Origin of the sequence: Acinetobacter sedimenti (genome assembly GCF_022601685.1) — a bacterium.
In the GTDB taxonomy this organism is placed as follows: Bacteria; Pseudomonadota; Gammaproteobacteria; order Pseudomonadales; family Moraxellaceae; genus Acinetobacter; species Acinetobacter sedimenti.
This window is the reverse complement of record NZ_JAKUML010000006.1, coordinates 115,343-156,540: the sequence shown is the minus strand read 5'-3', so window position 1 is coordinate 156,540 and position 41,198 is coordinate 115,343. Positions and strand designations below refer to the sequence as shown.

The window sequence follows — 41,198 nt, the reverse complement described above, 5'->3', positions numbered from 1 at the left end:
TTTGAAGTAAAAATGCTATTTAGAAGATAGAGATGTAAGCGTAAAAAAACCGAGCATAGAGCTCGGTTTTTGAGTTTATCTTATTTAGTTTTGGTGACCTATGTGATCATTTACTTCAGCATTTACACCCACGTTTGTAGAGCCAGCTGTTGCATTTGATACTTTCGATTTAGCATCAATTGCTTTGTCTTTTGCTTTATTCGCTACGGACTTAGTGCCATTCGCAGTTTTCTTTGTTACTGATTTTGCGTCAACATTATGTGAAGCTGATCCCATCTATTGGCTTTGTTCACTATCAACGAATGTATTTGAATATATTTATCCTTGGGGATATTGGGCTTTATTATTAGCATTTGTGATGTTATCACCTTTAGTTACAAAACGATTTTATTTGTAGCGTAAACGATAATACGCCAAAGCTAAAAATACCATCGCCATGATTGCTAAGAACCACGCATGCTCAGCCACCTGTGACAACGTTGCGCCCATTTGATTGAGTTTTACGAAGAGCATAACACCATGTGTAGAGGGCAGTGCGGTAGCGATGGATGAAATCCATATTGGCATGGAGGAGTGTGGCCAAGCGATCCCTGACAAAATAAACAAAGGCACCGAGCTCACTACAATGATATGTCCCGCACGTTCGGCACTATCGAGAAAAGTGGATAAAAACATGCCCATTGCAGCCACACACGCCACAAAGATCGGCACGGCGATCAGCATAGCAAAAAAATTCCCGCCACGGGGATAGTCATACAGCCAAAAGGTAAAGCCAAATAAGTAGTAACATCCCAAGCTACCAATAGTAAGCGCTGCAGCAAATATCGCCCAAAACTCACTTGGCTCAGGTCGCCAATTCGACTCTCGATAGCCCGCAATCAACATACATAAACCCAAAAAAATGGTCTGATGGATGATCACAGGTGCCACCGCAGGAAAAATATAACTGCCATAACCCGATAAGGTGTTGAATAAGGGAATTTGATGAATCGGAATACTCGGCTCAAAGGCACTGATATTGGCATATTTTTCGGCATAGTCAGCCAGTGTTGATTCCACGGATTCTGCAATCGCCACACCAATTTGCTTGGTTTTGAGGAAATATGCAGCGCTCAGATAAATACCAATGCCACCATTTTCACCATGTCGAATACTTTTGGTGAGCTGATTCGGCAATAGCAGAATGCCATCTGCTTTTTGTTCCTGAACCAGTTGCTGTGCTTCTATAAAGTTAGCAGTTATGACAAGGATTTCAACATTCGGGCTTTTCTGAATTTGCGTGATGATTTGATTGCTAAGCTGACTTTGTTCCTCATCGACGATCACAATCGGTAAGGATTCGGCATGTTGTCCTTCATAGGCTGTTGGATAGAAAAAGCTGTAAAAAATCACCGATAAAATCATCGTGGTAAGCACCGATTGATTTTTGGCAATATTTTTAAAGGTCTGCAGATAATAATAAAAAAATGATTTCATGCGCTGACCTCTTTCTTTGTTTTTTTGATCAGCAGCAAAGCGACAATGAAAAACACTGAAAAATGGAGCACTAACAATCCAAAAGGCTGCAGTGAAGTGGCAATCGGGCTACCGACCACCCATTGTTCCGTTTGTAATCTGGCATAGGGTGTATAGGGAATGATATTCGACCAAAATTTGGTAAAGGTCGGTGCATTATTCAGCGGTAAAGTCACGCCTGCAAAGCTCAGGGATGATCCGCCATATACCGCAATCAAGCCAAAGGTTTTCAGTAAATCTTTGCTTCCTAAAACCAAACAGACAGCAAGCAGGGCATATGCAGCATAAAACAGAAATTGTCCAAGCAACAAAAACCACAATGATCCTGCAATCGACCAACCACGAATTTCAGTCAGCCAAAACATCCATGCCCATGTCCATAGTGAAAAAATCAGGATATAGGGCATGGTCTTGGCAAATAAAATGGAAAAAATACTTTGCCCAGTCAGCCAACTCTTTACAGTTTGATATTTGAGTTCTTGCCCAACACTAAATGCCACACAACAGCACAGCAACAGGTGCATAATCGCAGGAATCAAAAACGGTTCAAGGTACAATTCATAACTTAGCGTCGGATTAAATAAAGGTGAAATTTTGACATTTGGCGTGGGTGCTTCGACATAAGGCAAACTATTTTCTAAGTACGAATTGCCCAAGTAGTCGGCGATGCCTTGCACGGTCGCAAGCGATACTGCGGAGGACAACGTATTACCAATACTGAAAAAGGACAGATTATACGCAATGCTAATCTGTGGGTCTTGTGCTTGTACCAGACTGCGCTCAGCACCTTCGGGAATATGCACATAGCCCCAAATTTCAGTACGATTAATCAAATCTTCAGCTTGATCGATCTGTTCAATGCCATGTTCGATGTGAATGGTGTGGTTGAGCGCCAAATGCTTCTCGATGGTTCGGCTCAGTTCAGAATGGTCTTGATCAATGACAGCGATAGGTAGGTGTTCAGGCTTGCCGTCTAAAAACATGGCACTAAATACAATGATCAAAAAAGCAGGCACCAACGTCACCAAACACAGATCCCACGGATGAGTGATCAAATAATTCAATTCACGCTTGAGTGCAGTCCACATTGATGTTTTACCTATCGCCATGCGCTATCGAATTTTTGAAAATTCAAGGCTTTATTGTCCTTCAACTTCAAAGATCACGCTCATGCCGACTTTGAGGTCAGGGATTTTTTGTTCAGGCTCAAGATGCAATTTAAAGCTACGAATATCGTAACCGCCAGTCTGACGAGTGGTTTTGATGGTGGCAAAATCACCTTCGGCATCGATGGTTTTGATTAAAAAAGTCGCTTTTTGATCGAGTGCAGGAATGTAGCCCTCAAGGCTTTTCTTTTTGTAGACATTGGCATATTGATCTTCACGCACATTCAGGCTGACCCAATAATCATCCGTCAGTAGGCTGATAATCGGCACGCCCATGACCACCAACTCACTGGTTTCACCATAGATTTCTGAGACGGTGGAATCTTGCGGGGCGTGCAGTAAAGTTTCCGCCTCCATGGCATTGGCTTCACTCACTGCTGCACGAGCAATTTCCACTTGTGCATCGGCAGAGGATTTTTGCTGTGAGGTGCTACCACGTTCGGCACGGGCATATTGTTGGTACGATGCTTCCGCCAGTTCGTTGGCAGAAATCTTCGCAGCGTGCATTTGGTCACGACGCTGACGAGAGATCACACCTTGTTGATATAAGGTCTGTCCACGTTGATAGGTGGTTTCTGCCAAAGCTGCTTGCGCTTTGACACTTTGCCAATTGGCGTAGAGCGTGTCGATATTTTCTTGTTGCGAGCCACGTTCTGCGGTGGACTGTAATGCGAGTGCAGATTGAAGTGAGGCGAGCGCTTGTTGCTTTTTCGCTTCGACTTCAGGACTACTGAGTTTGATCAGCGCCTGACCTTGTTTTACCTGTTCACCTTCATGCACAAAGAGCTGTTCAATGCGACTCGGCACTTTGCTACTGACATGAATGGTATCGGCTTCAACACGTCCTTGAATGCTAATTGTTTTCGGCTGATAGCTTTTCCATAGTCCAAAAACAATCAGACCCAGTAAGATCAATACCACCAATATAGTGATAATTTTTTTCAGCTTTGATTTTTTCTGCGCATTCGAATTGCTGTTATTTAAATTACGGTCAGACTGTTTTTGCGATGTGTTATTTGTTACGTCACTATTTCTCTGATTATCCGAAGCATTGCTTTTTTGCGTATTGTTTTCTGGTACATCATCATTTGGTTGATCGTTCATGGTGTACCTCCTGCAACTGTGGTAACAATTTTATCGCTATCAGGTGCATGGATAAAATTTTGAAATTGATCGAGTGAGCCGTGACTTTGTAACAGTGTCGCCAAAGACATGACATATTTATAAGCATTGGTCGCTATCTCGGCATGCAATGCATTGATATTATTTTCAGCGTCGATCACATCGGTCGCTGTACCCATATCCTCACGAAAGGACAGGGTTTGAATGCGTAGATTTTCTTCGGCAGCCCGCATATTGTCTTTTAATAATTGATGGCTACGCTGTGCGCCGAGCATGGATTGATAACTACTATGAATCACATTGGCAAGTTCGACTTTGCTTTGTTCGGTAAGTAGCTGTGCTGCTTGGCTTTGCAGCTGTGCTGCTTGTACTTGTTTGCGTTTATCAACGCCAGAGAACAGGTTATAGCTTGCCATCACGCCAACGATCCAATTTTCCTCATCATCTAAAGCATATTCACCAAAGCCAAACACTTTGGGCTTTTGTGCGGCTTGTTGTATTTTGACTTTCTGCTGTGCAAGGGCTGTATCATTTTGCAATTTTTGAATCAGAGGAGAGTTGCCTGCATAGCTTTCCATCAACTCATTTAATTTTAAAGCGGACTGCTCATTGACGAATAAGGGTGTGCTCGGTTCAACCGTATCCATGCTGTGTAGGAGGTTTTGTAGTTGATATTGGCTAGATTGCAATTGACGCTGAGCGCTTTGATACAAACGATTGCCATTGTTACGAGCGACTTCGAATTGCATGCGTTGCCCACGACTAATAAAACCTTGTTGCTCAAGCTTCAGGGCATTGTCTAAATGACGTTGCATTGCATCGAGATTATTGCGACTTGATGCAAGTAACTGTTGCTGAAGTTGTACATCAAAATAAAACGTGATCAATTGGAAGCGCTGGGAATCTTCAGTTTGTTGTTGGTTAAATGTACTGCTATTGGCACGAATTTTAGCGATTTCTTTTGCACTGGAGGTTAAGCCACCAGTATAAATCGGCATGCTCACAGAAACCGTTGGGCGAAATACTTCATCTTCGAGTTCGAGATGTGCGTAATTGGGAAACTGACTGACACCATCATGGATAATATTGTTAATTCCAGACTGTACGCCATCCAATGCGCCACTTGGTACGCCTGCATTTTCAAGTTCAGAAATCCGATCACTGACACGCTGCGAAAGCTGATCTTCAATGCCTTGTTTAAATTGATCGAGTGGCACATCAGTTTCAGCGTGAAAGGCATAAGCTCGTGCATTTAAATCGACACGTGGTAAACCTAAATACTTGACCGCTTGTGCTTCAAGTTCGCTAGCCTGTTGTAGTGCACGTTGCGACTGCAAGCTATATGAGGCGTCAAAAACACGTTGTTCGGCTTGCTCAAAACTATAAGGCGTTGCGTAGACGATGCTATTGCAGAATATGGCAATGCTCAAGACCAAGCGTTTTGGTCGTGTAGAAAATAACGGTTTTGAAAATAATAAATTTGGATAAGGTGATTTCATCAGTTTTTGTTGCATTGCAACTACGCAATGGAAGTCAATATGCTCACAGTATATGACAAGCTGGAATCAGAAAAAAAGGTTTAATAAAACTTATAAGTCGGTGATCATTTGTACACAAAATAAATCGGCAACGCCTAAGTGCAAAAAAAGCCGATGACTTGCATTGGCTTGATGACATCTAAATTGTGAATAAAAAGAGTTAGTCTGCTTGAATCCAACTGTCAGCACGCTCACGCGCAAGACGCATGTCATTTTGACTCAGGTTGGCAGCCAATTTAACGATTTTCTTTTCAGACATATCTTTGACACGGTAGTCGAGCATGCCATCACGAGTCGATAGCTCGTACCATTGATAGGCACCCACATAGTTTTTAGCACGTTCTTCAAGTACTGCTAAGTTGTAACTTGCACGATTATCACCGAGCTTAGCGGCTTTCATCAAATATTGTTTGGCAGCATCAATGTTTTTCTTCACACCATTACCGCTGGCATACATCTGACCGACATTCAGCTGTGCTGCTGGGATGCCTTGATCGGCAGATTTTTTGAACCAAGCGAACGCTTGATCCATATCTTTGGCAACACCTTGACCACGTTTATAACGCTCCGCCAAGAAGAATTGCGCAGGTGCTTGACCTGCTTGTGCAGTCTGAGCCAACTGGTTGATTGGCATGGTCGCATACTGTGCAACGGTAGACTGACTAGATGGTTGTTGGCTGATGAGTTCGGCATGAGTAGACATCGCAACAACACTAAGGACGCCGAATAAGCTACTTAAAGCGAGTTTTTTCATAGGGCACTGACTCTATAAATTGCTGTTTCACCAAATAAATTTGGCATGTGTTTCATCATTAAACTGCCTTGCTGATTATCATTGACAGCAAGACGGTTGATAATTCGAATATTGTTTTCTGCGCACAAGGCTTCGAAGTCCTTAAAGGTGCACAAGTGAATATTTGGCGTATTGTACCACATGTATGGCAATGCCTCAGAAACAGGCATTTTCCCTTTTAAAGCAAGGAAAGAACGTGTTTTCCAATGGGCAAAGTTTGGAAAGGTGATAATCGCCTCTCGCCCAACTCGCACCATATCACGAAGTAATACATCTGGTGTATCTACAGCTTGCAAAGCTTGTGCCATAACCACATAGTCAAAACTTTGGTCTGCAAACTGTTTTAAGCCTAGATTAAGGTCTTGTTGGATAATATTCAAGCCCCGACCGATGGCAATTGCGATTTTTTCTTGATCAATTTCGAGCCCATAAGCTTGGACATTGTGCTTTTGTTGCATATGTGCGAGCAACTCTCCATTGCCACAGCCGAGATCAAGCACACGAGAATTCGGTTTGATCCACTTTTCTGCAAGTTGTTGATCTAAACGCATACTTATTCTCCTTGAGGCGTGTTTTGAGTGAGCGTTTGTGGTGCAGAGATGCTATTCAAACTGCTGGTCAAAAAGTTGTGCATGGTTTTCACATACAGCGGCACAGGAAATAAGAAAGAATCGTGTCCTTGTTCGGCTTCGATATCGACATAGCTCACTGGTTTATGATTTGAGGTCAACGCACGTACAATTTCTTGCGAGCGAGACGGGGCAAAGCGCCAGTCGGTGGTAAATGATACGACTAAGAATCGACATTTGGACTGCGCTAAGGCTTTTGGTAAATCACCCTCAAACTCACGTGCAGGATCAAAGTAATCTAAAGCTTTGGTCATGATCAGGTATGTATTGGCATCGAAGTTTCGGCTAAATTGCTCACCTTGATAGCGCAAATAGCTTTCCACTTGAAACTCGACGTCAAAGCCGTACATGAATTTTCCAAGTTTTAAATCACGACCAAACTTTTGCTTCATCGCTTCTTCAGACAGGTAGGTGATATGACCAACCATGCGTGCCAAGATCAAGCCACGTTTTGGATAGCTGTCATGTTCGAGGTAACGCCCATGATGAAAATCAGGATCAGACAATATTGACTGACGTGCCACCTCGTTAAAGGCAATATTTTGTGCGGTGAGCTTCGGTGCACTTGCGATGATGACACAATTACGCAAATCATCAGGATAATCGACCGACCATTGTAAGGCTTGCATACCACCTAATGAACCGCCGACCACAGCATGCCATACCGCAATACCAAGACGCTCAGAGAGCATTTTTTGGGTTTTGACCCAATCTCGTACTGTAACGAGTGGAAAATCTGGACCGTAAGGACGATTGTCATTTTCAGGATTCGGAGAGGTTGGTCCTGTAGAGCCGTTGCAACCACCAATATTGTTCAAAGCGACGACATAAAAGAGATTGGTATCTATCGCTTTACCTGGGCCAATACATTCGTCCCACCAACCTGCTTTTTTATCATCTTCGTGGTGATAACCAGCTGCGTGGTGATGTCCAGAGAGCGCATGACAAATCAAAATCGCATTGGAGCGATCGGCATTGAGTTGCCCATAAGTTTCGACCATGATTTCGAAACGTGGCAAAACTCGACCACACTCAAGCTCAAGTGGCTCTTCAAAATTAAACTTTTGTGGACTAACTATACCGACTGAATCACTTGCAAAGCTCACGTTGATCCCTTGATAGATTTTTTCATAGCAAAAGGATACCAATAAATTGGTATACTTCCATAGCAAAATTGCTTTAAATGATTTTAATTCAAGCCGTTTCTGTGACTTGACCTGCTTCGATCGCACCTTTTTCGATCATGCGATTGATACATGCCAAGATCGCTTCGATGGATGCAGTGACGATATTGTCATGAATTCCGACACCAAATCCGCTGATTGGTTGACCTTGGACTTGCAACTCAATCATCGCAAGGGCTTTGGCATTGGCACCGTGACCGATACTTTTTTCTTCATAGTTCAATACATCGATCGGTAGGGCAATCGCATCCAAAATCGCAGAAATTGGGCCATTACCTTCGCCTGTAAGATGACGTACTTCGCCACCTGCCAATACTTCAAATTGAACCGCTTGACGACCATTATGATCTGACAAGTGATAATTTTTAATTTGATAATATTTTTGAGCAGTATAAATGTAAGTCTGTTTGAACAATTCCCAAATCTGATCCGCACTGATCTCTGTACCATGTGCATCGGTATGTTGTTGCACGATTTGACTAAATTCAATCTGTAAGCGACGTGGCAAGACCACACCATAGCTTGACTCAAGTAAGTAAGCGATACCGCCTTTACCAGACTGACTATTGACACGGATCACCGCATCATAGCTGCGTCCCAAATCTTTTGGGTCGATTGGCAAATACGGCATATCCCAAATATCTTCGTCTTTTTGAAATTCGAAGCCTTTTTTGATCGCATCTTGGTGCGAGCCTGAGAATGCAGTAAAGACCAAATCACCTGCATATGGATGACGTGGATGCACTGGCAAACCTGTGCATTCTTCAACAGTGGCAATGATTTCATTGACATTGGAGAAATCTAAGTTTGGCGCAACACCTTGGGTGTACATATTCAAGGCAACCGCAGCCACATCGACATTGCCCGTACGCTCGCCATTTCCAAATACACAGCCTTCGACACGATCTGCACCCGCCATCAATGCAAGCTCGGCAGCAGCGATACCACAGCCACGGTCATTGTGCGGATGGACAGAAATAATCACACCTTCACGACGCTGTAAGTTGCGGTGCATCCATTCGATCTGATCGGCATAGACATTTGGTGTAGACACTTCAACCGTCGCAGGTAAGTTCAAAATCACTTTATTGTCCTCAGATGCTTCCCAAATCTCAGTGACAGCATCACACACATCTTTCGCTACTTCTAACTCTGTCGCAGTAAAGCATTCAGGGCTATATTGGAAGACCCATTCGGTATCAGGATATTTTTCCGCAGTTTGTTTGACCTTCGTCGCTGCATTCATCGCTAAAGTTTTTGCGCCTGCTTCATCGACATTTAAGACTTTTTTACGGAAGGTCGGTGAGTTTGAATTATAAATATGTACGATGGCACGCTTCACACCGATTAACGATTCAAAAGTGCGCTCGATCAAATGATCACGGGCTTGCACCAAGACTTCGATATAGACATCATCGGGAATGTGATTTTCTTCGATCAATTTACGGGTAAAGTCAAAGTCGACTTGTGATGCAGAAGGAAAGCCGATCTCGATATGTTTAAAGCCAATGCCGACTAACATTTGGAACATCTTGAATTTTTGTTCGATGCTCATCGGTTCGAAAATCGCTTGGTTACCATCACGTAGATCGGTGCTCATCCAAATCGGGGCTTGTGTAATTTCGTTGTTTGGCCACTGACGATCGGGTAAATCGACACGTTGATACATGCGACGATATTTTTGGCTAGGATCTTTTAACATGATGAGCGCTCCGCTTTTGACGAATTTAAAATACTGTAAACAGCATTGAGTCGTTTTGTGTGGATAATACAAAGGACAATAGATTGATTAACTATTATTGTACGCTGAAAAAATGGAAATGTATTTCTAATCTATGCAAAAGTATAGCTATGCATGATAAATATTTTTGAAAATAAATATTTTATTAGGAAAAATTTTTAAATTTCACTCCACATTCGCAAAAGGTTGTGGTAGTGGTTCACTAATGCCAAAGTGTCTTCATTTTCACCTTTGGTGCGCATACGAGTAATCACCTGATCCAGCTCAAATAACGATGTGCGCTTCATATCATCTCGAATCATACTTTGAATCCAAAAAAATGAACAAACACGTTTGCCTTGAGTTACAGGCGTGACTTTATGAATACTACTTGAAGGGTAGAGCACCATATCACCAGCAGGAAGTTTGACTTCATGTTCGCCATAAAGGTCTTGGATGATCAGTTCACCACCTTCATAGTCCTCAGGTTCATTGAGGAAAATGGTACAAGACAGATCGGTACGAAGTAGGTTTGGTGATTGGTGAAAGCCACGCACAGCACCATCAACGTGAAAACCATATTCGCCACCACCTTCATAGCGATTAAATAATGGTGGGACGATGCGAAGCGGTAAGGCAGCAGCAAAGAAAAAGGGATTATTGTTGAGTTGTTCGAGAATGATTTTGCCCAGTTGCTGAGCAACTTCACCGTTCTCAGGTAGTTGTAAGTTGCGTTTGACTTTTGCACCCTGATCACCAACTGTGCTACGTCCATCAACCCAGTCGGATTGTTCTAGGATTTGATAAAACTGCTGAACTTGCACTTTAGTCAGCACTTCGGGAATGTGTAAAATCATGTCTAATAAGACCTACTATAACAAAGAATAGATTTGATCATGAACAGCGTTAAGTAACTACAGAGATCAATATGTGATAATAAAAAAAGCCTATCTTACGGATAAAACCACAATGTGATGATATCAGTAGATAGGCTGTTGTACCTTAACTTAATATCGAACTTAGAAGTTAAAGTTTAACGTTGCACGATATGAACGTTCAGCACCTGGGATATAGCGCCAGCCACCACGGTTAATACTTGCCACATAGTCTTCGTCAAATAGATTGTTGACATTAAGTTGTAGACCGATGTTTTTGGTGATTTGGTAGCTTGCCATCGCATCGACAATCCAATAATCAGGCACAACAGCAGGGCCGACTTGGTTGCCATCACGCGATTTTTTCATTTCACCAATATATCGTGTACCACCACCAACGCTCCATTTATCAGCTTTATACGTTGACCACAAGGTAAATGCATCTGTTGGTGTAAATGGAATTTCGTCAGAGCCATCTGCTGATACAGCGCCAGTCCCGACAGCTTGTGTAACATTTTCGATTTCAGAGTCTTGGTAGGTATACCCAGCACTCAATTGCCATTGGTCTGTAATTTGACCGACTGCACCAAGTTCAACACCTTTCACCGTTTTTTTGCCATTTTGATAATATGTACCATCATCATCTTCAGTCATTTCATTGGTCAGTTCAGTGTGGAAAAGCGCACCACTCAGCAATAAACGTTGATCCATGACTTCCCATTTTGTACCGATTTCGGCATTATTGGTTTCTTGTGGGTCAAGGTCTAAGTTATTGTTGCTGTTGGCATTGGTTGAAGGCGCAAATGCATTTAAACTACCCAAGCCATCACCGCCAGTGATTGTACCAGGAGGCTGTTGTTGTACTGAGTAGCTTGCATAGAAGCTACCTGATTCAGTCGGTTTAAACAACACGCCTGCTTTCCAATTAAACAAGTTGTCAGAATTTTCACTTTCAGAAAACTCATAATTGGCAGGTTGACCACGTCCTGCAGTATTGCTTACGCCATTTGCATTCAAATTATAGTGATCAAGTCGAACACCACCATTGATTGCCCAACGTGGTGATAATTGCACTGTGTCAAATGCATAAACTGAGTAGGTGTCTAACTCGCCTTTTGAGTAGCTTGGATTGTGTTCAAGCGAAGAGGCAAGACGGGCGTCTGGATTGTAAAGCGAGGTTGGAAGAACGGTGGCATCATAGCCATAGTTGTCCATTTCTTCTTGAGTGATTTCGATACCCGTGCTGAGGTCGTGTTCTAGTGCACCAGTTTTGAATGATGTTGTAAAGTTTGTTTGACTGGTTAAGATTTTATTAACTGTGTCACCATTGTTACCACTACGATTGACTTGGGTATCTTCTGCATCACCATTTACGACGAAACTAGTTGGAATCGTAGCTAAATACTTGTGGGTCATACGTCCCCAACGTACAGCACTGGTGAGTTTGCTGACTTCAGAGATGTCGTGCTCAATACGAAGCGTCGCCATGTTTGCTTTAACATCATCAAAATCGTCAGCAGAGCCATAAAATGTAGAAGCATCAACACGATTACTATTAAGATAGTCTGCAATGTCAGCATAGTTTTCATTGCGAGAAGCATCAAAACCTTCAAGTCCGACGGTCGAAACACCACCGTCGATCACATTATCTTGTTCAGTGTATAAGTAGTTTAAGAATAAACGTGTATCTGAATCTAAACCAAACCCAATTGATGGTGCGATTGCCCATTTTTTATTTTCAACATGGTCACGATTTACAGCGTCTGCATTTTCGATCATGGCATTTAAGCGAAGTGCAGCACTATCAGTAATCGATTGATTCAGGTCTGCTGTACTGCGAACAAAGCTGTCGCTACCAAAGCCAATTGTGGCACGATTGAAGTCTTGCGCTTGCGCTTCTTTTGACTTGAGGTTGATTGAACCAGAAGCAGCTGTACGACCATTGTCAGTACCTGCTGGGCCTTTAAATACTTCAATTTGCTCAATATTGAACACATCACGGCTGATGTTGCCCAAGTCACGAATACCATCGACAAAGATACTGTTAGCAGCATCGAAACCACGCATTGTGATTGCATCACCAGTATTCATTCGACCATTTTCACCCAAGGCAAATGTGCCCACACCAGGGACATTACGCAATGCTTCAGTGAGGGTGCTTGCGGATTGTTCTTGTAGAAGTTGTTGACTGATAATAGATATCGTTTGTGTCGTATCGACTAGAGGCTGGGTAAATTTGTTAGAAGACACTTGGTCGACTTTATAATTTTCTTGTTCTGCTGTGACTTCAATTGTAGGAAGCTCAATGACCTGATCTACAGCGTGGGCTGAAAAAGGAAGGGCTGTGGCAGCAACAGCAAGGAGTTGAGGTGCGCATTGATGCTTGCGACTTTTGATTGTTTTCATATTTAAAATCCGTAGAGATTAAGGAGAAACAGCTACATGATGTAACAATTTGTGCACATTCTAATAATAATCATTCTTAATTACAATATCAGTTTCGCTCACAGCCCTTAAATAATGATTTAATTTACTGATTAATATATTCATAAATATTGAATTAATGGTCTGAGTTGGTAGTGATCTAAAGATTTTTCGCACAAGTTTTGTATATCGTCCAATGTTGTCATATAATGTGGCACTTTTTTAAAAACTGTAATGATTAATCCAAAGATAGAGGAAGCCATGCAAGTAACTTCTGAAGCGGTTTCGGGTGTTTCCCGTCGTTTGAAAGTGTCGGTACCGACCAGCCGTGTGAATGAGAAATTTGAAGCGCGTATTCAACGTACTGCGAAAACTGTGAAGATGAACGGCTTTCGTCCGGGTAAAGTACCTGTGAATGTTGTTCGTCGTGAATATGGCGCAGGTATCTACCAAGAAGTCGTGAATGACATCATACGTGATACTGTGTTTGAAGCGATTCAACAAGAAAAAATCAACGCTGTTGGTACGCCGAATATCGAAAAAGTAGAAAACAAAGATGATGCTTTGATCTATGAAGCGACTGTAGAAGTGTATCCAGAAGTCGATGTTGCAGGCTTTGATAGTTTAGAGATTGATCGTAAAAAAGCAGAAGTGAAAGACGCTGATGTTGATACGATGATCGAAAACTTGCAAAAGCAACGTCAAACTTGGGCTGAAACCAAGGGTATGGCGAAAAACGAAATGCAAGTGACTTTCGACTTTGAAGGCTCAATCGACGGTGAGAAGTTCGACGGTGGTTCTGCTGAAGACTACACGCTGGTACTTGGTTCAGGTCAAATGATTCCAGGTTTTGAAGATGGCATCGTTGGCATGAAGAAAGGCGAAGAGAAAGTAATTGATGTGACTTTCCCTGAAGACTATCAAGCTGAAAACCTTGCGGGTAAAGCGGCACAGTTCAAAATCACTGTGAAGAAAGTTGAAAAGTCTAAACTTCCAGAAATCGACAAAGAATTCTTAGAAGTATTCGGTCTGTCTGAAGAAGATGGCATTGATAAATTAAAAGCTGACGTTCGCAAAAATATGGAACGTGAAGTAAAAAATGGTCTACGTAGCCAAGTGAAACAAGCTGCATTTGATGCACTTGTTGCTGCCAATGAAATCGAAGTACCGGCTTCTATGGTTGCACAAGAAATTGACCGTCAACGTCAACAGATGGTTCAACAGTTCACACAGCAGTTTGGTGCGCAAGGTGCGAAAGCATTTGATTCTAGCGTATTGCCAGATGACTTGTTTAAAGACCAAGCAGAGCGTTCTGTGAAGTTAGGCGTATTGATTTCTAAAGTATTGCAAGATGCAAAACTTGAAGTAGATCAAGCTCGTGTAACAGCGTTCATCGAAGATATGGCGTCTTCTTATGAAGATCCAGCAGAAGTGATTGAATACTTCACCACTGACAAGCAACAACGTGCGCAAATCGAAGCGGTTGTTCTTGAAGATCAAGTGGTTGATCACATTTTGCAAGGTGCAAAAGTGTCAGAAACTGAAGTGTCTTATCAAGAGTTGTTGAAAGAACAGCAAGCGCGTCAACAACAAGGTTAATGACCTTGCTTCACTTAGCATCAGTTGAGTGAAGTATGTTGATGTAAAAAAACCAAGTGATTTATCACTTGGTTTTTTATGTCTATCGTTTTTAGTTAAAAAGCTGAATTGCAGGCTATACGATTTAAAAGCATTAGATATATGCTTTTAACCAGTCAAAGCTGTCCTCTGAGTTTTGGCTTGGCTTATATTCTGCGGCACAGTAGCCAAGATAATGACTATTTTGAATCCAATCAAAAAACTCGGCGAAATTGATATCACCAGTGAATGGCTCATGACGATGTGGATAGTCTGCAAATTGAATATGACCAATGACATCAATATTTTCTTGTAAGGCACTGAGTAAGTCCTCACCCATCATTGCCATATGGTAGCAGTCATATTGCAATCGAAGAGCAGGGTGTTGCACAGCCTCAAGCATTTCCTGAGCTTGCGCAATATTTTGAATTAAAAAGCGTGGCATATCCGTGCCGTTGATCATCTCGATCACAGGGCTAATATCCGCACTTTGAAAGAGATCACAGGCAAATTTCAAATTATTGGCAAAGGTTTGTAGGCAAGGGAGTAGATCAGCATCAATCGGCTGTTTCCCTGCCAAAATATTCACTGTTGGGACGTGTAGTGCTGCCGCATATTCAATGGCGAGCTGTACCGCTTTTTCAAACTCATACTCACGACCAGGGACGCAGGCTAAGCCACCACCGCCTTGCATCAAGTCACCCGCAGGCACATTGATCAGCACCAAATTGAGTTCATGCCGATCCAGTTCATTTTGAATCTGCGTAATACTGAGTTCATAGGGAAATTGAATTTCGACAGCACGAAAGCCTTGCGCTTTGGCAAGGGCAAAGCGTTCGATCAAGGGCACTTCGTGAAAGATTAAGGAAAGATTGACCGCAAGATTAAGCATCGAAAGTCTCCTAAATCTCCATGTTGATATTTAATATTATGCTCGAAAGGTCGTGTTCTGCAAAGCCATTTTGTTGATGTTGTTGTAATTGTGCTAAAGCGTGGCTTGCCACAGGGATATTTAAGCCCAAATCTTTTGCTAAAGTTGTGGCGTTATTTAAGTCTTTGGCAAGGGTTTGCACTTTCCATTGGATAGGCTCAAAACGTTGACTTGCCATACGTGGTGCGAGGATTTGAAATGGTTTGGAGTCGGCAAACCCACCTGCAAGTGCAGGTGCAAGCAGATTAGTATCGACACCTGCTTGCTGTGCGAGTGCGACAGCTTCGGCGATCAATGTGCTATTGGCAGCAACGATGAGTTGATTGCAAATCTTAGTCGCCTGACCTGTGCCGACACCGCCCATACACGTCACACGTGCAGATAGTGGCGCATAGACTGGTGCAAGAGCGTTTATTAAAGTCGCATCACCACCTGCAAAAATCACTAAACTGCCTTGCTCAGCGCCTACGGTACCACCAGATACAGGAGAATCAATCAAAGTTACATTTTTGTTTACGACTTGCGTTGATAGGGCGTGTGTTTTTGCCACAGACAGGCTAGAAAAATCAATAATGATTTGTCCAGTTTGCAGATTTGGCATGAGCTGATCAATTACTGCTTGTACAGCATGGTCATCAGCAAGACACAGCATGATAATTGGATAATCGCCAATTTTTTGCAGGTCTAAAGCAGACGCACCATGAGTGATGACTTCATCACATGCACTTGTGGTGCGGTTCCAAACAGCCACAGTAAAGTTCGCACCAAGCAAACGCTTGCTCATGCGAGAGCCCATCAATCCCATGCCAAGAAAGGCGATTGCGGTCTCTGTAGAAAATTGTGGCATAGCTTAAACCTGACTAATTATGGCGATCAACCAAGATTAACCATTAAATTGGCGTGGTGCAAAGTGGATGTCTGGATGTTTGTCTTTTTTACGTGCGATTTTACTGTTCTTACCTGCAATGAGGCGGAATTGCCAAATCTTTTCCAAACGTAATGCTTTGTTTGGTTGGTGTACCATCGCATCAAGAACACGTTTTGCAGCGAGCAAGGCATCAGGTGAGCGTTGAATCAGCTCTTCAGCTAAGGCTTGTGCTTTGATCATTGGGTTGTCATCGAGATGGGTGACTAAGCCGATGTCTTTGGCGTATGCACCGTCGAAAATACGTGCGGTGAGGGTCAGCTCTTTAGCAAGGTCTAAACCAATTAAGCCTTTGAGTGAACGTGTTAAGCCCATATCAGGCACGAGTCCCCAACGACTTTCCATGATTGACATTTGTGTATTCGGGTGGGCAATACGAATATCCGATGCGAGTGCTAGTTGCATGCCTGCACCAAAGCAATAGCCTTGAATTGCACTAATCACTGGAACAGGCATGCTTTGCCAAATGAGAAATGCTTTTTGGAATAGACTTTGACCCGGTTTAATGAGTTCCCATGCGGCAAATAGGCGATTTTTTGGATTATTCAAATCACTCAGATCAATCCCAGCACTAAAGACATTTGCTTCACCAGTGAGAATAATACAGCGAATTTTTTTATTCTTTTTTAATGATTTTGCGGTATCGACAAGAGCTTGTAATAGTGCAAAGGTCATTGCATTACGCTTTTCAGGGCGATTGAGTTTGACAGTTGCAATGCCTTGCGGATTAATGTCTACGCTCAGTAAAGACATGGGGGAGTTCCTTTGATTGTTTTTGAGATTGCTACGAATCATAGCATGTCGGTATTTCTGTCAGGATAAAGAAATTGACGCTAAGTTCACAGTCAACTCAACGTTACTTATGAAAGGGAGTTTCTAAAAACCTAGCGAGTAAAATACTCTTGTGCAGCAAGTCGAACGTGCGCCATCGCTTCGAGTAATACTTTATAGCGGTGTAACACCTGTTCGATAAAGTCGTCGTCGGCAGGGCGTTGCTCTTTGCGTAGTGTGGATACAAACTGTTCAAATTCACCAGTAAGCTTTTGCAACTGTGGAGTACCGACATAACGTGTTGCGCCATAGATGCGGTGAAGATTTTGCTCAAGCTGCGGAAAGTCTTCGAGCTCGATGAGTTGTTGCATCTCATGCTGTTCTTCATCAAAGCTATCAATAAGCATACGTAGTAAATCTTTGGCAAGATCAACTTTATTGGCAGCAAGTTGTAAACTTAAATTCCAGTCCAAGATGATGTCATCTGCATGATGTTTAATCTGCGATTGAGATGAGGTGCTCGATGTATGTACATTGCTTTCAGCATTTGATAATGCGTTGTTAGCTGAGATGCTATTTAGGTTGTTATTCAAACTATTATTTAAGGTGTTATTCAAATTGCTATTTGCAGAACCGTCGATGCTTTGAAGATTTTCAGCTTTTGTCCATGTGCCTAAGATTTGAATGAGTTGTTCAAGCTGGATCGGCTTAGTCACATAGTCATTAAAGCCTGCGTGCATTAGATTTTCTTTTTCATCTGACATGGCATGTGCCGTCAGTGCAATGATTGGCAAGTGATTCGTCTGTGTTGCATGATGTTCCATGCCACGGATTGTCTGAGTGGTTTCAGGACCTGACATGACTGGCATCTGAATATCCATAAAGACCAAATCAAAAAGTGGCTGATTTTTATCAAGGCGTTCTTTGATACGATTTAATGCAGTTTGACCATTAAGTGCGGTGGTGACTTCAACATTCAACTCATTCAGTAGCGCTTCTAAAACTACAAGATTTGGCAAATGATCATCAACGGCAAGAACATGCAAGCCTTGTCCATTAAACACAGGATTGCTCACGGTCTGTGTCTGATTAAAGAATAATTTGATCAGATTCTGACGACTCAGCGGTTGATTGAGTGCGATCGCATGATGGGTCTGCAAGACTTGCGGATCAAGTAGCGTTTGATAGCCATAAATCGCCAAATTGCCTTGATAGCGTGCACGAATCTCTTGTAACAAGGCATCCAGATCACCCGAATGATCGACGATCACCCATGCTTTTTCACCTAATTCATTAAACTGTTTTAAACGGCTAAACAAGTCCAAAATTGAGCTCGATTCATGATGCTGTGCGTCATAGTCTTCGAGATATTGTTTTAGAATATTCGCAGTCGCAGGGTGGGCGATGTGGCTGAGCACATTGAACTGTGCCATAGAAGTGCTAAGTTCAGGTTGATCATTTGGCAGATCAAACTGTACATTAAACCAAAAAGTTGCGCCTTTTTCGGTGGGATTGCGTTCTTGATTGTCTTCAAAACCAATCTGACCGTGCATCAGTTGTACCAATTGTTTTGAGATGGCAAGTCCAAGTCCTGTACCACCAAATTGACGTGTGACCGAGGTATCACCCTGACTAAATGAGGCAAATAATTTTTTACGATCAGTCCCACTCAAGCCAATACCGCTATCTTGTACAGTACAGTGCATGGTAATGCGGTTGGCTTCTTGGTGCTCAAGTCGTGTGCGGACAATAATGTCACCTTCAGGCGTGAATTTAATCGCATTCGACACGAGATTGGTCAAGACTTGTTTAAAGCGAAGCGCATCGCCACAGACTTGAAATGGCAAGTCATGATCATAATAAATCGCCATGTCGATTTGTTTTTCAGAAGCGAGTGGGGAGAGCATATCCATCACATCAAAAATTGCTTCTTCCAAATTAAAATTGGCCACTTCAAGCTCAAGTTTTCCTGCATCAATTTTAGAAAAATCAAGCACATCATTGATCAATGCCAAAAGATGTGCAGAAGATTTACGAATGGTTTGCACATACATTTGGTTTTCATCATTAAGCTGACCACGGCGCAGCATCAGGTGAATAAAACCGTCAATGCTGTTGAGGGGCGTGCGCAGTTCATGACTGATATTGGCAAGGAAAACCGATTTAGATTGATTGGCAGAGATCGCTTGGTCACGTGCTTTTTTATAAGTAATGTTTTGCACTTCTAGAGTGTCTAAGGTTTTACGCAAATCATCTTCAGTTTGTTCAGTATGTTCTTTGAGCTCTAAAAAACTAAAGTTCAAACGGCGCAATAAGGTCGCAATGTCCTTTTGAAGTAATGCCAATTCACCTGTGGAGTTGGTTTGAAAGCTTTTACCCAAACTGTCCGCATTCATTCGTTGCAACTGCAAACGAATCTCGTACATTGGCGCAATCCAACGTCGTGCGTAAAAATTTAGACACAATAATAGTAATAATAAAGTCAACAAACCAGTCACCACCAGTACCAACCACACACGATATTTGGCAAGGGTTAGCGGTTTGTTGTCCATCTCGATCATCAGCCACACAGGGCCTTGATCGACATAGCCAACTCGCATGCCGTAGAAGTGATTTTGCCCACTTTCCACAGGACCAAAAAAATTATAATTCACAGGGAATATTGGCCAATCACTTTGATTGCGATGCCCAACACTGAGGTGTGTTTGACCATGAATATCGACCAAAGCTGTGCGAATAATCTCAGGTTCATTGAGAATATATTGCAAAATATGCTGTGCTTCGGCCTGACGGCGAACCGTGCTTTTGTCGAGTTTGAGCAGGATCGAAGCTGTTTTTTGATAACGGGTCAACACCGCAGACGCCGCAGTGATTTGCTGGGTTTGCATAGAGCGAGAAGTTTCTTGCAAGACTAAAAAAGTACCTGCCAGCGACAAGATCATGATTGGCACAAAAATCAGTGCAATCAACTGTCCATAGGCATTACTAATTTTAAATCGGTGCCAAAAGCTTTCTGATCTTCGCTGCATCACAAATCGTCGTAAAAAAATTATGATTGTTTACGGATATTAGCACGCTTTAAATAATAGTCATTGCATTTTGCAGTTCATGTCGCAAGACTTTTGCGACGCATTGCAAATAGATACAGATGCAAACTACCGACTTTTTGACTACAATAAGCCTCTAAATTTTATATTTCTAAATAAGTTTTTATTATGAGCAATCAGCCTTCGAATTCTGCTTTGAATCCAGTTTCAGCACTGTTTAATACCGATGAATTTACCCTCGATCATTTTGTCGGTGGTACGCCATTGGTGCGTTTAAAGCGACTGAATAAAAGTCATGTGACTGTATTGGCGAAGCTTGAAGGCAACAATCCTGCGGGTTCAGTCAAAGATCGCCCTGCGTACAATATGATCATGCAAGCGGAAAAGCGTGGCGAAATCAAACCAGGTGATACCTTGATCGAAGCGACCAGTGGCAATACAGGCATTGCTTTGGCGATGGTAGCAGCGATGCGTGGCTACAAGATGAAGCTGATCATGCCTGACAATATGAGCCAAGAGCGTAAAGATGCCATGATTGCGTATGGTGCGGAGCTGATCGAAGTCACTAAAGCGCAAGGCATGGAAGGTGCGCGTGATTTGGCGCTACAGATGCAAGCTGAAGGCAAAGGCATGGTGCTCAATCAATTTGGTAATCCTGATAATGTTGATGCCCACTATCGCACCACAGGTCCAGAGATTTGGAATGCCACGCAAGGCAAAATCACCCATTTTGTCAGCTCAATGGGCACTACTGGCACGATCATGGGCGTGTCGAAATATCTCAAAGAACAAAATCCTGAAATTCAAATTATCGGTTTACAACCGTCAGAAGGCTCTTCAATTGCAGGGATTCGTCGTTGGCCGCAGGAATATTTGCCGACGATTTTTGATGCGAATCGTGTTGATCAAGTGATGGATGTTGATCAAAAAGATGCCGAAGTGACTATGCGCCGTCTTGCTCGTGAAGAGGGCATTAGTGCAGGGACATCATCAGGTGGTGCGGTGTGGGCGTCATTGCAAATCGCTGAGCAAATTGCCACTGAAAATCCTGAAGCAGTGATCGTATGTATCGTTTGTGACCGTGGAGATCGGTATCTGTCTACGGGCTTATTTTCACAGTCTGATGATTAATTGCTTATTCAAAATACTCAAAAAGGAAAATCCCAAATGATGTTTGGCAATCCTGTCTTGGTGTTTGATATAGAAACCGTGACTGCGCTCAAAGCAGGTCGCCAGCTCTATCAATTGGACTTGTCTGACGAAGATGCCAGCCAAGCCTTAGCCAAGATTCGTCGTCAGGAGTCAGGCACGGATTTTCCACGATTGCCACTGCATGAAGTAGTGTGTATTTCGGGTTTGTGGATTGATGAGGATAAATTTCAATTGTTTTCTTGGACGCAAGAGCAGTACAGCGAAAGGGAAATTTTGCAGAAATTTATCTCGATTTTTAGCAAGAAATCACCTGTTTTGGTCAGTTGGAATGGTGCGCAATTCGATCTGCCTGTGATCATGTATCGCAGTTTGTATTACGGTTTATCTGCGCCTGAGCTGTTTGAACAGGGCGATTGGAATAGTCAAAAACGCCATAATAATTACCAAAACCGCTACCATCCACGCCATACCGATCTGATGGATGTGCTCGCAGGATTTAACTTGCGTAATGTGCAAAAGCTCGATGATGTGGCGCAAATTCTCGGTTATCCTGGTAAGCGTGGTATCTCTGGCTATCATGTGGCGGATTATGTGAAAAATGCGCAATGGCTGAATTTGAGTAGTTATTGTGAGGGTGATGTGCTCAATACGTGGCTGGTTTACTTACGCTGGATGTTGCTTCGTGGCTTTATTCAGCAAGATCAACATCGGCAATGGATTGGACATATCATTCAATATTTAAACACGCAGTCACAACATGCTGAATTTTTGGAAGATTGGCGGAAAAGTAGTTTAAGTAGTGAGTTTACGGCGCAGGATTTTTTGTAATTAGATCAAAATTAAGTCGCCCAAAATTTATTACCTTGATGAAGCACAAACTGATGTAAAAACTCTTCAAAACTCCTTGATACGAGATACCAGTCTTTACGATCATCAAGTGGCAATACAACGTAAATATATCCAAAGTCTGTACTTTTAGGGTCGGCTCTTAATAGCAATAAATCTGAATCACCATAAAATTCACCAACTATGATGTCTCCAAGAATAAAATCTTGAGTTCGTTGGTTTTTGTGATAGTTACTTTCATGATCTAGTTCATCAATATTGTATAATTTTAAGCCCCACTGACCATATAACTCATCCTTAAATAACTCCGCACCATTTGTGAAAGAGCGGAACTCTTTGAAAGTAGGTGGTAGTGATAAAGACTTCAATTTTGCAAGATATTCATTTGATACAGGGTTTAAAAGACAGCGTAAAGGGATTGGGTTTTCATATCCATTATGCTTTACAAGTACTGGATTCGTACTCCAACTTTTTTCAATTATTCCAATTGTCTTTTCTATGCTGTTCATTTAGGTAACGATTACTTCCATAAATTTAATTCTAACGATAGAACTATAATTACATAGTGCTTTCCCCACAACTTTTATATACTGTCAGCGTCAAATTCCCAAATTTTCACCGCACAGAATCGTTGTATTGAGTATCTATTTTGAAAAAATATTCACGGTCACAGCCACATCACAAGCCAGTTGATCGCCGTTCCCGCCAAAAATCTACAACATCTCAAACGCTTTCAGCTGAGCCGATCGCATTTCATGTGACGAGCTTATCGCATGAAGGGCGTGGCGTTGCCATGTATGGCGCAAATGAAAATGACTTTGCTGAGAATGATTTAAGTCAAAATGAGAGCACACAAGCAGGTAAAAAAGTCTTTATTCGCTATGCACTCGCAGGGGAAACCGTCCAAGCTAAACTTACCAAATCACATAAACGCTTTGACGAAGCGGAAATGGTGGAGTTACTCAGTGCACCCTCCAAAGATCGGATTCAACCGAATTGTAAACATTTTGGGCAATGTGGTGGTTGTGCGCTACAGCATTTAGATGTTGAAGCGCAGTTAGTACATAAACAACAAGTATTGGCATCGCATCTGAAACACTTCGCCAATGTTGAGCCTGTAGAGTGGCTTACACCAATTCAGAATCAAAAAGCGGATTATCGTCGTCGTGCTCGCTTGGGTGTGCGTTGGCTTGCCAAATCACAGCAATTGATCATCGGCTTTCGGGAAGTACAGAGTAATCATTTAACGCCGATTTCAGAATGTACGGTTTTAGATGATCGTGTATCTGCTCATTTAGACACATTACGAAATTGTCTAAGTCAGCTTGATATTCGAGAGAAGATCACTCATTTAGAGTTTGCACTTGGGGATGCAGATATTGTACTGGTGTTGCGTCATACGGTGAGTGTTCCTCAGCAAGATATTGATAAATTGTTAGATTTTATAAAAACAAGGGCGTGGCAGCTGTATTTATTGCCAGATAGTTACCAAAGCTTAAGGCGCATTGATCAGCCTAATGCTATAATGCGGTTGCAATATGCTTTGCCTGCGTTTGATTTAAAATTGGCATTTTCGCCAATGGATTTTACGCAGGTCAATGCCAATGTAAATCAGCAGATGGTGTCATTGGCATGTCAGTTGCTTAATCTCAAAGTAGGTGAGCGTGTGCTTGATCTGTTTTGTGGTTTGGGTAACTTTAGCTTTGCTTTGGCGCGCTGTGTTGGTGCGACTGGGCAGGTGGTTGCAGTTGAAGGTGTGGATGAGATGGTGCATCGTGGTTTTGAGAATGCAAAACTCAATCAGATCGACAATGTGCAATTTTATCAGCAAGATTTGGCAACAGATTTTTCTGATCAAGCATGGGCGAATCAGGGATTTGATGCGCTACTGATTGATCCGCCAAGAGCAGGCGCATCGCAAGTCATGCAATATGTGGCGAATTTTCGTGCCAAACGTATTGTCTATGTGTCTTGTGATCCTGCGACATTGGCACGAGATACGGCGATGTTGATCGCACAGGGTTACAGCCTTTACAAAGCGGGTGTGATGGATATGTTTACTCACACCGAGCATGTAGAGTCAATCACGTTATTTGAGAGAACTGATGTTAAAACTGAAATTTAAGCTTTAAATTTGAAATTCGAGCGATTAAATAGACGTTTTAAATCAGAATGAATTGAATAATCTCATCTGAGATTGTGATTAAAAATTTGCAAGTTTTTAGAAATTCTGTGTTGTAGTTCAAATTGCCGTATTGATGTTTATATAAATTGTTTAGATACAATAGATGTTGTGATAAACCGAGTTTGAAAAAACTAGTGTAAAGCAAGATCAACAAGTGATAATGATACGGAGGATGGTATGGTCACAGTACGGGAGGAACTACCAGGAAGACTCAACGAGCTTTCTGTAGTGACGACTGGGGAGCATGCCGCAGAAACACAAATCGACTTGGTGGCTTGGCTTGAGCGTATCGAACAGCTCAATGGTCAACCACTTGATTTGTTGAAGCAAGCGAGTCATTCAGCACTTGAGTTAGAACTAAATAGCGCAGTAAAGCACCGCACCAATGCCTTTGCGATGGGTGTTGGGATGGCGGATATTTTGGCGCATCTCAATGTCGATGAGCACACATTGGTTGCAGCGATGCTGTATCGTAGTGTGCGTGAAGGTTTTGTCGAACTAAGTACCGTCGAGGAACAATTTAGTGATGACGTTTTACAGCTCGTGCAAGGCGCACTGGCAATGGGGAAACTGTCTGATCTGATTGAGCAAAATGAACATCTCGAAGATCATTTTAATAATAATAAACGTGAACATTTGACAGGCATTTATAAGATGCTGATTTCGGTCACTGAAGATGTACGTGTGGTTTTGATTAAGCTTGCAGAACGTACATATAGCTTACGGCAGTTGAATAATGCTTCAAAAGAACGCCAAGAACGTGTTGCACGTGAAGTCTTAACAATCTACTCACCGCTTGCACACCGTCTTGGTATTGCACAGCTGAAATGGGAATTGGAAGATCTAGCTTTTCGCTATCTTTCACCAGATCGTTATAAAGAAATTGCCTCACTGCTCAATGAAAAAAGAACCGAGCGTGAGCAATATATTCAGTCTGTGATTGCGCATTTAAAGCAAGAACTCGAACTTAATGATATTCATGCGGAAATTACTGGACGTGCGAAGCATATCTATTCGATTTACCGCAAGATGCGCAGTAAAAACCTCAGCTTTGATCAGTTGTATGACATTCGTGCGCTCCGTGTTTTGGTAAATAATGTACCTGAGTGCTATCACGCTTTGGGTATTGTGCATCAGATGTGGCGTCATATTCCGCATCAGTTTGATGATTACATTACCAATCCAAAAGCCAACGGCTACCGTTCATTGCATACTGCGGTGATTGCTGAGAATAAGTCGCTAGAGATTCAAATACGTACCCATGCAATGCACCAAGAAGCAGAGCTTGGCGTATGTTCGCACTTTAATTATAAAGAAGGTGAGAAGCGTACCGATCAACGCTTTAATCATCGTCTGCATTCATTGCGTTCTGTACTTGAAAATTATCAAGAACGTAAAGAATCACAACCTGAACATCTCAATGATGAAGATGAGCAAGATCAGGAAAATCTTCAAGATTTTGAAGGTTTTGAGAAAATTTATGTATTTAGCCGTGATGGTGATATCAAAGAATTGCCTCGTGATTCGACGGTGCTTGATTTTGCCTATCATGTACATACCGAAGTCGGGAATCGTTGCTATGCGGCAAGGGTCAATCAGCGCTATGTGCCTTTGACCTATGTGCTTAAAACTGGTGAGCAAGTTGAAATTCTCACCAAGAAGGATCGTGAGCCAAATCGAGATTGGCTAGTCAATTCACTCGGTTACATCAAAACAGCACGAGCACGTGACAAGCTTCGTCATTGGTTTAGACAGCAAGATCGTACCAAAAATATCGACGTTGGACGTGAAACCTTACATAAGGAGCTAACACGTCTAGCGATCCACCCAAAAAGTATTGATTTGAATGACTATGTAAATCACTTCAATGTCAAAACGGGTGACGATATTTTAGTGGCGTTGGTGACAGGTGATATTGGTTTGCATTCGTTGATGAATCAAATCAATAAACAAATGCACCTTGATGCGGATGAGCCAGAGCTTGTACTCAAGCCGACGCTGAATCCTCGTGCCAGTCATACGCTCTCAGCACACGGCATTTTGATTGATGGCTTGGATAATGTAGAGTTACATATCGCTCGTTGTTGCCAACCTGTACATGGTGAATCTATTGGTGGTTATATCACGTTGAATCGTGGTGTAAGTATCCATAAAATTGCCTGCGCAGACTATCTACGTATGATCGAGAACGAACCTGAGCGTGGTGTAGAAGCGGATTGGGAAATGCAACCGACACGTGGTCAGAGTGTGCAGATCGTGGTGGAAGCTTACGATCGTCGTGGCTTATTGAAAGATTTGACGCAAGTCATTTTTGCAGATCATGTCAATATTCGTCAGGTGAATACACTTTCAGATAATGACGGCATTGCCAATTTAAAACTGCTTATTGAAGTGAAAGGCTTGGCACAACTCTCAAAATTGCTTGCTCGACTGGAGCAACAGCCAGGTATTATTAGTGCACGACGTTTGGTGCAAGGTAGTTAAGCATTTTAACTGTTTTGGATAATTTTTAGATTAAGAAAGGCTTGTATTAACAAGCCTTTCCTTTTGCTTCCCAACTTGTCACGATTTGATTTTCTAAGTGGAAGGTAATATCGCATGTCATATCAACTTCATAAGAGTTTGCCGATGTATGTAAAGTTGGTCGCATCCCACTAGCGCCTCCACCAGAAGCACCATAATTAGGTTCAAACATTGGGATTGGTAATGCGATAGGGCGATGAATACGATATTGCATCATAGATTGGTTTTGTTTCCCAATTTTTGTTTTTGAAGCATCGAAGCCAAACTGTTTGAAGTTAAGTTCTTGTTTCAATTGATTCTGCGTTTTACCTTTAAATTGGTCGAGATAAGCAACAAAGTCTTGTCTTTTAGTCAACTGGTTGCTATTTACGCAAGCTTGCAAACCTATGGTTCCAATTGCAATGATCAAAATACTTGTTATTTTAAAATGATTCATTAACTTCCCCAATAATGATTTGTGTTTCGATTATATCTGCGCTTAATACAATGATTAAGCACTAAAAAAGCCACAGAATTCAATTTTGTGGCTTTTACAATTTAAGGGCTAATAGTGTAGATTAATTCATTCAATTACTTCAAAAAATAACTTTATGCAAAAATCAAACGGTGCTTAGCGTGCACGATAAGTAATACGACCTTTAGATAAGTCATATGGTGTCATTTCGACTTTGACATTATCGCCAGTCAAGATGCGGATATAATGTTTACGCATTTTACCTGAAATATGAGCGATAACTTCGTGACCGTTTTCTAAACGAACACGGAACATTGTATTTGGAAGCGTTTCGGTGACAACGCCTTCAAACTCAATGAGTTCTTCTTTATTGGCCATGGCCTACCTGATTGATTGGAAAATAGTGGTGCGTAATATAGCAAAAATCATCCAAAATCTCAAGTGAATCTCAACGTAATTTATTCTAGAGTATGTCAGATAGAAGGCGCTTAATGATGTAGAATGCGATTACAATGCCTTGAATTGAAAAATTTATAAATATTTTGCAAAAATAAGACAACATACATTGTCAGTTTGGTCAATTGGCGCTAATCTTAATGTGTTAAAACGATAAACACAAAGGATGTATGGCGTGAGTCAATTAACTGATGCGTCGGTGATTTTGCGATTAGGCTACCAAGCAATGCGTCGGGCAGGTTTGCCAACTGAGGAGATTCTTGCCAAAGCAGGTGTTGCACAAGGGCAGATGCAGGCAAATGCCCGAACACCACTGAGTGCACAGCATGCTTTTTGGTCAGCATTAGTACAAGTAACAAGTGATGAAGATGCAGGATTGCATCTCGGTGAGCATTTGCCTTTATATCGTGGGCAAGTGATTGAGCATCTGTTTATGAGTAGTGCCAACTTTGGTGAGGGTCTACAGCGTGCTTTGGCTTATCAGCGTTTGATTAGTGATGCGCTGAGTGCCGAGCTTGTGATCAATGAAGCGCATTGCTATATCACCAATGGAATGCAAGAGTTTGTCGATCCGATGGTCAATCGTCATTATAGCGAATGTATTTTTTCTGGCGTATTACGTTTTTTCAAGTTTGTTACAGAAGGTCGCTTCACCCCTGCATTTATTGATTTTAACTTTGAAGAAGGTGCCAATGAAGAAGAGTATCTTCGCGTGTATGGTTGCCCAGTCAGTCTAGGACAACGGGAAACACGGCTTTATTTTGATCATGCTATTTTAGAATTTCCAATGTGGCAAGCAGAGCCTGAACTTCTTCAACTACATGAGCAGTTGGCGGTTGAAAAACTCCAAGAATTAGCACGTTATGATCTCGTTGGTGAGGTGCGCCGTGCGATTGGCTCAACATTAGAAAGTGGTGAAACTACATTAGAAACTGTGGCGGATCAGCTCAATATTACACCTCGCCGTTTGCGTACACAGCTGAGTGAAGCGAATACCAGTTTTCAGCAAATTCTTTCAGATTATCGTTGTCGCTTGGCGAAAAAACTGTTGGCAAGTACCAATGAGAGTGTTGAGCGCATTGTCTATTTAACAGGGTTCTCTGAACCAAGTACATTCTATCGTGCGTTTAAGCGCTGGACAGATGAAACACCTGTAGAGTATCGCAAGCGTAAGCAGTTGATACATAATAATTAATTTTATGTAAAAGAGTTTATTCTGGTAAGTTAAGCCACAATGGTCCAACTGCTGTTTTGGGTAGCTGAAACTGCTCTGGATAATACGCATTAATAAAATACAAACCGTGTGCAGGTGCAGTGATACCTGCAGCTTTTCGATCTTCTGCAGCGAACATATCATCAATATGATCCACATCATAAAACCCTTGCCCGACTTCGAGCAAGCATCCAACGATATTGCGCACCATATGGTGTAAGAATCCATCCGCCTGAATATCAAGCACTAAATAAGCACCATGTTGAAATAGATGACAATGTTTTACATGGCGTACAGGTTGATTGGATTGACAGGCTGTTGCACGAAAAGTTTCAAAATTATGCGTACCTTCGAACTTGAGTGCAGCACGTTGCATTTTCTCCACATCCAATGCGTAGTGTGCATGCGTGACTTGTCCCCAAAGTAGCGCAGGGCGACGAGGTGCATTATAGATTACATAACGATAGCGCCGTGCGCAGGCTTTAAATCGTGCATGGAAATCTTCACCCATCGGTTGAATCCATTGCAAAGCGATGTCTTTTGGAAGCTGTGAATTTGCGCCCATGATCCAACCAAGCTCAGGACGGATTGCATTGGTATCAAAGTGTGCAATCATATTGGTGGCATGCACACCTGCATCGGTGCGTCCTGCGCCGTGAACGATGATGGGCTCATCGGCGATTTTACTTAAGACGGTTTCGATGGTTTCTTGAATGCTACGTACACCTGCTTGCTGAGTTTGCCAACCCTTAAAGCGTGTACCACAAAATTCAATACCAAGTGCAAAGCGTTGCATAACTGACAGATTACCAAAACGATTAAATAGACGAGTTTAAACAATTAAAAACTTAAAAATTAGCTTATAGCTTTATTGCGCCAATAAGTTTGCCAATTCGGCTGATCAGCATATTGCAAATATAGAAGCACACAACGAGCATATAAGTCAGCTTGACTATAATGTGGATCAACCACGACACCAAGCTCAGTTAACCATGAAGCGACAGCATAGTCATTTGTAAGTTCGCCGAATAATACCTGACTGCTGATAATCACCCAACATTTTTTTGCAATCAAATTTTGCAGTGCAGATTTTAATGATGCTGAATAAGCCAAATTACCTGCACCAAATGCTTGTAAAATCAATATGTGCGGTGAATTTTGTTGAAATGTGTCGAGTTCAGAGGCAAGATGATCGGGTGATGATGGTACGCAATACAAGTTAGCGATACGAATATCTTTAACTTGGGATAACCATTGTTCAATTTGATGTAAACCAAACTCTTGAACTACGCTTTGCCATCTTCTTGGCAAAGGATTGCTTTGAAAAGCATCGAATTCACTGGTGTGTGCTTTGATACTTTGATTGGCATGATGAAGCTTGCATGCAAAAGCGATATAACAACCTTGAGCAATGTCTTTAATTTGCTCAATGCTAAATTGATAATTCGCCCACGCATCACTGCTAGGGTGTAAATTTGCACCTGATTGTTCTAGTAAGGGTAATTGACTGCCAGTCAAAATAATATGCAGTCGATCAGCGAATAGATGTGATAAAAATGCCGCAGCATAGTGCAGGGTATCTGTCCCATGAATAATAATAAAGTGTTGAAAATGATTCGATAATTCGAAAATTTGCTGTGCAAGTCCAAGCCAGTCTATCGCAGAAAGCTCACTGCTATCTTTGATACTTGGTGCCTCATAAAAGTGCAAACTCTGCGCTTGTAAGCTAGAAAACTGGTGTTGAACACTGTGCTGTTGTAGTTTTTCTAAGAATGCTTTCGCAGGCATGGGGTAGAGAGGTACTCCGATACTACCAAAAGTACCGCCCATATAGATCACTGCAATATGTGTTGAGGTCATGCGAAAAAAAATAAGCAACTCGGAAGTTGCTTATTGTAGCTTTAAAATCTGTTCTTAAATAAAAATTAAGCGATTTTCTGCAAAAGTTGTTGCACTTTCTCAGCTTGATCTGCATTCAATTGTGTTTGATCCACATTCAAAAGTTGCTTCGCAGCAGCAATCTCACCAAGTCTGACATACTGTTCTGCCAGTTCGATATCTAGCTCGACTGGATCAACTTGGGCGAGCGTAGGGAAGGCTTGTGAAATTGGATCATCTGCATCAATATAACCTGATTCTATGGTTTGATTTTCAAATTGTGGCGATTCTTCGATTACTGTTTCAGTGAAGATACTTTCTTCTGCTCGCAACTCATTGTGAGTATCAAAACTGTCGTCAGTAAGCGACTCATCATTAAACGTAAGTTCGTTCGTTGAACTATTATGTTGATCAGATATGTCTTTATCTAATTTAAACTCCAAATCTTGTTCTAAATTAAACTCAACAGGAGGTGGTTCAATTAAAGGACTTGTGGGCTCAATATTTGAGTTTAACTCATCAAAACTTGAAGCGCTTGTGGGATTGTTGAACGTTAATGGCTCGTTTGTTGAAGATGTAGCATTTGCGTTGTGATGAGTATTGAGAGCATCAAAATCTGGAGTTTCTGCCACATTGGTTGAAGGTGTGTATTCAATAACATCGGCTTTTCTAGGATCTCGCGCTGCTAAAGCAGCTTTATCTTCTAAATAAGCTTCTTTTCGGTTGAAAAGTTCTTGATAAACTTCATTTAACCCTAAGTTTTGCACCGCTGTAAGTAGCTGATTCATTGCAAAATCATCATTTTGCAATACATAAATATTCATGAGTTTTGAATACAATGCGTGTTGAGTTGCATCTTGATTTAAGGTTTGATTAATGACACCTTCGGCTTTTGCAAATTGACGGTCAGCAATCATGACATCTATTTGACTGAGAAGGTTAGAAATATCAACTTTTGGTTTGTTGATCTCTTTTGGTTTATTCTCAGTTGTTTTTTCAGCTTTCTTTTCTTTGGTTTGCGCTACTTTTTTATTGCCTTTAACATTGGGTGTTGGCTTGGAGAGTTTCTTTTGTTTCTGTTCAGCTTCAGCTTTACCTTGACGCATACGGACAAGCACTAAGCCAATAAGCATTACCACACAGATGACTATAATTGCGGTAGACATGTTTATGCTAACTCCTGCTCAGTGGTAGATTGATTTAAAGTAGGTTTTCCAGAAAACAGAGTTTTAGAGTTCTCTGAAAAATCGGAACGTGAATTGGTATTAGATTTGATTTGATTAATAGAATCTGTATTTGCTTTTTTCTTTTGCTTGAGTTGTTGTTCTAACTCAGCTAAACGTGCGTTGAGTAAAGCAATACGATTTTCTTTAACAACTAATTCTCGATCTAGTTTTCGAACATTATTTTGTAGACCAACTGCTGTTATGCGTTGTTGTTTGACTTGTACTGTTAATTCGTTACTAACTTTTTTATCAGTACCTTTTGCCTTTGAGCCTTGGGTAGCACCTTTACTGTCCCCAGCAACTATACTCATATGTGCTTGAGATTGTTTTTCAGCTTGAGAAGGTGCATTGTTTTGCTGATTTTTTGCTATCTGATTAGCGGAAGCTAATGGTTTTGGTACGTCGACTTTTTGCTTTGGTTTTGCTGCTTGATACTCATAGGCAAGTTTAAGAATAGCACCTTGCTTCAGTTGATTAGCTTTACCGTTAATAAAGGCATGCTTATTATTTTCTTGGATTTGTTCCATGATCTGTGATATCGGAATATTCTCTTGCTTGGAGATTTGATTCGCTATACCCCACAATGACTCATTGGCTTGAACTTTATGCTTTTCTTTTGCTGTTGAGTTCGATGGATTTATAGGTGTATTTGGCTTTTGGGTCTTTACGATGTTTTGTATTTTTTGCTTTGGTTGCGCTTTTATTACTGGTTTTGATTCAATTGGTTTTGGCTTGTTCGATTTAGCGTCTACTTTAGTTCGTGGTGTTGCTTTTGCAATAGGTTGTTGCTTCGTTGAAGGTTGAATGTTAGCCATTGTTTGGGGGGTAGGATAGATAGTTTCTGGTTTGGACGTAACTTGAACCGCACTGCGACGACTCACATTAATATTTACTTCACCTTGAGGTGATGGGATTGAAGTAAAGTCTTCTTTGACGCTCTGTGCCTGTATAGATTGATTTTTTGATACGATTATTGGTGGATTTGGTGTAGCTATTTTTGTGGCTTGCGAATCTTGTTGTTTTGTTGTTTGAGGTTTTACGGCCAGTTGAGAAGTGGCGTTGACTGAGCTCGGAGTTACAGGGCTTGGGGTGATATTTGCTACTTGCACGGTTGCTTTTTTTTGCATCATTGGAGGGATAGATGTATTAATTTTTAGCTGATTTTCATTCTTGATTGGTAAAACTTCAGGCAGACTCAGTTTTAAATCTTGGTCGTTGGTAACGTAGCGTGGTTTTAATGGTGTTTCATTTAAGCTGTTTTTTAAGCGATCAATTCGACTTGGCAGGCTAGCTCGTATAATCTGCATACGAGTTTGACCTGAGTCCTCAATTTTTAACGTCAGGTCAATAATGTCACCATTAATTGGGCGAGTTGAGGTAATAATAATAACCCCTTGACCTTGTTGGTTTTGACGAACATAGAAATTATAATGGGCGTATTTTGCCTCATCTAATACAGCAACTTGACCAAGTTCGAATGGTTGTGCGATTGATATTTTCAAAGGAGTGGTACTTTGGGCTTCACGAAAGGGAATCTCTGCGTACAATGGCTCACCACGAGATGAATCAATATTGACAGGGTCTAAGGTGAGGGCATGGCTGATAACAGGCGTCAGAATCGTTAGCCCTAAGCCTAATTGAAAAAAAGCTACCCCAAATTTGTGTTGCAATCCCATGATCGTTCCATCTTGCTTATTTTTTACTGTACCACTTTGGACGTGATGTCATTCACATCCTTTAACAACTGTTCAATCTAACAATATCACGTATAAATGTGCGCTTGTAGGCATTAATATGTTGAAAAAAACCGTAGAGCAAATGAATTCACTCTACGGTATAACTTACAATGCTTCGTTGCGTTTAAGCAAGTCGATTTAATCTTTTATTTCAGTTTAAGATTTGTAGTCGATCAAGATCCGAAGCATACGGCGTAATGGCTCAGCTGCTCCCCAAAGGAGTTGATCGCCTACGGTGAATGCACCGAGGTATTCTTTACCCATATTGAGCTTGCGCAAACGTCCGACTGGAATAGAGAGCGTGCCAGTCACTGCGACAGGCGTGAGGTCTGTCATCGAGGCTTCACGTGTATTAGGTACGACTTTCGCCCATTGGTTAGATTGAGCGATCATGTCTTCAATCTCATTCAAAGGCACATCTTGACGAAGTTTGATGGTCAACGCCTGCGAGTGACAACGCATTGCACCGATACGTACACAGTGTCCATCAATCGGAACAATCTGCGTATTACCCAAGATTTTGTTGGTTTCAACTTGACCTTTCCACTCTTCTTTTGATTGACCGCTTTCAAGTTGTTTGTCGATATATGGAATCAATGAGCCTGCGAGTGGCACGCCAAAGTTTTCTTTCGGGAAGCTGTCGCCACGTTGCAGTTCTGCGATTTGACGGTCAATATCCAAGATTGCAGACTTCGGATCATCCAATAAACCTTTGGTATTATTGTACAAATAGCCCATACCAGTGATCAGCTCACGCATATTTTGCGCACCTGCACCTGATGCGGCTTGATAAGTCATTGCAGTCATCCATTCCACCAAATTGTTTTGAAACAATGAACCTAGACCCATCAACATCAAAGATACGGTACAGTTACCACCTGCAAAGGTTTTGACACCATTAGCCAAACCATTTTTAATGACATTGGCATTGACAGGATCAAGTACGATGATCGCTTCATCCGCCATGCGTAGTGTGCTTGCAGCATCAATCCAATAGCCATTCCAACCTTCTTTGCGAAGTTGTGGATAGACCGCAGACGTATAGTCGCCACCTTGACAGGTGAGGATCACGTCCATCTGTTTTAAGCGACTAATATCGTTAGCATCCATCAAAGCAGGGGCTGTCTTTCCACCTAATGTAGGTGCTTCACCACCTGCATTACTGGTCGAAAAATAAAATGGCTCAAAGTGAGCAAAATCATTTTCTTCAACCATACGTTGCATCAGAACAGAACCAACCATTCCACGCCAGCCAACCAAACCTACTTTCATGTCATCTTGCCTCAGGTTTTGTAATTAAAAACAATTAGGGATAAAGGGACTAAAGTGTAGCAAATGCAATAGGTTCTGCACAGCATTTATCATACGAAGTGGTAACAATTCTATAAGCTTGCGGGCAAAAAATGCAATCCAAACTCTGATGATCTATTCAGCTTTTTAAAACCTGATAAATAACAAAAAATTTCTGCATCTACTGCCATCATTGGTTAATATCAGTGCATTAAAGTAAGATTGACCAACAAAACGAATAAAAAGTTTGGGGATTTACAGCATGTTGTTGTTTGTGATTTTGGCAATATTGGTGATTTGGCTGACCATTTCGTCACGGATTCCACGTGATGAATGGTGGTTTCGTATTGCTGATTTTCCACGATTACAAATTTTATTTGTCGGGATTTTAACATTGGCAGGGCTGATTTGGTGGCCTGAAGCGTGGACGATTTGGCGTGAAATTTTACTCATTGCCTTGATGGTCGCAATCGCATATCAGCTGAAAATGATCTTGCCTTATACGTTTATATGGAAAGATCAAGTCAAGTTGGTGCGCCAAGAAGACCTCAATCCTGACAATCAAATCTCCATGATCGTGTCCAATGTACTGACACCAAATCGTCAATATCAAAAACTGATTGATCTAGTCGATGAGTTGCAACCTGATTTGTTACTTACTCTCGAAACCGATCAATCTTGGCAAAATGCCTTGAGTGTCATTGAAAAAGATTATCCCTATCGTGTCGCTGTGCCCTTAGACAACCTCTATGGGATGCACCTGTATAGCAAGCTTGAGCTGAAAGATGCTGAGGTGAAATATTTACTCTGTGATGAGATTCCATCCATTCATGCCTCGGTGATTTTGCGCTCGGGTAATGAGGTCGATTTGTATTGTTTGCACCCACAGCCACCGAGCCCGACCGAAGCTGCGGAGTCTACTTTGCGAGATGCGGAACTACTCATGGTTGGTGATGCAATCAAAGATATAGATCAAAGTTGTATCGTTATGGGTGATCTCAACGATGTGGCTTGGTCGAAGACCACACGATTGTTTCAGCGCATCAGTGGTTTGCTTGACCCACGTGTTGGGCGCAAATTTATCAATACTTTTCATGCGGACTATCCATGCTTCCGATGGTCATTGGATCATGTCTTCCACAGCATTGACTTCGCCTTAGTAAAAATGGAACGACTACCACATATCGGCTCGGATCATTTCCCTGTGTATACCGTACTACAAACTGATCGTATGTATGAGGACATCCATGAGGAGATCGAAGAGGAAGACGGTGATCAAGAGGAAGCAGATGAAAAAATCCAAGAAGGTATTGAAAAATCTCGGACTGAAAACTTAAAAACTGATATTCCAAACGGTCAAGTACAAGCGTCATAAAGGGTGATATGTACTGTTGTAAAAATACTGTAAGAAATGGCTTACAAAAGCTGTTGTGATTTGCGACTTTCGGTGAAAGTGAGTTTTTCTTAAGATAAGTTCATCAGCGCAGGATCGGGCTTGGAAGCCCACACTATGGATAGACTTTAGCTGAATGGAACATCATCATGGAAAAGATGTGGTAAGGAAGACCTAATAAAAACAAAAATCGTCGCACAACCGCATATTGCCCGAATTGAACAGGGAGTTCAATTCGGGTTTATGTTTTTTTTGATGTTGTCATTTCATTATTTTAAGTTGATTTCATCAGTTTCAATAATTTTTATTGAGTATCGTTTGTTAGTTATCATCATTGAATCAATGCTTTGTTGCTTTATTTTTTACTGTATTCTCTCAATGTTCAAATAAAATAGTTAAAAACTAAAAAACTTAGCCCAACACTGTTGAACTAAGCTAGATTGACTGATCGAAGTTGATTGATGCTGTTATTTCAAGAGGATTGCAATATCAATCACACTGCTGTCACCACCAATCATGGATGCCTCTGCGTTTGGAGTGCCATCAACATTCACAGCAGGACGCATTCGAGGTGTAGTGAGGCTTGTATCAGGATTGATATCTACACGATATAGCATTGAACCGCCACTTGTTGATGGTACAGTGGCAAAGGCAAAGCCATTATCACCGCCTGCGATATCAAAGCCATTATCCATGCCAAGTGAATTTGCGATTGTGCCGATAGAGATGAGCGTACCATCATTTGGCGGTAACTGTTGTGCAAGCAAATTGTTAGCTTGATCGATATCAAATAACGCTGTGCCTAAGCCTTCAATCGACGTTTGGAAGCTATTGGTGTAAGCTGCACCTGTAACTACAGCACCTTCGATACCATTTATTTCACCGTCTAAAATAGTTTCACCCGTATCGACATTAATTCTTAAGTTTTGCCCTGTATTGCTAATGACACGTAGGCGGTCAGCGGCAGGGTTGAAGTCAACTACAAATTGCTCGCCTTCCATTTCTTCAAAAGCGCTGTCAGCTGCTGGTGTAAGTGTGCTGACCATGGTGCTGACACCCGTTGCTGGGTCGATGGTGTAGAGATTAGATTGATTAGTCAAACCATATAGCATGCCAGAGTTGTCTGTCATCGTGCGAAGACGGTAATCAATACCAACTAAGCGCTCATCTGTAGCTAATCCTGTGACCATGATTTCAGTGGTTTCACTCGGTGTCATCAATGAGAAGCTGAGCATCTTGTTGTCAGTCGTCAGACCCAATGCCATTGCTGAAGAGTCCTCAGCAGGCTTTAAGGTAATGCCACGAATATTTTTGTCATTATAACTCGATGCCAAATTTGACGAGCTCACCACAGCATCAGCTCCAGTGGCAACATTTGCAAGGTTTAAGGTGTGCATCATATATTGACCAGATGACTTCAATGCAATAAATGCTTCATTGTTGATGCCATTAATGTCAAAGCCAATCGAGCCTGCAATATCGACACCCGTCGCCAATGCGGTAGACATACCTAAAGTCCCTGCATTGGCGTTCTGTAAATAAATGCGGTCGCTATTTTGATCAAGACTATATAGTTTGGTTGAGCCTGTTCCTGCAAAGGCATTGGTATATGCACCAGCGATGACAGATGGATCGCCACCATTCATATTGATCATGCCATCAGTGATGGTTGCACCCGTATCGACATTGATACGCAAATTTTGTCCTGTTTCGGTCATCACTCGAAGTCGATCTGCAACTGGATTGAAATTGACAGTGATCAGATCAGCATCACCCATAATGGACTCAAATGGATCATTACCATCAGTAGTGTCTTTTGGATCTGCTGTCAATGCTGCAACAAAAGTTGCCTCGCCCGTATCAGGGTCGACGGTATAAATATTACCTAACATCCCAACTGCGTAGAGCATGCCATTGCTCGGGCGATAATCGATACCCACCAACTCATCGCCAGATTGCAATCCTGATACGCTTCGGTTGGACACAACTTCATCTGGAGCATTTTTGTTGATTGAACTAATCATGCCATCACTGGTTAGAATGATGGTGTCTCCTGATGTTGAGGAAAAATTATTGTTTGAATCGTCATCATTACAGCCAGCTAAACCGATACTCCCAATGGCACATAATGCTAAAACTAAATTGCGCTTTTTCATACTGTCACTCCTGACATTGCTTTGTTCATTAAAGACTTGTTTATTCAGTTGATTTTATAGCTTCCATTTTTTGACTTGCTTAAACCAGAAACGGTATTGCTGTGATTGACTCTGTAAAAATTGAAAGCACGAAACTACATCGTTGCTTTGTTTTTATAAACGTCATTACTACACCAAAAAACTTGGCGAAAACATAAGAATGCACATCTGATTTATGCAAAAAGATATGATCAAAATAAAAGCGAAGTTTTATTTTTTATTAAACTATCGTTTTGCATTATGAATGTATAGTTGAGCTTAATAGTGCGAGTGTGGTGGGTAGGTATGATCGTTGTAATTCTTCACTTAGACTTCACATGTTGTATGATTAAGGTGCAGTTATCTCTAAAAGAACACTCAGCCTAAATTGGACAGGGAGTTCAATTCGGGTTTATGTTTTTTGGAGTTTCCATTTTTAGAAAAATGAATCTTAAATGACGCTGAATAAGATTTACTCAGCTAGCTTGATATTTTTAAAGCTGTTCTGATCGACCAAATAATCTTCTTAGATCAGCATTTGAGGTGCATTGAATGCGCAGTTTGAACTTTTCGCGATTCAATTAAATCGCACATACCAAATACCTACCTTCATCTTGTTATGGTCAAAGCATCGGTATCATCAATGATGCTGATATCTAGGAAATGGAGATAAAAAGATGGGAACTATGAAGGCTGCTGTTGTGACAGCATTTAATCAACCTTTAGAAATTAAGCAAGTGGAAATCCCTAAAGTCACTACAGGTAAAGTCTTAGTGAAAATGATTGCTACGGGTGTTTGTCATACAGATTTACATGCGATGCACGGTGACTGGCCTGTAAAACCGACCGTACCATTTATACCTGGACACGAAGGCGTGGGTGAAGTGGTGGAAATAGGCGAAGGTATTCACCATCTCAAGGTCGGTGATAAAGTGGGTGTGCCATGGCTGTATTCTGCCTGTGGACATTGCGACCATTGCTATGCAGGTTGGGAAACCTTGTGTAAAGAGCAACAAAACTCAGGTTATTCAGTGAATGGTAGCTTTGCTGAATATTGCCTAGCTGATGGTGAGTATGTTGGCGTGATTCCTGAGGGTGTTGATTTGCTCGAAATTGCGCCAATTTTGTGTGCAGGTGTGACTGTATATAAAGGGTTAAAAATGACAGAGGCTAAGACGGGGGATTGGGTTGCCATCTCTGGTATTGGTGGTTTAGGTCATGTGGCGGTACAGTATGCCAAAACGATGGGTTATAATGTTGTTGCAATTGATGTTGATGATTCGAAACTTGAGCTGGCTCAAAAGCTAGGTGCAGATGTTGGTATCAATGCGCTCAAACAAGATGTCAAAGAAGCGGTGATGGCTGCCACGGGTGATGGTTGTCATGGTGTATTAGTGACTGCAGTTTCGCCAAAAGCCTTTGAGCAAGCAGTACAAATTATCCGCCGTGGCGGTACGATGGTGTTAAATGGCTTGCCACCAGGTAAATTTGATTTGTCGATCTTTGATATGGTACTTGAAGGGATTACTGTACGTGGTTCGATTGTTGGCACACGACTTGATTTAAAAGAAGCATTAGAGATTGCTGCACGTGGAAAGGTCAAAGCACACATTAGTGTCGAACCTTTAGAAAATATCAATGATATCTTTGATCGCATGGAAGCAGGCAAAATTGATGGGCGTATTGTTATTGATATGTCATTGTAGACTGTTAGCGCTATGAATCGGAAATCCCCTTTCAGTTGAATCCAACTGAAGGGGGATTTTAATATGTGACTTCATCTTTTAGTTATTGCAATTCAATCGGTTCATTACCAACTCAACGCACCACCGGTCTGATAGTCCGTCACACGTGTTTCAAAGAAGTTCTTCTCTTTACGCAAGTCCATCATCTCAGACATCCATTGGAATGGATTACTTACACCTTTGAACTGCTCAGGCAAACCCAGTTGTGTCAAACGACGGTTAGAGATAAATTTCAAATATTCTTCCATCATCGCAGCGTTCATACCGAGTACGCCACGTGGCATGGTATCACGAGCATATTCGATCTCAAGCATGGTGCCTTCCAAGATCATTTGGATCACTTCTTGTTGGAAGTCTTTCGTCCAAAGCTGTGGATTTTCGATCTTGATTTGGTTAATCATGTCGATACCGAAGTTCACGTGCATCGACTCATCACGCAAGATATATTGGAACTGCTCAGCCACACCAGTCATCTTGTTACGACGCCCCATACTCAAGATTTGGGTAAAGCCACAGTAGAAGAAGATGCCTTCAAGCACACAGTAGAATGCGATCAAGTTGCGGAGCAATTGTTGATCATCTTCGGTCGTACCTGTTTTAAAGCTTGGATCACCAAGCGATTGGGTGTATTTCAATCCCCAAGCGGCTTTACGTGCCACACTCGGGACTT

General features: G+C 41.7%; 33 protein-coding genes (1 of these 33 cut by a window edge). 8 read left to right on the top strand and 25 right to left on the bottom strand.

Annotation, left to right across the window (positions count from 1 at the left end; all coding sequences use genetic code 11):
- Nucleotides 1-84: 84 nt before the first annotated feature.
- From MKI79_RS05435 to MKI79_RS05385, 11 genes are all read right to left on the bottom strand, one after another.
- On the bottom strand, nt 85-276 hold the full coding sequence (locus tag MKI79_RS05435) for a hypothetical protein (protein WP_241571027.1): 192 nt from the start codon (nt 274-276) through the stop codon (nt 85-87).
- Nucleotides 277-387: 111 nt separating this feature from the next.
- A complete protein-coding gene (locus tag MKI79_RS05430) occupies nt 388-1,476 on the bottom strand; it encodes an ABC transporter permease (protein WP_241571026.1) in 1,089 nt (362 codons plus the stop codon).
- The gene (locus tag MKI79_RS05425) at nt 1,473-2,603 is read right to left on the bottom strand and encodes an ABC transporter permease (protein ID WP_241571040.1); all 1,131 of its coding nucleotides are present in this window, start codon (nt 2,601-2,603) and stop codon (nt 1,473-1,475) included. Before MKI79_RS05425 ends, MKI79_RS05430 begins: the two co-directional genes overlap by 4 nt.
- Before the next feature lie 51 nt (nt 2,604-2,654).
- On the bottom strand, nt 2,655-3,785 hold the full coding sequence (locus MKI79_RS05420) for an HlyD family secretion protein (RefSeq protein WP_241571025.1): 1,131 nt from the start codon (nt 3,783-3,785) through the stop codon (nt 2,655-2,657).
- On the bottom strand, nt 3,782-5,317 hold the full coding sequence (locus MKI79_RS05415) for a TolC family protein (protein ID WP_407651561.1): 1,536 nt from the start codon (nt 5,315-5,317) through the stop codon (nt 3,782-3,784). Before MKI79_RS05415 ends, MKI79_RS05420 begins: the two co-directional genes overlap by 4 nt.
- Nucleotides 5,318-5,501: 184 nt before the next feature.
- Nucleotides 5,502-6,095 carry a tetratricopeptide repeat protein gene (locus tag MKI79_RS05410; RefSeq protein WP_241571024.1) on the bottom strand — a complete coding sequence of 198 codons (594 nt, stop codon included), beginning with the start codon at nt 6,093-6,095 and terminating at the stop codon, nt 5,502-5,504.
- On the bottom strand, nt 6,092-6,685 hold the full coding sequence (metW, locus tag MKI79_RS05405; RefSeq protein ID WP_241571023.1) for a methionine biosynthesis protein MetW: 594 nt from the start codon (nt 6,683-6,685) through the stop codon (nt 6,092-6,094). Before metW ends, MKI79_RS05410 begins: the two co-directional genes overlap by 4 nt.
- A 2-nt stretch (nt 6,686-6,687) precedes the next feature.
- Nucleotides 6,688-7,869 carry a homoserine O-succinyltransferase MetX gene (gene metX, locus MKI79_RS05400; RefSeq protein ID WP_241571022.1) on the bottom strand — a complete coding sequence of 394 codons (1,182 nt, stop codon included), beginning with the start codon at nt 7,867-7,869 and terminating at the stop codon, nt 6,688-6,690.
- Nucleotides 7,870-7,957: 88 nt separating this feature from the next.
- Nucleotides 7,958-9,652, bottom strand: a complete 1,695-nt coding sequence (gene leuA, locus MKI79_RS05395) for a 2-isopropylmalate synthase (RefSeq protein ID WP_241571038.1) — start codon at nt 9,650-9,652, stop codon at nt 7,958-7,960.
- Nucleotides 9,653-9,846: 194 nt separating this feature from the next.
- Entirely contained in the window at nt 9,847-10,524 is a 678-nt protein-coding gene (locus MKI79_RS05390; protein ID WP_241571021.1) for a Fe2+-dependent dioxygenase, read from the bottom strand.
- Nucleotides 10,525-10,686: 162 nt separating this feature from the next.
- On the bottom strand, nt 10,687-12,948 hold the full coding sequence (locus MKI79_RS05385) for a catecholate siderophore receptor Fiu (protein ID WP_241571020.1): 2,262 nt from the start codon (nt 12,946-12,948) through the stop codon (nt 10,687-10,689).
- A gap of 279 nt (nt 12,949-13,227) precedes the next feature.
- On the opposite strand from MKI79_RS05385, the gene tig reads away from it, so the two are divergent.
- Entirely contained in the window at nt 13,228-14,565 is a 1,338-nt protein-coding gene (tig, locus tag MKI79_RS05380) for a trigger factor (protein WP_241571019.1), read from the top strand.
- A 133-nt stretch (nt 14,566-14,698) separates the two neighbouring features.
- Here the strand turns inward: tig and MKI79_RS05375 are convergent, their stop codons facing one another.
- The 4 genes from MKI79_RS05375 to MKI79_RS05360 form a co-directional block, all read right to left on the bottom strand.
- The gene (locus MKI79_RS05375) at nt 14,699-15,475 is read right to left on the bottom strand and encodes a hydroxypyruvate isomerase family protein (RefSeq protein ID WP_241571018.1); all 777 of its coding nucleotides are present in this window, start codon (nt 15,473-15,475) and stop codon (nt 14,699-14,701) included.
- Between the two features lie 10 nt (nt 15,476-15,485).
- A complete protein-coding gene (locus MKI79_RS05370) occupies nt 15,486-16,361 on the bottom strand; it encodes an NAD(P)-dependent oxidoreductase (RefSeq protein ID WP_241571017.1) in 876 nt (291 codons plus the stop codon).
- Nucleotides 16,362-16,397: 36 nt separating this feature from the next.
- Complete coding sequence (locus MKI79_RS05365) at nt 16,398-17,192, bottom strand: crotonase/enoyl-CoA hydratase family protein (protein WP_241571016.1); 795 nt, start codon at nt 17,190-17,192, stop codon at nt 16,398-16,400.
- Between the two features lie 131 nt (nt 17,193-17,323).
- Nucleotides 17,324-20,239 carry an ATP-binding protein gene (locus MKI79_RS05360; RefSeq protein WP_241571015.1) on the bottom strand — a complete coding sequence of 972 codons (2,916 nt, stop codon included), beginning with the start codon at nt 20,237-20,239 and terminating at the stop codon, nt 17,324-17,326.
- A 186-nt stretch (nt 20,240-20,425) separates the two neighbouring features.
- Here MKI79_RS05360 and cysM point away from each other — a divergent pair, with 186 nt between their 5' ends.
- Nucleotides 20,426-21,388 (top strand): cysteine synthase CysM, encoded by a 963-nt coding sequence (cysM, locus tag MKI79_RS05355; RefSeq protein ID WP_241571014.1) that lies wholly within the window; start codon nt 20,426-20,428, stop codon nt 21,386-21,388.
- Nucleotides 21,389-21,427: 39 nt separating this feature from the next.
- Nucleotides 21,428-22,237 carry a 3'-5' exonuclease gene (locus MKI79_RS05350; RefSeq protein WP_407651563.1) on the top strand — a complete coding sequence of 270 codons (810 nt, stop codon included), beginning with the start codon at nt 21,428-21,430 and terminating at the stop codon, nt 22,235-22,237.
- Between the two features lie 11 nt (nt 22,238-22,248).
- Here the strand turns inward: MKI79_RS05350 and MKI79_RS05345 are convergent, their stop codons facing one another.
- The gene (locus MKI79_RS05345; RefSeq protein WP_241571012.1) at nt 22,249-22,764 is read right to left on the bottom strand and encodes an SMI1/KNR4 family protein; all 516 of its coding nucleotides are present in this window, start codon (nt 22,762-22,764) and stop codon (nt 22,249-22,251) included.
- Nucleotides 22,765-22,904: 140 nt separating this feature from the next.
- Between MKI79_RS05345 and rlmD the strand changes: the two genes are divergently transcribed.
- Both rlmD and MKI79_RS05335 read left to right on the top strand, forming a co-directional pair.
- Nucleotides 22,905-24,380 carry a 23S rRNA (uracil(1939)-C(5))-methyltransferase RlmD gene (gene rlmD, locus MKI79_RS05340; protein ID WP_274619066.1) on the top strand — a complete coding sequence of 492 codons (1,476 nt, stop codon included), beginning with the start codon at nt 22,905-22,907 and terminating at the stop codon, nt 24,378-24,380.
- Between the two features lie 237 nt (nt 24,381-24,617).
- Nucleotides 24,618-26,924, top strand: coding sequence for a RelA/SpoT family protein (locus MKI79_RS05335; RefSeq protein WP_241571011.1), 2,307 nt, complete (start codon nt 24,618-24,620; stop codon nt 26,922-26,924).
- A gap of 46 nt (nt 26,925-26,970) precedes the next feature.
- Here MKI79_RS05335 and MKI79_RS05330 read toward each other — a convergent pair whose 3' ends face one another.
- On the bottom strand, nt 26,971-27,399 hold the full coding sequence (locus tag MKI79_RS05330) for a hypothetical protein (RefSeq protein WP_241571010.1): 429 nt from the start codon (nt 27,397-27,399) through the stop codon (nt 26,971-26,973).
- A gap of 174 nt (nt 27,400-27,573) precedes the next feature.
- A complete protein-coding gene (infA, locus tag MKI79_RS05325; protein WP_004920223.1) occupies nt 27,574-27,795 on the bottom strand; it encodes a translation initiation factor IF-1 in 222 nt (73 codons plus the stop codon).
- A 253-nt stretch (nt 27,796-28,048) separates the two neighbouring features.
- On the opposite strand from infA, the gene MKI79_RS05320 reads away from it, so the two are divergent.
- The gene (locus MKI79_RS05320; protein WP_241571009.1) at nt 28,049-29,068 is read left to right on the top strand and encodes an AraC family transcriptional regulator; all 1,020 of its coding nucleotides are present in this window, start codon (nt 28,049-28,051) and stop codon (nt 29,066-29,068) included.
- Nucleotides 29,069-29,084: 16 nt separating this feature from the next.
- Here MKI79_RS05320 and truA read toward each other — a convergent pair whose 3' ends face one another.
- From truA to asd, 5 genes are all read right to left on the bottom strand, one after another.
- The gene (gene truA / locus MKI79_RS05315) at nt 29,085-29,882 is read right to left on the bottom strand and encodes a tRNA pseudouridine(38-40) synthase TruA (RefSeq protein ID WP_241571008.1); all 798 of its coding nucleotides are present in this window, start codon (nt 29,880-29,882) and stop codon (nt 29,085-29,087) included.
- Nucleotides 29,883-29,941: 59 nt separating this feature from the next.
- The gene (locus MKI79_RS05310) at nt 29,942-30,964 is read right to left on the bottom strand and encodes an asparaginase domain-containing protein (RefSeq protein ID WP_241571007.1); all 1,023 of its coding nucleotides are present in this window, start codon (nt 30,962-30,964) and stop codon (nt 29,942-29,944) included.
- Nucleotides 30,965-31,011: 47 nt separating this feature from the next.
- Complete coding sequence (locus MKI79_RS05305; RefSeq protein WP_241571006.1) at nt 31,012-32,130, bottom strand: hypothetical protein; 1,119 nt, start codon at nt 32,128-32,130, stop codon at nt 31,012-31,014.
- A gap of 2 nt (nt 32,131-32,132) precedes the next feature.
- Entirely contained in the window at nt 32,133-33,866 is a 1,734-nt protein-coding gene (locus MKI79_RS05300) for a FimV/HubP-related protein (protein ID WP_241571005.1), read from the bottom strand.
- Between the two features lie 216 nt (nt 33,867-34,082).
- Nucleotides 34,083-35,198, bottom strand: coding sequence for an aspartate-semialdehyde dehydrogenase (gene asd, locus MKI79_RS05295; protein WP_241571004.1), 1,116 nt, complete (start codon nt 35,196-35,198; stop codon nt 34,083-34,085).
- A 280-nt stretch (nt 35,199-35,478) separates the two neighbouring features.
- Between asd and MKI79_RS05290 the strand changes: the two genes are divergently transcribed.
- Nucleotides 35,479-36,591 (top strand): endonuclease/exonuclease/phosphatase family protein, encoded by a 1,113-nt coding sequence (locus MKI79_RS05290; RefSeq protein ID WP_241571003.1) that lies wholly within the window; start codon nt 35,479-35,481, stop codon nt 36,589-36,591.
- A 485-nt stretch (nt 36,592-37,076) separates the two neighbouring features.
- Here the strand turns inward: MKI79_RS05290 and MKI79_RS05285 are convergent, their stop codons facing one another.
- Complete coding sequence (locus MKI79_RS05285; RefSeq protein ID WP_241571002.1) at nt 37,077-38,765, bottom strand: DUF4394 domain-containing protein; 1,689 nt, start codon at nt 38,763-38,765, stop codon at nt 37,077-37,079.
- Between the two features lie 695 nt (nt 38,766-39,460).
- On the opposite strand from MKI79_RS05285, the gene adhP reads away from it, so the two are divergent.
- The gene (gene adhP, locus MKI79_RS05280; RefSeq protein WP_241571001.1) at nt 39,461-40,489 is read left to right on the top strand and encodes an alcohol dehydrogenase AdhP; all 1,029 of its coding nucleotides are present in this window, start codon (nt 39,461-39,463) and stop codon (nt 40,487-40,489) included.
- 104 nt (nt 40,490-40,593) lie between these two features.
- Here the strand turns inward: adhP and MKI79_RS05275 are convergent, their stop codons facing one another.
- Nucleotides 40,594-41,198, bottom strand: the 3' portion of a protein-coding gene (locus MKI79_RS05275) for a ribonucleotide-diphosphate reductase subunit beta (protein ID WP_241571000.1). Its footprint extends 682 nt past the window's final position; 605 of the gene's 1,287 nt are visible here — the last part of the coding sequence; its start codon lies beyond the right edge, outside the window; the stop codon is at nt 40,594-40,596.

What these genes read in the sequence shown, in the direction of transcription:
- MKI79_RS05435 (WP_241571027.1), bottom strand. Translation starts at nt 276, where the DNA reads ATGGGATCAGCTTCACATAATGTTGACGCAAAATCAGTAACAAAGAAA.
- MKI79_RS05430 (WP_241571026.1), bottom strand. Translation starts at nt 1,476, where the DNA reads ATGAAATCATTTTTTTATTATTATCTGCAGACCTTTAAAAATATTGCC.
- MKI79_RS05425 (WP_241571040.1), bottom strand. Translation starts at nt 2,603, where the DNA reads ATGTGGACTGCACTCAAGCGTGAATTGAATTATTTGATCACTCATCCG.
- MKI79_RS05420 (WP_241571025.1), bottom strand. Translation starts at nt 3,785, where the DNA reads ATGAACGATCAACCAAATGATGATGTACCAGAAAACAATACGCAAAAA.
- MKI79_RS05415 (WP_407651561.1), bottom strand. Translation starts at nt 5,317, where the DNA reads ATGCAACAAAAACTGATGAAATCACCTTATCCAAATTTATTATTTTCA.
- MKI79_RS05410 (WP_241571024.1), bottom strand. Translation starts at nt 6,095, where the DNA reads ATGAAAAAACTCGCTTTAAGTAGCTTATTCGGCGTCCTTAGTGTTGTT.
- metW (WP_241571023.1), bottom strand. Translation starts at nt 6,685, where the DNA reads ATGCGTTTAGATCAACAACTTGCAGAAAAGTGGATCAAACCGAATTCT.
- MKI79_RS05390 (WP_241571021.1), bottom strand. Translation starts at nt 10,524, where the DNA reads ATGATTTTACACATTCCCGAAGTGCTGACTAAAGTGCAAGTTCAGCAG.
- MKI79_RS05385 (WP_241571020.1), bottom strand. Translation starts at nt 12,948, where the DNA reads ATGAAAACAATCAAAAGTCGCAAGCATCAATGCGCACCTCAACTCCTT.
- tig (WP_241571019.1), top strand. Translation starts at nt 13,228, where the DNA reads ATGCAAGTAACTTCTGAAGCGGTTTCGGGTGTTTCCCGTCGTTTGAAA.
- MKI79_RS05375 (WP_241571018.1), bottom strand. Translation starts at nt 15,475, where the DNA reads ATGCTTAATCTTGCGGTCAATCTTTCCTTAATCTTTCACGAAGTGCCC.
- MKI79_RS05370 (WP_241571017.1), bottom strand. Translation starts at nt 16,361, where the DNA reads ATGCCACAATTTTCTACAGAGACCGCAATCGCCTTTCTTGGCATGGGA.
- MKI79_RS05365 (WP_241571016.1), bottom strand. Translation starts at nt 17,192, where the DNA reads ATGTCTTTACTGAGCGTAGACATTAATCCGCAAGGCATTGCAACTGTC.
- MKI79_RS05360 (WP_241571015.1), bottom strand. Translation starts at nt 20,239, where the DNA reads ATGCAGCGAAGATCAGAAAGCTTTTGGCACCGATTTAAAATTAGTAAT.
- cysM (WP_241571014.1), top strand. Translation starts at nt 20,426, where the DNA reads ATGAGCAATCAGCCTTCGAATTCTGCTTTGAATCCAGTTTCAGCACTG.
- MKI79_RS05350 (WP_407651563.1), top strand. Translation starts at nt 21,428, where the DNA reads ATGTTTGGCAATCCTGTCTTGGTGTTTGATATAGAAACCGTGACTGCG.
- MKI79_RS05345 (WP_241571012.1), bottom strand. Translation starts at nt 22,764, where the DNA reads ATGAACAGCATAGAAAAGACAATTGGAATAATTGAAAAAAGTTGGAGT.
- MKI79_RS05335 (WP_241571011.1), top strand. Translation starts at nt 24,618, where the DNA reads ATGGTCACAGTACGGGAGGAACTACCAGGAAGACTCAACGAGCTTTCT.
- MKI79_RS05330 (WP_241571010.1), bottom strand. Translation starts at nt 27,399, where the DNA reads ATGAATCATTTTAAAATAACAAGTATTTTGATCATTGCAATTGGAACC.
- infA (WP_004920223.1), bottom strand. Translation starts at nt 27,795, where the DNA reads ATGGCCAATAAAGAAGAACTCATTGAGTTTGAAGGCGTTGTCACCGAA.
- truA (WP_241571008.1), bottom strand. Translation starts at nt 29,882, where the DNA reads ATGCAACGCTTTGCACTTGGTATTGAATTTTGTGGTACACGCTTTAAG.
- MKI79_RS05305 (WP_241571006.1), bottom strand. Translation starts at nt 32,130, where the DNA reads ATGTCTACCGCAATTATAGTCATCTGTGTGGTAATGCTTATTGGCTTA.
- MKI79_RS05300 (WP_241571005.1), bottom strand. Translation starts at nt 33,866, where the DNA reads ATGGGATTGCAACACAAATTTGGGGTAGCTTTTTTTCAATTAGGCTTA.
- asd (WP_241571004.1), bottom strand. Translation starts at nt 35,198, where the DNA reads ATGAAAGTAGGTTTGGTTGGCTGGCGTGGAATGGTTGGTTCTGTTCTG.
- MKI79_RS05290 (WP_241571003.1), top strand. Translation starts at nt 35,479, where the DNA reads ATGTTGTTGTTTGTGATTTTGGCAATATTGGTGATTTGGCTGACCATT.
- MKI79_RS05285 (WP_241571002.1), bottom strand. Translation starts at nt 38,765, where the DNA reads ATGAAAAAGCGCAATTTAGTTTTAGCATTATGTGCCATTGGGAGTATC.
- adhP (WP_241571001.1), top strand. Translation starts at nt 39,461, where the DNA reads ATGGGAACTATGAAGGCTGCTGTTGTGACAGCATTTAATCAACCTTTA.